42 protein-coding genes and 1 riboswitch are annotated in these 43,217 nt (G+C 53.9%); of the genes, 9 read left to right on the forward strand and 33 right to left on the reverse strand.

Annotation, left to right across the window (positions count from 1 at the left end):
• The 4 genes from B2T33_RS11550 to B2T33_RS11565 form a co-directional block, all read right to left on the reverse strand.
• Nucleotides 1–262, reverse strand: a 262-nt coding sequence (locus B2T33_RS11550) for an ATP-binding cassette domain-containing protein (RefSeq protein WP_286792060.1), incomplete at its 3' end; no start/stop codon positions are given.
• A 58-nt stretch (nucleotides 263–320) separates the two neighbouring features.
• Nucleotides 321–1,175: a sn-glycerol-3-phosphate ABC transporter permease UgpE gene (ugpE, locus tag B2T33_RS11555; RefSeq protein WP_197147500.1), complete on the reverse strand. Its 855-nt coding sequence runs from the start codon at nucleotides 1,173–1,175 to the stop codon at nucleotides 321–323.
• A 14-nt stretch (nucleotides 1,176–1,189) separates the two neighbouring features.
• On the reverse strand, nucleotides 1,190–2,068 hold the full coding sequence (locus B2T33_RS11560) for an ABC transporter permease subunit (RefSeq protein ID WP_008891011.1): 879 nt from the start codon (nucleotides 2,066–2,068) through the stop codon (nucleotides 1,190–1,192).
• Nucleotides 2,069–2,152: 84 nt separating this feature from the next.
• Nucleotides 2,153–3,451, reverse strand: coding sequence for an extracellular solute-binding protein (locus tag B2T33_RS11565; protein WP_008891010.1), 1,299 nt, complete (start codon nucleotides 3,449–3,451; stop codon nucleotides 2,153–2,155).
• A gap of 347 nt (nucleotides 3,452–3,798) precedes the next feature.
• Between B2T33_RS11565 and B2T33_RS11570 the strand changes: the two genes are divergently transcribed.
• The 4 genes from B2T33_RS11570 to uvrA all read left to right on the forward strand — a co-directional run bounded on the left by B2T33_RS11570 (nucleotide 3,799) and on the right by uvrA (nucleotide 9,449).
• Nucleotides 3,799–3,996: a hypothetical protein gene (locus tag B2T33_RS11570; protein WP_197147502.1), complete on the forward strand. Its 198-nt coding sequence runs from the start codon at nucleotides 3,799–3,801 to the stop codon at nucleotides 3,994–3,996.
• Nucleotides 3,997–4,026: 30 nt separating this feature from the next.
• Nucleotides 4,027–5,175, forward strand: coding sequence for an N-acetylglucosamine-6-phosphate deacetylase (gene nagA / locus B2T33_RS11575; protein WP_197147503.1), 1,149 nt, complete (start codon nucleotides 4,027–4,029; stop codon nucleotides 5,173–5,175).
• A 156-nt stretch (nucleotides 5,176–5,331) separates the two neighbouring features.
• Entirely contained in the window at nucleotides 5,332–6,411 is a 1,080-nt protein-coding gene (gene fbaA, locus B2T33_RS11580) for a class II fructose-bisphosphate aldolase (RefSeq protein ID WP_064781343.1), read from the forward strand.
• A 209-nt stretch (nucleotides 6,412–6,620) separates the two neighbouring features.
• Entirely contained in the window at nucleotides 6,621–9,449 is a 2,829-nt protein-coding gene (gene uvrA / locus B2T33_RS11585) for an excinuclease ABC subunit UvrA (protein WP_197147504.1), read from the forward strand.
• Nucleotides 9,450–9,488: 39 nt separating this feature from the next.
• Here uvrA and B2T33_RS11590 read toward each other — a convergent pair whose 3' ends face one another.
• The gene (locus tag B2T33_RS11590; RefSeq protein WP_197147505.1) at nucleotides 9,489–10,469 is read right to left on the reverse strand and encodes a hypothetical protein; all 981 of its coding nucleotides are present in this window, start codon (nucleotides 10,467–10,469) and stop codon (nucleotides 9,489–9,491) included.
• Nucleotides 10,470–10,672: 203 nt separating this feature from the next.
• Between B2T33_RS11590 and trmFO the strand changes: the two genes are divergently transcribed.
• Complete coding sequence (gene trmFO / locus B2T33_RS11595; protein ID WP_008891005.1) at nucleotides 10,673–12,019, forward strand: methylenetetrahydrofolate--tRNA-(uracil(54)-C(5))-methyltransferase (FADH(2)-oxidizing) TrmFO; 1,347 nt, start codon at nucleotides 10,673–10,675, stop codon at nucleotides 12,017–12,019.
• Nucleotides 12,020–12,079: 60 nt separating this feature from the next.
• Here the strand turns inward: trmFO and B2T33_RS11600 are convergent, their stop codons facing one another.
• The 3 genes from B2T33_RS11600 to B2T33_RS11610 all read right to left on the reverse strand — a co-directional run bounded on the left by B2T33_RS11600 (nucleotide 12,080) and on the right by B2T33_RS11610 (nucleotide 14,831).
• Entirely contained in the window at nucleotides 12,080–12,661 is a 582-nt protein-coding gene (locus B2T33_RS11600; RefSeq protein WP_252724121.1) for a hypothetical protein, read from the reverse strand.
• 146 nt (nucleotides 12,662–12,807) lie between these two features.
• Complete coding sequence (locus B2T33_RS11605) at nucleotides 12,808–13,653, reverse strand: phytoene/squalene synthase family protein (RefSeq protein ID WP_197147507.1); 846 nt, start codon at nucleotides 13,651–13,653, stop codon at nucleotides 12,808–12,810.
• A gap of 5 nt (nucleotides 13,654–13,658) precedes the next feature.
• Nucleotides 13,659–14,831 (reverse strand): mechanosensitive ion channel family protein, encoded by a 1,173-nt coding sequence (locus tag B2T33_RS11610; protein WP_197147508.1) that lies wholly within the window; start codon nucleotides 14,829–14,831, stop codon nucleotides 13,659–13,661.
• A gap of 108 nt (nucleotides 14,832–14,939) precedes the next feature.
• On the opposite strand from B2T33_RS11610, the gene B2T33_RS11615 reads away from it, so the two are divergent.
• On the forward strand, nucleotides 14,940–16,289 hold the full coding sequence (locus tag B2T33_RS11615; RefSeq protein WP_197147509.1) for an NAD(P)-binding protein: 1,350 nt from the start codon (nucleotides 14,940–14,942) through the stop codon (nucleotides 16,287–16,289).
• 3 nt (nucleotides 16,290–16,292) lie between these two features.
• On the opposite strand, the gene B2T33_RS11620 is transcribed toward B2T33_RS11615, so the two are convergent.
• The 5 genes from B2T33_RS11620 to yajC all read right to left on the reverse strand — a co-directional run bounded on the left by B2T33_RS11620 (nucleotide 16,293) and on the right by yajC (nucleotide 20,827).
• Complete coding sequence (locus tag B2T33_RS11620; protein ID WP_197147510.1) at nucleotides 16,293–16,673, reverse strand: Mth938-like domain-containing protein; 381 nt, start codon at nucleotides 16,671–16,673, stop codon at nucleotides 16,293–16,295.
• Nucleotides 16,674–16,698: 25 nt separating this feature from the next.
• Entirely contained in the window at nucleotides 16,699–17,640 is a 942-nt protein-coding gene (locus B2T33_RS11625) for a DMT family transporter (protein WP_339659366.1), read from the reverse strand.
• A 152-nt stretch (nucleotides 17,641–17,792) separates the two neighbouring features.
• Nucleotides 17,793–18,722, reverse strand: coding sequence for a protein translocase subunit SecF (gene secF, locus B2T33_RS11630; RefSeq protein WP_064781335.1), 930 nt, complete (start codon nucleotides 18,720–18,722; stop codon nucleotides 17,793–17,795).
• 19 nt (nucleotides 18,723–18,741) lie between these two features.
• Entirely contained in the window at nucleotides 18,742–20,307 is a 1,566-nt protein-coding gene (secD, locus tag B2T33_RS11635; protein ID WP_064781509.1) for a protein translocase subunit SecD, read from the reverse strand.
• Nucleotides 20,308–20,449: 142 nt separating this feature from the next.
• Nucleotides 20,450–20,827 (reverse strand): preprotein translocase subunit YajC, encoded by a 378-nt coding sequence (yajC, locus tag B2T33_RS11640; RefSeq protein ID WP_008890996.1) that lies wholly within the window; start codon nucleotides 20,825–20,827, stop codon nucleotides 20,450–20,452.
• A 235-nt stretch (nucleotides 20,828–21,062) separates the two neighbouring features.
• Here yajC and B2T33_RS11645 point away from each other — a divergent pair, with 235 nt between their 5' ends.
• Entirely contained in the window at nucleotides 21,063–21,926 is an 864-nt protein-coding gene (locus tag B2T33_RS11645) for an ATP-binding protein (protein WP_063089630.1), read from the forward strand.
• A 59-nt stretch (nucleotides 21,927–21,985) separates the two neighbouring features.
• On the opposite strand, the gene B2T33_RS11650 is transcribed toward B2T33_RS11645, so the two are convergent.
• From B2T33_RS11650 to argS, 14 genes are all read right to left on the reverse strand, one after another.
• The gene (locus tag B2T33_RS11650) at nucleotides 21,986–23,041 is read right to left on the reverse strand and encodes a peptidoglycan DD-metalloendopeptidase family protein (protein ID WP_252724122.1); all 1,056 of its coding nucleotides are present in this window, start codon (nucleotides 23,039–23,041) and stop codon (nucleotides 21,986–21,988) included.
• Nucleotides 23,042–23,122: 81 nt separating this feature from the next.
• Nucleotides 23,123–23,776, reverse strand: a complete 654-nt coding sequence (locus B2T33_RS11655; RefSeq protein ID WP_008890993.1) for a protein-L-isoaspartate(D-aspartate) O-methyltransferase — start codon at nucleotides 23,774–23,776, stop codon at nucleotides 23,123–23,125.
• Nucleotides 23,773–24,540 carry a 5'/3'-nucleotidase SurE gene (gene surE, locus B2T33_RS11660; protein WP_063089633.1) on the reverse strand — a complete coding sequence of 256 codons (768 nt, stop codon included), beginning with the start codon at nucleotides 24,538–24,540 and terminating at the stop codon, nucleotides 23,773–23,775. The genes B2T33_RS11655 and surE overlap by 4 nt, the downstream gene beginning before the upstream one ends.
• 12 nt (nucleotides 24,541–24,552) lie before the next feature.
• A complete protein-coding gene (gene serS / locus B2T33_RS11665) occupies nucleotides 24,553–25,827 on the reverse strand; it encodes a serine--tRNA ligase (RefSeq protein ID WP_286792062.1) in 1,275 nt (424 codons plus the stop codon).
• Nucleotides 25,828–25,927: 100 nt separating this feature from the next.
• The gene (tatC, locus tag B2T33_RS11670; protein ID WP_232308476.1) at nucleotides 25,928–26,923 is read right to left on the reverse strand and encodes a twin-arginine translocase subunit TatC; all 996 of its coding nucleotides are present in this window, start codon (nucleotides 26,921–26,923) and stop codon (nucleotides 25,928–25,930) included.
• A 2-nt stretch (nucleotides 26,924–26,925) separates the two neighbouring features.
• Nucleotides 26,926–27,324: a Sec-independent protein translocase protein TatB gene (gene tatB, locus B2T33_RS11675; RefSeq protein WP_063089637.1), complete on the reverse strand. Its 399-nt coding sequence runs from the start codon at nucleotides 27,322–27,324 to the stop codon at nucleotides 26,926–26,928.
• A 35-nt stretch (nucleotides 27,325–27,359) separates the two neighbouring features.
• The gene (gene tatA, locus B2T33_RS11680) at nucleotides 27,360–27,596 is read right to left on the reverse strand and encodes a twin-arginine translocase TatA/TatE family subunit (RefSeq protein WP_044829067.1); all 237 of its coding nucleotides are present in this window, start codon (nucleotides 27,594–27,596) and stop codon (nucleotides 27,360–27,362) included.
• A 174-nt stretch (nucleotides 27,597–27,770) separates the two neighbouring features.
• On the reverse strand, nucleotides 27,771–28,814 hold the full coding sequence (locus B2T33_RS11685) for an ABC transporter ATP-binding protein (protein WP_197147512.1): 1,044 nt from the start codon (nucleotides 28,812–28,814) through the stop codon (nucleotides 27,771–27,773).
• Between the two features lie 105 nt (nucleotides 28,815–28,919).
• Nucleotides 28,920–29,756, reverse strand: coding sequence for an SMC-Scp complex subunit ScpB (gene scpB / locus B2T33_RS11690; protein WP_197147513.1), 837 nt, complete (start codon nucleotides 29,754–29,756; stop codon nucleotides 28,920–28,922).
• An 18-nt stretch (nucleotides 29,757–29,774) separates the two neighbouring features.
• Nucleotides 29,775–30,644, reverse strand: a complete 870-nt coding sequence (locus B2T33_RS11695) for a segregation and condensation protein A (protein ID WP_286792065.1) — start codon at nucleotides 30,642–30,644, stop codon at nucleotides 29,775–29,777.
• A 33-nt stretch (nucleotides 30,645–30,677) separates the two neighbouring features.
• A complete protein-coding gene (locus B2T33_RS11700) occupies nucleotides 30,678–31,361 on the reverse strand; it encodes a site-2 protease family protein (RefSeq protein ID WP_197147515.1) in 684 nt (227 codons plus the stop codon).
• Nucleotides 31,358–32,443 carry a beta-N-acetylhexosaminidase gene (nagZ, locus tag B2T33_RS11705; RefSeq protein ID WP_197147516.1) on the reverse strand — a complete coding sequence of 362 codons (1,086 nt, stop codon included), beginning with the start codon at nucleotides 32,441–32,443 and terminating at the stop codon, nucleotides 31,358–31,360. Before nagZ ends, B2T33_RS11700 begins: the two co-directional genes overlap by 4 nt.
• Complete coding sequence (locus tag B2T33_RS11710; RefSeq protein ID WP_197147517.1) at nucleotides 32,415–33,299, reverse strand: SPOR domain-containing protein; 885 nt, start codon at nucleotides 33,297–33,299, stop codon at nucleotides 32,415–32,417. The genes nagZ and B2T33_RS11710 overlap by 29 nt, the downstream gene beginning before the upstream one ends.
• A gap of 3 nt (nucleotides 33,300–33,302) precedes the next feature.
• The gene (gene argS / locus B2T33_RS11715) at nucleotides 33,303–35,054 is read right to left on the reverse strand and encodes an arginine--tRNA ligase (RefSeq protein ID WP_197147518.1); all 1,752 of its coding nucleotides are present in this window, start codon (nucleotides 35,052–35,054) and stop codon (nucleotides 33,303–33,305) included.
• A 233-nt stretch (nucleotides 35,055–35,287) separates the two neighbouring features.
• On the opposite strand from argS, the gene erpA reads away from it, so the two are divergent.
• Together erpA and xth are read left to right on the forward strand one after the other, a co-directional pair.
• Nucleotides 35,288–35,629, forward strand: a complete 342-nt coding sequence (gene erpA / locus B2T33_RS11720; protein ID WP_008890980.1) for an iron-sulfur cluster insertion protein ErpA — start codon at nucleotides 35,288–35,290, stop codon at nucleotides 35,627–35,629.
• Nucleotides 35,630–35,717: 88 nt separating this feature from the next.
• Nucleotides 35,718–36,497 (forward strand): exodeoxyribonuclease III, encoded by a 780-nt coding sequence (xth, locus tag B2T33_RS11725; RefSeq protein WP_286792066.1) that lies wholly within the window; start codon nucleotides 35,718–35,720, stop codon nucleotides 36,495–36,497.
• Nucleotides 36,498–36,580: 83 nt separating this feature from the next.
• Here xth and ribB read toward each other — a convergent pair whose 3' ends face one another.
• The 6 genes from ribB to B2T33_RS11755 all read right to left on the reverse strand — a co-directional run.
• Entirely contained in the window at nucleotides 36,581–37,249 is a 669-nt protein-coding gene (gene ribB, locus B2T33_RS11730) for a 3,4-dihydroxy-2-butanone-4-phosphate synthase (protein WP_286792067.1), read from the reverse strand.
• Between the two features lie 132 nt (nucleotides 37,250–37,381).
• Nucleotides 37,382–37,532, reverse strand: a riboswitch (FMN riboswitch).
• A 104-nt stretch (nucleotides 37,533–37,636) separates the two neighbouring features.
• Nucleotides 37,637–38,914, reverse strand: coding sequence for an EAL domain-containing protein (locus B2T33_RS11735; protein WP_286792068.1), 1,278 nt, complete (start codon nucleotides 38,912–38,914; stop codon nucleotides 37,637–37,639).
• Nucleotides 38,915–38,970: 56 nt separating this feature from the next.
• The gene (locus B2T33_RS11740; RefSeq protein WP_286792069.1) at nucleotides 38,971–39,828 is read right to left on the reverse strand and encodes an aminotransferase class IV; all 858 of its coding nucleotides are present in this window, start codon (nucleotides 39,826–39,828) and stop codon (nucleotides 38,971–38,973) included.
• A 13-nt stretch (nucleotides 39,829–39,841) separates the two neighbouring features.
• Nucleotides 39,842–40,429 carry an anthranilate synthase component II gene (locus tag B2T33_RS11745; RefSeq protein ID WP_286792070.1) on the reverse strand — a complete coding sequence of 196 codons (588 nt, stop codon included), beginning with the start codon at nucleotides 40,427–40,429 and terminating at the stop codon, nucleotides 39,842–39,844.
• A complete protein-coding gene (gene pabB, locus B2T33_RS11750; protein WP_286792071.1) occupies nucleotides 40,426–41,826 on the reverse strand; it encodes an aminodeoxychorismate synthase component I in 1,401 nt (466 codons plus the stop codon). Before pabB ends, B2T33_RS11745 begins: the two co-directional genes overlap by 4 nt.
• A gap of 208 nt (nucleotides 41,827–42,034) precedes the next feature.
• Nucleotides 42,035–43,217, reverse strand: a 1,183-nt coding sequence (locus B2T33_RS11755; protein ID WP_286792072.1) for a class I tRNA ligase family protein, incomplete at its 5' end; no start/stop codon positions are given.

The raw sequence follows: 43,217 nt of genomic DNA on the forward strand, positions 1-43,217 counted from the left end.
AAAGCGCGTAGTTCTGGAACACCATGGCGATATCGCGATCTGCGGGTGCCACTGTGTTGACGACCTTGTCATCAATGATGATTTCGCCATCCGAAATCCCTTCCAGACCAGCGATCATGCGCAGCAGTGTCGATTTGCCACAGCCAGACGGCCCGACAAGGACGGTGAACTCGCCATGATCGATTTTAAGGTCAATGCCGTGAATGGCCTTGAAGCCGTTCGGGTAGGTTTTCTGGGCCTGATTAAGCGTAACAGTTGCCATCTTGGTTATCCTGTATTCGGATCAATTATTTTCAATTCAGAGATCAGGGAGGACCGGGTTATTTTTCCGTCTCAACCAGACCCTTGACGAACATGCGCTGGAAGATGACCACCACCAGTACGGGCGGAACCGATGCCATGATTGTCAGTGCGAATGCCTTGGGGAACTGAGGTATCTGTCCGCCCTCATAGAGCGAATTGTAGACCTGCTTGATCCCGATAACGATGGTATAGAGCTGATCATCGGTGGTCATCAGGAGCGGCCAAAGATACTGGTTCCAGCCAACCACAAACATGATGATGAAGATCGCAGCAATCATGGTCACCGACAGGGGAACCAGAATGTCGATGAAGAACCGGATCGGTCCTGCGCCGTCCAGCCTTGCTGCTTCAAGAAGTTCGTCCGGGACCGACCGATAAAACTGCCGGAAGAAAAAGGTTCCAGTGGCGGACGCAATCAGCGGCAGGATCAGACCGGTATATGTGTTGAGCAGCCCAAGGTTCGCCACGACCTCATATGACGGCACGATGCGCACTTCGAGCGGCAACAAAAGGGTCGAGAAAATGATCCAGAACAGCGGCACAGCCAGCTTGAAGCGGAAATAGACAATCGCATAGGCAGCCATCATCGAAATGATGACCTTTCCGATCGCAAAGCCAAGACCAAGCACCATGCTGTTAAACAGCATCTCAAGCGCAGTCACCCTGCCCTTTGTCGCCTCTGCATCAAACAGGATCGCGCCGTAATTGGTGAAGAACTCCCCGCCTGGCAAGAATTGCAGGCCATTCTGGAAGATATACTCGCGGGTGTGGGTTGATGACGCAAAGGCGATCCAGACCGGAAGGATCATGAAAAGTGAGCCAAGCACCAGAATGGTGTGGTTGCTAAAAATACGCCATTTGGACTGATACATGATGACGTTCCCCCTTAATAATGCACTTTGCGTTCGATAAAGCGGAACTGGAACACGGTCAGGACACTAACCATGATCATCAGCAAGACTGACTGTGCGGCACTGCCGCCCATATCCGCACCAAGGAAGCCATCGACATACACCTTGTAAACAAGGGTCGCGGTCGAACCACCCGGGGCACCTTTGGTCGAAACATCGATAATGCCAAACGTCTCGAAAAAGGCGTAAGTCAGGTTGATCACCAGCAGGAAGAAGGTTGTCGGTGCCAAAAGCGGGAATGTGATGGTCCAGAAGCGACGCTCGGGACTCTTGCAGTCAAGAGTCGCTGCTTCCTGAACCGACTTCGGAATCCCCTGCAGCCCTGAGAGGAAGAAGATGAAGTTTACGCTGACCTGTTTCCAGACCGCGATCAGAATGACGATGAAGGCCGCGTCATTGGCGTTTTCGATGTGGTTGAATTCAAACCCGAAACTGTTGAAGGCCTTATAGAGGTCCCCCATGAGCGGGTTGAACATCATGATGCCAAGAAGGCCTGCCACCGGCGGCGCAATGGCATAGCCCCACATCAGAAGCGTTTTATAGGATTTTGCCCCACGGATTACTTCGTCGGCGCGTACTGCAAGAAACAGTGAAATCGCGATCGAAAGCACGGAGACAAGAACGGAAAATACGACGGTAAAGATCGCAGATCGTGTCCACGAACTGCTTGTCAGCACATCTTCAAAATTGCGGAACCAGACGAACTGCGAAGACATGCCAAAGGCGTCTTCAAGCAAAAACGACTGGTACAGCGCCTGGGCCGCAGGCCACAGGAAAAATATGGAAATAATTAGAATTTGGGGTGCGATAAACAGGTATGGCACCGCGCTGTGTTCAAACTGTACGCGCTTCATCGGGAACGCAACCTCAGAGCAAAATCAGAAAATGCAAAACAGGGCGGCCAAATCATCGGCCGCCCCGCTTTGGCGAAAAGCAGATTAGTTCGAGTAGGTATCGTTGAAGCGCTTCAGCAGACCGTTTGCTTCTTCTTCGATGGTCGCAAAGGCAGCATCTACGGTTTCTTCGCCGTTCATGATCTTGTCGACTTCACGATAAATCACTTCGCGGATCTGAACATAGAAGCCAAGACGGTAACCCTTGGTCCACTCGCCACCTTCTTCGGAAAGCTGGGTGATGCCGACTTCTGCATCCGGGCTTTCCTTGTAGTAGCCATCTTCTTTGGCCAGCTCATAAGCCGCATTGGTGATCGGGACATAACCGGTTTCTTTGTGCCAGTAGTACTGGGTTTCCGGTTTGGTCAGGAATTTGAAGAATTCGGCAACACCGGCATCCTGTGCGGCATCATGGCCGGAGAATGCGAACAGAGCAGCACCGCCGATAAAGGTTGATTTCGGTGCATCGCCGGTACCTTCCCAATACGGAAGGGTCGATGCGCCAAAGTCAAACTGTGCGGACTTGCGAAGGCCACCAAACGAACCGGAAGAACCGATCCACATTGCGACCTGCTGCTGCACGAACGCGTCCTGGTTCGCACCCCATGCACGGCCATAATAGCCGTAGTAACCGGCGTCTTTCCAATCCTTGACGTGCTGCCAGTGATCTTTCAGAGCGTCGTTGTTATAAAGGATTTCGACGTCGGTGCTGTCATAACCGTTATTGGCGGTTGCCATCTGCAGGTTGTGGCGCGACATGAAGTTTTCGAAGAAGATCCACGGGCTGTGCGACTGCGCAAGCGCGGTGTAACCAGCTTCTTTGAGCTTCGGAGCAGCAGCTTCGAATTCCTGCCAGGTTTTCGGAACGTCGACACCGGCTTTGTCCAGCGCTTCTTTGTTGTAATACAGAAGCGGGGTCGAGCTGTTGAACGGCATGCCGATCATCTTGCCGTCTGAATCGGCATAGAAGTAACGAACACCCGGGATGTAATCATTGATATCGAAATTGACGTTGTTTGCTTCAAGCAAATCCTGAACCGGCTTAACAGCGCCTTTGGCGTTGATGATGGTTGCAGCACCTGCGTCGAAGATCTGGATGATGTTCGGCTGGTTCTTCGCGCGGAACGCTGCGATGCCGGCCGTCATGGTGTCTTCGTAGCCGCCCTTGTTGATGGATACGAGTTTGTATTCATCCTGGCTTGCGTTGAAGTCTTCGGTGATCTGGTTGACAACGTCGCCAAGTGCGCCGTCCATTGCATGCCACCAGGTGATCTCGGTTGCAGCCTGTGCGGTGTTGCCGATGGCAAACACGGCAGCAGCAGCCATCAGTGTTTTGCGGAACATGGTCAAGTAACTCCCTATTGAAAACTTGGCACGGAACGCCGCCCGTAATTCGGCGACCGGCTAGGCGTTCGTTTTGTTCTTGAGGGCCGTTTTGCTCAAGTGACAGTTTTCGGAAACTTACTTTTGATGTGCGAATGGGCGGCGAAATGACACAAAACTCGCCAATAAATGATCAAGTGAACATCCAATATGTTCACTATGAAGCTAACTGGCGGCGCTGCTTTGAAAGGATCAAAGATCCAGTGTTTGCCTAGTGTTCCGTCAATCAGGCAGCGGAAGTGCCGTGAAATGCAGACACGCGGAAAGCGTCAAGTGTTGCAGGCAAGTGAAAGTTTTGCGACCAAATCATGAAGATCGCCCTGCGGCGTCCATGGTTAACCTTGTTGTATGGAATGTTCGTGTTCGAATATTTCGCCTATCCGCGAAAATGGGCGGTGCAGACGACTTCTTCACAATTGTTCGTTAAGGTCGTTGCAGCCATCAAATCATCCAATTACGATGCCCAACCGTCCACGACCGCAGGGTTGATCCTGCGACCACCGTAACTTGGATACGCAACAACCGGAGACCCAGGCGTGAGTGACTTTGCCATATCAAATGCCCGACTCTTTGACGGGACACGCTTCCTGTCGGGGCATTCTGTTCTGGTCACGGATGGCAAGATCGATGCCGTTGTTGCGGATAAGGATCTACCAGCTGGTATCAAAACAATAGACGGCAGCGGCCAAACCCTCTCCCCCGGTCTGATTGATGTGCAGGTCAATGGTGGCGGCGGTGTCTTGCTGAATGATGCGCCTGATCTTGAGACCATTAAAACCATGGTCGCTGCGCATCGCCGGTTTGGCACGACATCCATGCTGCCAACCCTGATTACCGATTCACGGGCCAAGATGGAGGCGGCGATTGCTGCCGTTCAGGACGCGCTCGATAACGGCATAGCTGGTGTCGTCGGCATTCACCTTGAAGGACCGTATCTCAATCTCAAACGCCGTGGCGTGCATTCGGCTGATCAGATCAGACCGATGGAACCTGATGCAATAGAACTCGTCTCCAAGCTTCGCAATGGATGCACTTTACTCACCCTTGCACCGGAACTGCTTGATAAAGGCGTGATTGCAAAGCTCGTTGCCCGCGATGTTCGTGTTTGCGCCGGACATACAGCGGGCACCTATGATGATATCATGTCGGCAATCGATGAAGGCATGCAGGGCTTCACGCATCTTTTCAATGCCATGAGCCCCCTGACCCATCGGGAGCCGGGCGTTGTCGGTGCAGCGCTTTCAGATGATCGCACATGGTGTGGCCTGATCGCGGACGGGTTTCACGTCCATGCTGCCGTGATCAAAACCGCCGTCCGCGCCAAGGCCGCGGGCAAGGTGATGCTGGTCACCGATGCCATGCCAACGGTTGGTGCCGCCGATAAACGGTTCAAGCTGGGCGATGAGGAAATCATTGCAGTTGCTGGGCGCTGCGCGCTCGCGGATGGGACGTTAGCGGGTTCGGACCTTGATATGATTTCAGCTGTGCGCAATTGCATGGAAATTGCCGAAATCGGGCTTGATGAAGCGCTTCGCATGGCGTCGCTTTATCCAGCGGAGTTCCTCGGGCTTGGTGATGTTCTTGGTCGCTTGGCACCGGGCTATCAGGCCGATATGATTTTGTTTGATGATCAGTTCAAAGTGACGCAAAGCTGGATCAAGGGCGTGCAAGAGAGTTACGCCTGAGCAAACGCAATATTTTCCGAAAGTCTATGACGGAAAGCCTTGACCTGAGACAGCATTTCGAAGATGCATTGGGCTCTGTAACAGTTTGTATGCAGGGTCTTCAGGTGATTTTGCTGCTGATCTGTTTTTACTCTGACCCCCAGGAGGAGTACCCACATGCCTTCCGTTAAACCCGGTGTTGTTACCGGTGCTGCCTATCGCGAACTCGTTTCTGCCTGCAAGCAGGACGGTTACGCCCTTCCCGCCGTCAATATTACGTCTTCAAGCACGATGAACGCAGCCCTTGAAGCTGCTGCAAATGCCGGATCTGACATTATCATTCAGCTTTCGAATGGTGGTGCACAGTTCTTTGCCGGCAAGGGCATCAAGGACGCTGCTGCGGCCCGTGTTCTCGGCGCCGTATCTGCTGCGCGTCATGCACAGCTTCTGGCCGAACATTATGGTGTTGCTGTTGTCATGCATACCGACCACGCAAACCGCAAGTTTGTGCCATGGGTCGATGAAATGCTGAAATGGAGCGAAAAGGCCTATGCCGAAACTGGCAAGGCGCTTTACAGCTCTCATATGCTGGATCTGTCCGAAGAATCCGTTGAAGACAACCTCGCGACCTGCGAGACCTTCCTGAAACGGATGTCAGCCATCGAGATGAGCCTTGAGATCGAACTGGGCGTCACCGGTGGTGAAGAAGACGGTATCGGTCATGAGCTTGATACCTCGGTTGAGGAAATCGATCCGCGCCTTTACACCCGCCCGGAAGAAGTCGAAGAAGCTTATCGCCGTCTCTCGCCGCTTGGTCACTTCTCGGTCGCGGCAGCGTTTGGCAACGTGCACGGCGTTTACAAGCCCGGCAACGTGAAGCTTCGCCCGGAGATCCTTCTGGAAAGCCAGAAATACGTGGCCGAAAAGCACGGTCTGGGTGATCGCCCGCTCGACTTCGTATTCCATGGCGGTTCCGGTTCGGAAAAAGAGAAAATCGAAGAAGCTGTCAGCTATGGCTGCTTCAAGATGAATATCGATACCGATACCCAGTTCGCCTATGCCCGCCCGGTTGGCGAGTATGTCGAAGCCAACGCACGTGCGTTCAAGTATCAGGTCGACCCGGAAACCGATCAGCCATACAAAAAGCAGTATGACCCGCGCGTCTGGATCCGCGAAGCTGAGCTGTCGATGGCAGCACGCCTTGAAGAAGCTTTCAAGGACCTCGGTGCAACCGGTCGTACGGTTACCAAAGGCTAAGCCAGATCAAAAACCTGACCGTTCCGGTCACAGGATTTATGAAGCCCGCCGGTCTTGTTCGGCGGGCTTTTTCGTGGCTCTGTCATGCATCGGGTTGTTAATTGCGGATCTCCTGACAAATACTGACAGGAACTGTCAGGGGTGCGCTTGCGTATAGCTTACGGCTCCTCTATACACTTTCCGAACAATTCAGGAACAAAAGGCCCGACATGCTGACGAAAATCTCGGTTCGCGGTGCGAAAGAACACAACCTTCAGAACATTGATGTTGAACTGCCGCGCGATTCCCTCGTGGTGATTACCGGTCTGTCGGGATCAGGCAAAAGTTCTCTGGCCTTTGATACCATCTATGCCGAAGGTCAGCGCCGCTATGTCGAAAGCCTGTCGGCCTATGCCCGCCAGTTCCTGGAACTGATGCAAAAGCCCGATGTCGAATATATCGACGGGCTGTCACCAGCCATCTCCATCGAACAAAAGACGACCTCGAAGAACCCGCGTTCGACCGTTGGCACCGTCACCGAAATTTATGACTATATGCGTCTGTTGTGGGCGCGTGTCGGCATCCCCTATTCGCCCGCCACAGGTCTGCCGATTGTCAGTCAGACCGTTTCGCAAATGGTCGACCGCGTCATGGAGATGGAGGAAGGTACGCGTCTTTACCTTCTGGCCCCGATCGTGCGTGGCCGTAAAGGTGAATACAAAAAAGAACTGCGTGAACTTCGCGCACGCGGCTTCCAGCGCGTCAAGATCGATGGCGAAATGTATGACATCGACGAAGCACCGGAACTGAACAAGAATCTCAAACACGATATTTCAGTCGTGGTTGATCGCCTGATCGTCAAGGATGGCATTTCAACCCGTCTGGCAGACAGCTTTGAAACCGCGCTTGAACTTACCGACGGCATCGTTTTGACCGAAGATGCCAAAACCGGCGAAACCACTGTTTTTTCAGCAAAGTTCGCCTGCCCGGTTTCCGGCTTTACCATCGAGGAAATCGAACCGCGACTGTTCTCATTCAACAACCCGTTTGGTGCCTGCCCGGCCTGTGATGGCCTTGGCACCCAGATGGAATTCGACCCGATGCTGGTCGTCCCGGATGAAAGCAAGACGCTCGAAAACGGTGCCGTCGCGCCCTGGGCCAGTACAACATCGAAATACTATCTCCAGACCCTGAAATCGGTTGCCAAGCACTTTGACTTCAAAACCAATGTCCCTTGGGAAAAACTGCCCAAGAAAGCACAGGACATCATCCTGCATGGATCGGGCGAAGAAGAAGTCACGGTGACCTATGATGACGGATCACGTAGCTATAAGGTGTCGCGTCCGTTTGAAGGTGTCATTCCCAACATGTCGCGCCGCTGGCGTGAAACCGACAGCCAGTGGGCCCGTGATGAACTGTCCAAATACCAGATGGTGTCGCACTGCCCCACCTGCACGGGCAAACGCCTGAAACCCGAAGCACTGGCAGTAAAGGTTGATGGCTGCGACATTTCGCAGGTCACCGATCTTTCGATTGCCAAGGCCGCCGACTGGTTCCTGGCACTGGAAGATAAGCTGAACGCAAAAGAAACCGAGATTGCGCGTCGCATCCTTCGCGAAATCAATGATCGGCTGCGTTTCCTGCGCGATGTCGGCCTGGATTACTTATCGATGTCCCGCACATCCGGCACGCTTTCCGGCGGCGAAAGCCAGCGTATCCGGCTGGCGTCCCAGATCGGTTCGGGCCTGACAGGTGTTTTGTATGTGCTCGATGAACCATCCATCGGCCTGCATCAGCGCGACAACGACCGCTTGCTTGAAACGCTGAAACGCTTGCGTGACCTTGGCAATACGGTCCTTGTCGTCGAACATGACGAGGACGCCATTCGGGCTGCCGACTATGTTGTGGATATGGGCCCGGGTGCCGGTATTCATGGCGGCCGTATCGTTGCCGAAGGAACCCCGGAACAGATCCAGCAAAACCCAGACAGCCTGACGGGGAAATACCTTGTCGGCGTTGAACAGATTGCAGTTCCAAAAGAACGCCGCAAGGGCAATGGCAAGGCAATTACCATCAAAGGGGCAACGGCCAACAACCTGCAGGGCATTGATGTAGATTTCCCACTCGGCAAGTTCATCTGTGTGACCGGGGTTTCGGGCGGCGGGAAATCAAGCCTTGTGATTGAGACGCTGTATAAGGCGCTGGCCAAGCGGATGCATAATGCCCGCCATCACCCCGGCGCACATGACGAGATCACGGGTGTCGAACTGATCGACAAGATCATTGATATTGACCAAAGCCCGATTGGCAGAACCCCGCGTTCCAACCCGGTGACCTATACCGGTGCGTTCACCCCCATCCGTGAATGGTTCGCCCAATTGCCAGAGGCAAAAACACGCGGCTACAAGCCCGGTCGTTTTTCCTTCAACGTCAAGGGTGGACGCTGCGAAGCATGCCAGGGCGATGGCGTCATCAAAATTGAAATGCACTTCCTGCCCGACGTTTATGTCGAATGTGACCAGTGCAAAGGCCATCGCTACAACCGCGAGACATTGGAAATATCGTTTAAAGGCAAATCGATATCCGACGTCCTTGATATGACAGTCGAAGAAGGCGCCGATTTTTTCAAGGCCGTTCCGTCTATCCGCGACAAGATGGAAACCCTGAAACAGGTCGGACTTTCCTATATCCATCTGGGGCAGCAGGCCACCACCCTGTCGGGTGGTGAAGCCCAACGTGTGAAGCTTGCCAAGGAACTGTCCAAACGCGCGACCGGCCGGACGATCTATATCCTTGATGAGCCGACAACGGGGCTTCATTTCCACGATATCCGCAAACTTCTGGAAGTGCTGCATACGCTTGTCGATCAGGGCAATACGGTTGTCGTGATCGAACACAACCTTGATGTTATCAAGACTGCGGACTGGATTATTGATATCGGGCCCGAGGGCGGTGATGGCGGCGGCCAGTTGGTCGGTGCCGGAACACCGGAAGACATCATGGGCAATGAACGCAGTTACACAGGGCGCTACCTGAAACGCCATCTCGGACTGGAATAAGACATAAGGGCAGCATGAAGCTGCCCTTTTTGTTTTGGCTTAGCCCGAATTCGTGACCCTGTCTTCAACCCGCTTGACCAGCGCAGTACTCAGCCGTTCGCTAAATCCGGACAGGAAGGCGAAGACAAGCACGATAGAAATCTGCTGACCTGCGGCGGCTGATTGGCTGATTTGGTCGAGATCATCAATCTTGTGCAGCTCATCAAGGGGGATTGGCAACATTCCGGCCCTAAGCGCTAAAAGGACAATGATCGCAAAGCAGAACCCCATGCACGGCCGGAACAAGAAATTAAAGAATACGGAGGCCGGTTCCATTTCCCCCCAAGGCACATCCTTGCCAAGGCGCATCATCATGCTGGTCAGGGCACCGATGGCACCGAAACTGCCGACCACGAACAACAGGTCGTAGCTGAAACCAAACAATTTGCCATTGCCGGTGCTGATAAGGTTGTCGACCTGCACAAAAAACAGGACCGCGAAGACAAGGACAATCGGCGAAAGTGCCAAGGCAAGGGCGGCGATACGCAGACTTTTGTTAAAGGCCACCTCAACCGGATTTGCCGGTGGCACCAACCTGGGCCGATCAAGCTGTTCGTGTTTGAGATCGTTTAGATATCCCTGCACGAAACCGTCTCGGCCCTGGTTTAATGCCAGAAGCATGATGATGGCATCTGATTGCTTTCGATCCTGAGCGGCCTTGGTACCGGCATCCTCATCTTCGCGCCACCAACGCAGGAAAGACCGGATCACCATCGAGGATCGCCATCCCTGACGGGTGGCAACCACATATTCGATCATGCCTTCGATGTCGGCGGGACCAAATACGCCCTCGCCCGCGCCGCCGAATGGAAATCCAAGACGTCTTTCCTTGTGATCGCTGTGCGTGTCACCATCGCTGCTCTCGGGCTCTTTGGTGCCTTCGACAAACTCTGCATCCATGACGTGCCGTCGACGCGGCACAAGGCCGATCACCGGACAATGGGTAGGTTCGTATCCATAGGGATGATGCGGGTAGCTCATGGAATGCCATCTTCACGTTATCGGGACAGAACGGCTCTGTCCTGTAAGACGGTTGGGATGTGGTGGTGTGAAAATTTCGGTTATGCAAGGCAATGTGAACAGGTTTGCTCTGCTTGCGGCGCAATTGACTTGAAATCTTCCCCCATGCACCGCTATGTGTGTGCCACACGATCACAATCCACTCTGGCAAGGAGTTCGCACACGTGAATACGGTCAAGCCTGTTCATATTATTGGCGCCGGTCTGGCGGGCAGCGAAGCCGCCTGGCAATTGGCAGAAGCCGGTGTGCCCGTCATCCTGCATGAAATGCGTCCGACGCGCCCGACCGATGCACACCACACCGACAAATGTGCTGAGCTGGTCTGTTCGAATTCATTCCGGTCCGATGACAAGGAATACAATGCTGTCGGCCTGATCCATGATGAAATGCGCCGTGCCGGTTCGATCATCATGCGGTGCGCTGATCAGCATAAGGTACCTGCCGGTGGCGCTTTGGCCGTTGATCGCGAAGGTTTTTCCGAGGCCGTCACAAACGCGCTTGAAAACCATCCTTTGATCACGATGGAGCGCGGCGAAATTGATGGTCTGCCACCAGAAGAATGGGAACATACCATCATTGCGACCGGACCGCTGACATCCGGTGCGCTTGCCGATGCCATTCGCAAGGCAACTGGCGAGGAAAGCCTTGCCTTCTTTGATGCCATCGCACCGATTGTCTATAAGGACAGCATTGATTTCGACAAGGCATGGTTCCAGTCGCGTTACGACAAGGGCGATGGCAAGGATTACATCAATTGCCCGATGTATGAAGATGAGTATAACCGCTTCATCGACGCCCTGATCGAAGGCGAAAAAACCGAATTCAAGGACTGGGAAAAAGACACCCCGTATTTCGACGGATGCCTTCCGATCGAAGTCATGGCCGAACGTGGGCGCGAAACGCTGCGCCATGGCCCGATGAAACCGGTTGGCCTGACCAACCCGCATAATCCGAAAGAAAAGCCACGCGCAATCGTTCAGCTGCGTCAGGACAATGCGCTTGGCACGCTTTACAATATGGTCGGTTTCCAGACCAAACTGAAATACGGCGCGCAGGTTGAAGTCTTCCGCACCATTCCGGGGCTGGAAAATGCCGAATTCGCCCGTCTTGGCGGCATTCACCGCAACACCTTCCTGAACTCGCCACGACTTTTGGATGGGAATCTGCGCCTTAAATCACGTCCTGATCTGCGCTTTGCCGGTCAGATTACAGGCTGTGAAGGATATGTAGAAAGTGCAGCCGTCGGTCTGATGGTTGGACGGTTTACAGCTGCCGAAAAAGCAGGAAAAACCATCCCGACGCCGCCGCTTGCAACCGCCATGGGCGCCCTATTGAACCATATCACCGGCGGTGCCGATGAAAGCACCTTCCAGCCGATGAATGTGAATTTCGGCCTCTTCCCGGATCTTGATCTCAAGAAACGGGTCAAGGGCCGTGATCGCAAGAAGCTTTATAGCGATCGTGCCATTCCGCTGTTTGATGAGTGGCTCAGTACCGTGAACGCAGCCTGAAAAATCAAAAGCCGCATCGAAAGTGATGCGGCTTTTTTCTTTGACCTGACAGGCGCGCGGTCAATAGCGATCAGGTTGTCGCGTCAGCTTGCCCGTAACATCGCGAATTTGTTCCCCGTCACGGAACCGGCGAAAGATCAGATCAAGATTGCCGTCGTCGTCGAGCGTGCGCTTGTAGACCTGCATTTCGTACCCGCCTTCATCATTGATATAAAGCGCGTGAATAGTCAGGGTCTTATCAACAATCCGTGCCCAGAAAAATGGTTCGCCTTTGAGCGGGTCATTGGGAATACGTTTCCCGAACAGCCCCGAACGCATGGCGCTGCCATAGATGTCAGCACGCTCGGTTGCGTAAAACTCGACATCCAGTGAGACGGTTTTTTCACGTCCGTCTGGCTTGTGTATGACCGTTGACCAATCGACGATAAAGCCGCGTTCGGTCTCCTTGATGACAACATCAAGATCACGGGCTTGAAGCTCGTTTTCGGCATGCTCGATGGTCGTGCCATGATAGGACCCCACGAACGGCTCAATGCTTGCGGCACGGGCCTGTGAAACAGTCACGACCGACAGGCACAGCAGCCCGACAAACATCAGGCCGCCAAACCACCGTTTCCGGGTCTTTTTGATCAAATGTGCCATCTTGGTCCTCATGTCGGGCATGCCCGCATCTTGCGCCAGATATCAAAGGGTTACCAACGCTACCACGTACAGTTCAGTGCTGTCCTGACCTTTATTCTCACCATAAGAGATATTTATACAATGGTCATGTGACAAGCGATATCGGATCAATATCTCTTGAGCATCCCGTTAAGGGTCAACCGCAGACTGGCCGGTCGTGCCAAACCGAATTCGGCCGAAAACGGATCATACCCGGACTTGGCAAGCTTGCGCAGATACCCGTCGGCTAGAACCACCGGCAATGCGGCGGCGTGGGCCTGTTTTGGCAACGCTCGGCGATGTTTGCGGGCTTCGGCAATGCGGGCACGCGCCAATTCGGCCAGTTCGCGAATGAACTCACGAATTTCCTGTTTTTTACGGAACTCGAAGACGTCGCCTTGCGCGACCTCGTGATGTTCCATCCTGTCCTTGGGGAGATAAAGGCGTTTTGATCGGCCATGGAACACGATGGCCCGCATAATGCCGACCAAGCCATACGCATTGCCTGCAAGCCGTGCCGCATGGTCTGCATCGTCGCCACCTGCCCCAAGCAGCCTTGACGCCAGAACACTGATCTGCCCGGACGTTTGATCAATATAGCGATCAAGTTCCTGCTGGGTGGCAGGTTGGCGGTCTTCAAGATCAAACTCGCGCGCGGCAACAATCGCCTCAAGGTCGGCGATATCGAGGTGCCCGTCCTTCACCAAATCAGCCAGTGGCTCAACAACTTCGTGCTTGCGCACCTGCCCCGCGCCCAGTTCGGTCAGGGTGTCACGCCACCATTGCAAGCGGATATGGCCCAGCATGACTTCACTGACCATCTCGCGCGTTTTGGAGACTTCCTGATTAAAAGCGTACAGGGTGAACAGAGATTCACGCTTTTCCGGTGCCGCAAACAGCGCGCACAGGAAACGGTCCCGGTCATGGCGCCTGACATAGTCGGCACAGTGGGAAAGCTTTGGCGTATCGGGCATTTATCCTATCCGATCTTACGTTCTGAACGTTGATCGTCTTTTTGGCTGTTGATGATTTCCGGCATGCTTTCGACATATAGCGATTGCGACGGGAATGCGAAAGCAGCGTCCTCTTCCTCGACAATACGTTTGAAAGCGATGATGTGACGGTTGCGGATATCTCGCCACGTCACCCAGTCAGTGGTTTTGGTGAAGTAATAAAGATCAATATTGATCGAACTGGCACCAAAATCTGACAAATGTACCATTTGGGCGACATCGGTCTGGGCGACATCGTCATCGTTCTTCAAAAAATCGCGCAGCTTGTCGACGATCGCTTCCATTTGTTTGGCGGTCGTTCGGTATTCCAGACCAATCACCATCTTGATCCGACGATGTGTCATGCGCGACCAGTTGATCACAGGCGAATCAACGATCTGGGCATTTGGCATCGTAACCAGCGCCTTGGCAAAGGTACGTACCTTGGTCGCCCGCAGGCCCACAACCTCGACCGTTCCTTCGAAGTGCGGTGTTTCGATCCAGTCGCCGCGCTTATACAGGTTGTCGGCGAAAATGGTCAGGCCACCAAAGATATTGGCAACAGAATCCTTTGCCGCCAACGCAACTGCCATCCCGGCAAGACCAAGACCACCCAGGAACGCTGAAACATCAATGCCCCAGTTTTCCAGAATGATAACGCCGCCAATAACGACGATCAGGGTCTTTACCCCACGGATGAAGAATTGCCTGAGATCATCGCCAAGCCCGGCACCAAATCGGCCGACCAGCCGATTTAACGATACCCCCAACGGCTCCACAGCGCGAAACAGCGCCCAGAAGACACAGAAACCAGCCGCGATTGAAATAGCCTCAACAGCAAAGGCATCAATTTCTTCGGGGAGTGTCAGGACCTCGGTTGCGAAATAAACCCCAAGCAGCATGAACAAAGCCTGCAAAGGCAGTGCAAAGGCATCAAGCACATTGCCCATCATGCTTTCTGAACGCTGCTGTGCAATCCGACGCAAGATAGCAAGTGCACCACGCACCAGAACCCGCTTGAAGATAAAGAAAACAAGCAGCACCAAGGCAGCACCGACAAGCCTTCCGATCTCCCCTCCACCAAGCATATCGACCCACGAATTCATGTGGCCGATCACCTCTTCGTTCAGGTTGTCCAGTTCGGTTGTGATTTCATCCATGGCTTGTAAGCTGTTCTGATGTTAAGGTTATTAGGACTTCTGACTTGGTACGACTATGTAGCACATCGTTCTCTGGCCTCTGTATAACAACTAAATTGGCTCAGGCATATGGCATCATTTGCGTCCGGAAGCTTACACATTATCGGCGGCGGTCTGGCCGGTTCGGCACTTGCCACCTGCATGGCCGAGGACGGCTTTGACGTAACGCTATATGACGAAGCCGAGCCATTTGAAAGCCGCTGGACGCGCGGCATGCACACTGCACCTGAAAGCCACAAAACAGCAGAGCCAGAGATATTTTATGATCCGTCGGGGCTGGTCGCCGATTTCTTTGCTGGCTACTCGGAAATTCCCACGAAACTGATCAGACCGGCCCATTGTGTGATGGGATTGAAACGCGGGCGTCGCAAACCCGCCATTGTATCGCTTGATCAGGGTATATCGCGGGCACTGATTTCTAGACGGATAAGCATTGCGGCGCGTGCCTATACCGCACTGACACTTTGGCAACAACGATCTACCAGTGAAGAAAACCGGCTCGACAGCACGTTCTCATCGGGTGCATTTGACTCTGACGACAAAGCCCATCAGCCCGGCACCTATCATCGTGATGCGCTTACTGTTCTGGCCGAAGTTCTGTTTTCCATGCCTGCCCATCGATGTTCAAAGTCCCTGTTGGCACGGGTTCTGGTGCCAAGGTTACGCGGGATGCTGGCGCGCCATCATGAACCGGTGTTTGCGGCGATTGATCCGATTATCCTCAACGATATTGCCCTGCCTGCCCTGCGTGAACGGTTCCTGGCTGCTGGCGGGACCATCAAAAGTCGAACAAAACTTGGCGATATTGACAGTACATCCGACTACGCGACCGATTTGCTGTTCGAAGATGACAGTCAGATTGTTCTGAACCCTGATGATGCCGTTGTTCTGGCCCTGCACCCCAAACCATTATGCGATGCGGTGCCCGATATCGGGATATCACCCGCACCTGCACATCGGCGCTGCATGACGTTTGAAATGCGCAAACCATTTGCGGAGCCACAAGCCCTGCTGGTCAGTGATGATATCGTGCGTGCGATCTACTGCAATCGTCGTCATCTTCAGGTAAGCCTGAACAGCAGCTTGCAGCTGCAAGATACCCAGAACGCCGATCAATTTGCACAGCTTGTCTGGCAACGTTGTGTTTGGCTCTGCGACCAGTACCTTAATCTTGATTTGCAAACGCGATCGGATAATGCGGACAATGCACTGTATCCCAACCACTTGTTCATCAACGCCGAAGCTCCGTTTCCTGAAATGACGCCGGGAATGGCTGCCAGCCGACAGCAACTGCGAGCACCATGGAAAAACGTATTTCTGTGTGGGGATGTCTTCCCGATTGATCAGGCCCCGGGACCGGCGGCACTTTTTTCAAGCGTGCTTGATATCCGCCATGAACTGCAGAAGTTCTTTGCGTAAGCGTCAGACAGCAATCATCGCCGCTGCAACGCGGCGTGCTTCAGACACCAGAACATTGTAGGTCCGGCAAGCAGCACCGGTATCCATTGGCTCGATGACAATACCGTGCGGCTTGAGCGCCTGGCGCCACTCAAGCGGGACAGGTGTTAGACGTGTCCCCATGCCAAGCAACAGGATCTCAATTTCATCGGCCTTTTCGATCACCCGGGAAAAAGATTCCGGCGTGATGTCGTCTTTTGTCGTGACGTTCCATGAATAGACGGCTTCAGGAAACAGCAGGATCGATCCCGTAACCGTTTCTTCGCCAAATCGAAAAATGCCGTCGCCATAGCTGGTGACCATTTTACTGCCTTCGGCGACCAAGGTACTTACTTCAAGAGACATGTTGGCCCCATTTGCGGTTGCTCGATTAATTTGAATTGGACTTAGTCTGGATTTCACGGAGTGTCGAGGTGCTCTTCGGTAATTTTTTTCTGCGCCAAAGAATGAACAACCCGGATAAAACGACGACACCGCAACCGATCATCATCAGCATGTCCGGTTCCTCGCCAAACAGGATCATGCCCAATGCAATACCAAACAACAAGCGGGTGTACCTAAATGGCGTAACTGCGGAAACATCGCCACTGCGCATCGCTTTCATTAAGGCGGCGTAGGCAAACGCCCCCATCAGGATTGCGCCAACGAAATACAAAAAGCTTTGCGTATTCATCCACGTAAAAGCTTTTCCATCCCACAATGAAAACACGATGCCAGCCAGGATAATGGCCACAAAGCCATAGAAACCCAGGATGGAGGTGCTTAGTGATACCGGCGCGGCGCGGCTGGCAAGATCACGCCCGGCAAAGCCAATCGTACCGATGACGGCAAGCAGGGATAACGCAGAAAAGCTGTCAGCTGTCGGACGCAAAATAATCAAAACGCCAATCAATCCGACGATGATTGCCGTCCATCTTCTCCAACCCACCTTTTCGCCAAACAGGACGGCGGCTCCAAGAACGACAATAATTGGCGTTGCCTGAAGAATTGCAGTCGTCGATGAAAGCGGCGTTAAAGCCAGTGCGAGGACATAAAACAACCGGCCAATAACTTCAAAAATGATCCGTATGCCCATCGCACGCGACAGTACATCAGGATTAAGCAAGCGCTGTTTGTTGATCCGCGCGACAACTGCAAACAGGATCGCCCCACCGACCCCAAATACAATCAGGACCTGACCAACGGCATGGGCTTCTGAGACAGCCTTAACAAACGCATCTTCAAAGGAAAACGCCACCATCGCAGCCATCATCCAGATGCTGCCGATCAGATTTGCGCGATGTTCGGGGTTAGACGCGATATGGGGTTTCATCGGTTGCAGCCAGTTTTTAATGGACTTTTTATCGGCTATCTACGGACGGAAACCAAAGACCGCAAACGATCAAATCCCGCAAAGAAATGGCCGGGTCTGTTTTCTCACAAACCCGGCCATAGTGTAAATGTCTATAAATCCAACCCGGCTGATCAGGCGCCAGCTTCCTGACCTTCTTCCGCCTCGGGAATTTTACGTTTGAGGCGAAGGACGATCAGCAAAGGTGACGCGACACAGATCGAGGAATAGGTCCCGATCACGATGCCAAAGATCAACGCCATGGTGAAACCGCGGATCGCTTCGCCACCGAACACGAACAAGGCAATGAGTGCCAGCAACGTCGTAAACGACGTCATGGTCGTGCGCGAAAGCGTCGAGTTGATCGACAGGTCCAGCAAATCCGGGATTTCCATCTTGCGGAACTTGCGCAGATATTCGCGGATACGGTCAAACACAACAACCGTATCGTTGATCGAATAACCGGCCACCGTCAGAACCGCTGCCAAGGTCGCCAGATCGAACTGAACTCCGGTAATCACAAAGAAACCGATAGTGATCAGGACGTCGTGCAGCAAGGCTACAACCGACGCGACAGCGAACTGCCATTCGAACCGAACCCAGATATAGACCATGATCAGGAACAACGAGATCACGACCGAATAGAATCCGGCTTCCTTAAGCTCGCCACCGACCTTCGGACCGACAAGTTCGCTTCGGCGAATGGTGACGTCATCGCCAAGTGCGTTGGTGACAGCCGCAAGGGCCGCCATCTGGGCTTCTTCATCCCCATCCTGGCGCTGCAACTGGATCAGGACATCATCCGGCTCGCCGAATTCCTGAATCGAAACATCGCCAAGGCCGAGGCTGCCAAGATTGTCACGCAGTGCATTGATATCGGCCGGGCCATTGGTCTTGATTTCGACCAGAATGCCGCCCCGGAAATCGATCCCGAAGTTAAGGCCCTTGGTGAAGAACATACCGACCGAGGCCAGCACCATCAGCAAAGACGCGATATAGAATATCTTCCGGAATTTAAGGAACGGGATATTCACGTCATCCGGGATAAGATGTAAAGGTTTCATATCTTCCCTGTTCCCTTCCTTAAATGACCAACTCGGTCGGACGGCTGCGTTTTACCCATGCTGCAATCAGCAGTCGGGTCAGCCAGATCGCCGAGAACATTGAGGTGATAATGCCGATGGCCAGTGTCACGGCAAAGCCTTTGATCGGACCAGATCCGAAGCTAAACAGCACAAGGGCTGCTATCAGCGTCGTGATGTTGGCATCAAGAATGGTCGACATGGCGCTGCGATAACCGGCATCAATCGCATTGATGATTGTACGGCCGTTGCGGCGTTCCTCGCGGATACGTTCAAAAATCAGCACGTTGGCATCAACCGCCATACCGACGGTCAGAACGATACCCGCAATCCCCGGCAGGGTCAGGGTCGCCTGAAGAACAGACATCACCGCCAGAACAAGGATCAGGTTCATCATTAGCGCGATGTCGGCATAGACACCAAACCGGCCATAACTGATCACCATGAAGGCAATCACAAAGACCAGACCAAGCACGGCAGCAAATTCGCCAGCCTCGACCGAATCCTGACCAAGGCCCGGACCAACCGAGCGTTCTTCAAGGATCTGCATCGGTGCAGGCAACGCACCGGCACGCAGAAGCAGGGAAAGGTCGTTGGCTTCCTGAACGCTGAACTGGCCGGTAATGATACCATTACCGCCAAGGATCGGTTCGTTAATGCGCGGTGCGGAAATCACTTCACCATCAAGAACGATGGCAAGACCGCGACCGGCATTTTTGCTGGTGATATCGCCAAATCGCGCGCCGCCTGCCGCGTCAAAGCGGAAGGAAACAACCGGACGACCGTCACTGAAGGTCGGCTGAGAGTCGACAAGGTTGTCACCTGAGACAACGATACGACGATCAATCAGATATTCGCGGATACCATCGCCTTCATCTGCCGACGGCAGAATCATGGTTCCCGGCGGAAGGCCGGTCGCACGCGCATCGGCGGCCGTTTTTTCGTTATTCACAAGATGGAAGTTCATCTTTGCCGTACGGCCCAGGATATCACGCAGGCGCGACGGATCATCAAGACCCGGAACCTGAACAACGATGCGGTTTTCGCCCTGGCGCTGGATGGATGGTTCGGTGGTGCCCAGTTCGTCAACACGACGACGGACAACTTCCAGCGACTGTGCAATCGCACGGTCAATCAGTTCGCGATAAGCGACTTCGTTATAGGTCACAACGATGTTGTTCCCCTCGCCGCTCAGCTCGGTATTGGGTTCCGCGGTGCGCGCGATTTCACGCGCCTTTTCAACGTCATCGGCCCGCAGAATAGTAATCTCGGCACCGTTGGCCGTGGCTTCACGCGGACGGTTACGGATTTGTTCCTGACGCAGTTCAGTGCGGATCGCATCGGCAAGCGCGTCATAACGTTCGCGCAGGACACTGTCGGTGTCGACTTCAAGCAGCATGTGCGAGCCGCCACGAAGATCGAGGCCGAGATTGATCTGCTTGCCCGGCAGGTAACTGGATTCTGTCGCCAGAGTACCCGACGGCAGGAAGTTTGGCGCAGCGTAGATTACGCCCAAAGCACACACCAGAAGGACCAGTGCTGCTTTCCATTTGGTAAAATAAAGCATGTGTTTGTGACCGGATCTGTCAGGGTCAACCTTGGTCTGGTTCCATGGTTCTTGGAACAACGGGTATTTGGTACCGCTTCAGGCCACCGGCAAAATGCAAGAAGGCGGAGCCAACTGCCCCGCCTCACTTGATACGAAGAGATTAGTCTTTCTTGGTCTCTTCTGCTTTTTCTTCTTTTTCGTCTTTGGCATCGCCTTTGGCCGGTTCGGTTTTTGAAAGAACCGTTGAAACCATGCCACGTGCGACTTTAACTTTCACACCTTCGGCGATCTCGACCGACAGTTCATCGTCGCCAACAACCTTGGCAACGGTACCAATCAGGCCACCGGCGGTGACGATCTTGTCGCCACGACGGATCGCCTCAAGCATTGCCTTATGTTCTTTCTGCTTTTTCTGCTGAGGACGAATAAGCAGGAAATAGAAAACAACAAAAATCAGGATCAGCGGCGCAAACTGCATCAGTGCACCAGCACCGTCTGCACCACCAGCGGCCTGAGCGTAAGCCGTCGAAATAAACATTAGGAACTCCTAATTCCTCAGAACAAAAAATATCAACTGCCGGAATATAACGGGGTGTTACGCCAAAGCAAGGGAGAACCGGTTTCAAAGCGGTAAAATCGGCACTTGTGTGCTTTTGTTCACCTTGTGTTGCACGAAGGCCCTTAGAACAAACACTTCCATTGGCATCCTAATGTGCTAGCTTTCCGGCCAACAAAAAACGTCACCGGAAAAAAGAAACACCCAAGAGGCCCCGATGAGTAGCGATTTCGATAAACTTTTGCCCACACTCGAACGAATTGCCACAGCGCTCGAACGCATGGCACCGCCTGCGCGCGCCAAAAATGATCTGAGCGCTGCCGATGCCTTTGTCTGGCAGGCACGAACAAGCTACTTGCAACCGGTTCGGAACGTGAACCGGGTCGATATCGGGCTTCTTCAGGGTATCGGGCAGCAAAAGGAAATCCTGTATAACAACACCAAGCGCTTTGCTGATGGCCTGCCGGCTAACAACGCATTGCTTTGGGGCGCGCGTGGTACCGGTAAAAGCTCCATCGTCAAGGCGATGCATGCCAAGATTAATGCCGAAAGCCCGGCATCACTGGCACTGGTCGAAATTCACCGTGAAGATATTCCGACCCTGCCCGACCTTTTGCACATCCTACAAGAAGGCGGTCGCCGCACGATTTTGTTCTGCGATGATTTGTCCTTTGACATGCATGATGAAAGCTACAAGTCGCTGAAGGCAGTTCTTGATGGCGGTATTGAAGGCCGTCCAAAGAATGTGATCTTCTATGCGACGTCAAACCGCCGTCATCTTATGGCGCGTGACATGATCGAAAATGAACGCTCCACGGCGATCAACCCGTCCGAGGCGGTTGAGGAAAAGGTCTCGCTATCGGACAGGTTTGGTCTTTGGCTTGGCTTCCACAATATCTCGCAAGACGTCTATTTCGAGATCATCGAAGGCTATGCCAAGGAATTCGGGATCGATATCCCAACTGAAGAGCTGCATGCGCGCGCCAAGGAATGGACTGTTACACGCGGCAGCCGTTCGGGCCGCGTTGCATGGCAGTTTATTCAGGAAGTTGCTGGCGAACTTGGCAAATCGATCGATTAGCCAACAGTGAAACAGCGGAAAAACGGAAAACACCCAGGCCGATTGTCCGGGTGTTTTTGTTAGCGCGACACCATGACGCTTGGCAGGAACTTGATCGGGTCGGATGATTTGCGACCCTGGCGGACTTCGAAGTGAAGCTGCGGGAAGGTCACGGCCCCGGTCGTACCAACCGTCGATATCTTTTGACCACGTGTCACAACATCACCGCGGGCCACCAGCGGGCTTTCGGTGTGTGCATAGGCGGTCACAAAGTTATCGGCATGCTTGATCAGGATCAGGTTGCCAAAACCGCGTAACTCGTTGCCGACATAGGTCACAACACCGTTGTCGGCGGCAAGAATGGGCGTGCCGCGATTGGCCTGAATGTTGATGCCGTCATTGAACAAACCACCTGTCCCAGCACCGTATTTCAGAACAACCTTGCCCTGAACCGGCCAGATGAACCCTTTACGGGCAGATGGATCGGCCAAGGTGACATTCTGACGCACAGAGCTGCCCTGGCCGGCAATCGGTGTCGATTTGCTGTCCGTCTGCCAGCTGCGGGCGGAGGCCATCTGACGTTCGGCAGCGGCGGCATAGTCCTGCGGTTTCAGTCCTGGTGTCGGAATACTTCCGCCATTGCGCGGTGAAACCCGCGAGACCGCTGTCGTGGGCCGCGCAGTCTGTCCTGGTGCGCTGGTCGATTTCGCCGGAACACTTACCACCTGACGCTTGCCGCCAATCGTAACGGTCTTGGTCGGTGTGCTCGATCTTGACGCTACCGCTGTATCTGGTGGCAGGCTGTCGTAATTGGGTGTCCACGGCGGCAGGACAAGGCGCTGCCCGGGATAGATCACATAAGGCTCGCGAAGGTCATTGCGGCGGGTGAACTGCATAAAGTCCATGTGATAGCGCACGGCAAGCTGCGAAACTGTGTCGCCCGGCTCTACCGTGATGACCCGTTCCCCGTTCTTGAGTTTTGGCATGCTATAGGGGCTGTAGCTTGCCCCATCGCCATAAACCACCGGCACCGGCACGGAATTGAGCAAACAGCCGCCAAGCGCCGCACTTGCTGCACAAACAAGCAACAGGCGTTTTCCGTGATAAACAGCGCTTTTGACACAATTTTCCATCATGTTTCTGATTGTCTCCGATCAGCGGTTAACAATCAGTAAGCATCAAGGCGTTCAGGATGGATTTTAATGGCCTGACGGGTGTCAGAATTCCTCGGTGCCCGGAAGCATGGGAACGAACCTGACTGGCATCAGTTCGGTAACATCGACACCACTGGGCGTCCGCAAGACACGCAGCAAAAGCTGTGTGTGGGATACTTCCCCCACTGGCACGACCATGATGCCACCAACTGCAAGCTGATCGACAAGCACCGGCGGAACGTCCTGTGCCGCAGCCGTGACAATAATGCGATCAAACGGTGCCTGTGCTTTCCACCCAAGTCCGCCATCGGCATGCAATGTCGAAATGGTATGCAGGCCCAACTCGCGAAACTTGTCCTCGGCCTCGCGCAGCAGTGGCTTGTGACGCTCAAGGGTATAAACCCGCCGGGCGAGCTTGGCCAGAATCGCTGCCTGATAACCAGAACCGGTGCCGACTTCCAGCACCTTCATACGATCATTAAGTTCCAGCGCCTGCGTCATCAGGGCCACGATATAGGGCTGTGAAATTGTTTGGCCCTTGCTGATCGGCAATGCGACGTTTTCCCAGGCCCTGCTGACGAAAGGATCGGCGACAAAAATCTCACGCGGGATGTCGGCCAGTGCAGACAACACGGCTTCATCGTGAATGCCATCATCACGAAGGATCTGCAACAGATTGGCTATGGCGGTTTCGCGCGTAATCACCGGCTCGTTCACGGAAAGGCCTTCGTCAGTTTTTCAAACGTATCGTAATGGGTGAAATCAAGGCTGATCGGGGTGACAGAAACATTGCCCTGCTCGATCACGCGCAGATCAGATTTCTTGTCTTCTGGCAGTTCAGACTGAATAGCCCCGATCCAGTAATAGGGCTCGCCGCGCGGATCAAGACGTTCGGCGATGTGATCACCGATCTTGCGCTGCCCTTGTCTTGAGATCTTTATCTCTGCGCCGCCATTGGCCTCGTGATCCGGGAAATTGACGTTGATCAGAACGCCTTTGGGCCAAGTCGTCGTGACCAAAGTTGCCAGAACATCCTTGAGGTATTTCTCGGCAATCGTCCAGTCGATCATGTCACCAGAAAAATACTGTGAAAACGCGACCGCGGGCACATTAAGCAATGTTGCCTCCATGGCGGCGGCAACCGTCCCCGAGTAAGTCACGTCTTCACCAAGGTTGCCACCCCGGTTGATCCCCGAAAGCACTATATCTGGCGGGTTGTCGCGCATGACCTGCTGCAAGCCAAGCAGAATGCAATCGGTCGGCGTGCCATCCACAGCAAAGTGCCGTTCATCACGTTTATGAATACGCAATGGACGGCGCAGGGTCAGGGAATGCCCCGCCCCGCTTTGTTCCATCGACGGTGCAATCACCCACACATCATCGGAAAACTCGCGTGCGAGCTGTTCCAATATCTTGATCCCGGGCGCGTCAATGCCATCATCATTACTGATCAGGATGCGTGCTTTGGTGAGATCCATCATGTCGGTATCGTCCTAGCCCGCCGAGACAACCTCTAACCCGCCCATATAGGGTTTGAGCGCATCAGGAACACGGATCGAGCCATCCGCCTGCTGATAGTTTTCCATCACGGCAATCAGGCAACGACCAACGGCAAGGCCAGACCCGTTCAGGGTATGAACAAACTGAGTCTTTTTGTCACCGGCAGCACGATAACGTGCATTCATGCGGCGCGCCTGGAAATCACGCGTGTTCGAGCATGACGAGATTTCGCGGTACTTGCCCTGCCCCGGTAACCAGACTTCGATGTCATAGGTTTTCGCCGCCGAGAACCCGATATCGCCGGTGCACAGAATAACCGTGCGATACGGCAGGCCAAGACGTTCAAGGACTGTTTCGGCACAGCGCGTCTTGCGGGTCAGTTCCTCGTCAGATTTCTCTGCTTCGACCACCGAAACCATTTCCACCTTGGAAAACTGGTGCTGGCGGATCATGCCGCGCGTATCGCGCCCTGCCGAACCGGCTTCGGAGCGGAAACACTGGGTCAGTGCCGTATAGCGCAGCGGCAGTTTTGCCTGATCGATAATGTCCCCGGCAACCTGGTTGGTCAGCGTCACTTCTGACGTCGGGATCAACCAGTAGTCATTGGTGGTTTTAAACGAATCCTCGGCGAATTTCGGCAACTGGCCGGTACCAAACATGGCGTCATCGCGGACCAGCATCGGCGTGATGGTTTCCTGGTAACCATGTTCGCCGGTATGCAGATCCAGCATGAACTGTGCAAGCGCACGTTCGAGCTTGGCCAGACCGCCACGCAGAATAACGAACCGCGAACCAGACAGTTTGGCTGCGGTTTCGAAATCCATCATGCCAAGTTTCTCACCGATCTCGAAATGTTCGAGCGGCTGGAAATCAAACTCACCCGGGGTCCCCCAACGATTGACTTCGACATTGTCGTTTTCGTCTTCGCCAACCGGGACTTCGGGATCAAGAATGTTCGGGAAAGACGACAGCAAAAGATCAAGCTGGTCGTTCAGGGATGCCTGACCGTCTTCGGCTTCCTTGATCTTGTCCTTGAGCGTGCCCATTTCGGCCATCAGGTCGTCGGCATTCTCACCATTCTTGCGCAATTTGCCGATTTCACCTGAGATCGTCTTGCGGCGGGCCAGCATTTCCTGATGTTCAGTCATCAGTTTGCGGCGTTCAACGTCGATATCGATCAGACGCTGTGCGGTAACGTCCTGTTTGCGCGCAGTCATTGCTGCGTCAAAAGCCTCGGGATTGTCCCGAATCCATTTAATGTCGTGCATCGAAGAGCACCCTGTCAGTCTATCTGTTTGTGGCTTTATACGATGGGGTGGACACAAGGTCCACCCCGTCAAATCGGACGGTTCAGGCGGGGGATTTCAATCAACGGGCGTTGTTGAAATCATCCTCGCCATCATCATTGTTCGACGGTCCGGACAGCTTTGGCGCATCCCCCTCATCGTCAGAGGATCGGGTCAAGGAAGTCTGACCGTCATCATAGGATGCAGCCGCCTCACCTTGTGCGTCGACACCGTCTTGCGCCGTTGCGACTGCGGTTCCGGCCTCTGCCTCTCCGTCGTCATCATCTGAGTCCGTCTCGTCATCCTCATCCGCGTCATCGTCCGCGGCGGCTTTCGCACGCTTGCGCTCGGAAATGCGCGCCATGATGATCGAGATTTCATAAAGAATGATAATCGGAATGCCCAACCCGATCTGAGAAATCAGATCCGGCGGGGTCAGAACGGCGGCAAACCCAAATGCAATGACGATTGCGTATTTCCGGCGACGTGCAAGACCATCCGCGGTGACGATGCCAGCACGCGCCATCAGCGTCAGAAGTACCGGCAACTGGAAGCAAAGCCCGAACGCGAAGATCAGCTTCATCACCAGCGACAGGTATTCGCCCACCTTGGCTTCAAGCTGGATCGCGAGGTTTGACGCGCCACCCGCCTGTTCGAAACTAAGGAAGAACTTCCAGGCCAGCGGCATGATCAGGTAATAGACCAGTGCGCCGCCCATCAGGAACAGGATCGGGGTCGCAAAGATGAACGGCATGAATGCCGAACGTTCGTTCTTGTAAAGACCCGGCGCGACAAACGCCCAAAACTGTCCGAGGAACACTGGTGCAGAGACAAAACAGGCCGCAAAGAATGATACCTTGACGTAAGTGAAGAACACTTCGGTCAAGGCGGTATAAATCATGCGCCTGTCGGGCCCCATGATTTCTGCAAGCGGCTGGACGAGGAACCCATAGATATCCTCGACGAAGTAATAGCAGACACCAAAGGTAATAAACAAAGCAAGAACCGCCCAAGTCAGGCGGTTTCTCAGCTCGATCAGATGCTCCATGATCGGCATCTGTTTGTCATGCGATTGCATGTTCACGCCTGGCTCTCCGGCTGATCTTTTTTCTTGCTGTCATCTGCGGGCGCACCCGTTGTCGTTGCCGGTTTTGCAGCAGGGGTATCAGCCTTTTCGGCCGGTTTCTCTGCTTTCGGCTTGGACTCGGTCTTTTTGCCGTCGCTTTTTGGACTTGAGATTTTGTTTTCCAGAAAATCGGTCGGATTGCTATGCGAACTGTTGACCTGCTTGCGCAGATCATCAAGTTCCGCTTCACGGATGATGTCATCAATTCCGCTCTGGAATTCACGCGCCATACCGCGCACTTTTTTCCAGTAGCCCGCCAATTTGTACAGCAGATGCGGTAACTCTTTGGGGCCGACGACAAACAGTGCGACGACGGCCACAAGAGCCATTTCGGTCCAGCCGATATCAAACATATGACACGCCTATCTGAAGGAAATCCGACAGACGATCAGGATTTCACAGAATCCTTTTCATTGTCCTTGCTTTCGGATGAAACCGAAGCAGAGGTCGTGTTTTCGATGGTCTTGGCCGAAGCGCCTGCATCTTCTTCTTTTTCGTTGATGCCCGCTTTGAAGCTCTTGATGCCTTTGCCCATGTCACCCATCACTTTCGGAAGCTTGCCTGCGCCGAAGATGATCAGGACAATCGCAAGAATCAGAACGATTTGCCAAACGCCAATACCCATAACTTAAATCTCCAAAGATCCATTCTGCCTGCCGGCGACTTGCCCGGATAATGGCAGAAAGCCCCCCACTGTGCAATGCGACGGTTGGTTAATAACCATGCAGTGCAAAATACCTGTTTAATGTGCGTCTTTCTGTCTGTCGAAACAGGCCAAAACCCGGTCCGCGACGACGCATCAGGTCATAGGAAACACGAAGGCCATGTCGGGATCAAGCGTAATAGCGACAGATGGCTGATTAATCGGTGAAAAGCGTCTTGGGACGCGCGCGTGAATGTGCGCACCGGCCTCAAGTGTCAGGTGAACCAGATTGACTTCACCAAGGACACGAACCGCATCGACATGCGCCAGAACGTCATGCCCGTTCAGCGCTTCGCCAATATGTAGCCCTTCTGGCCGGATCAGAACTTCCACTTCAGTGCCGTTTTCGATGCTTTGGCTATCGACATCACCAAACGGAGTTGCAACCTTGCCATCCACAACTGTTCCCGGGAAACGGTTGACCTCGCCAAAGAACGAAGCAACAAACCGGTTTTCAGGCCGGAAATACAGTGTTTCCGGCGATCCGTCCTGCATGATCTGCCCTTCATTCATGATGATGATCCGGTCAGCCATATACATGGCTTCCTGCGGATCGTGGGTAACCATCACAGTGGCGATCCCGGCATCCTTCAGAACATGCAAGGTGGTATCGCGCAAATCCGCGCGTCGTGCGACATCAAGACCGGAAAACGGTTCATCAAGCAGCATGATCCGCGGCTTCGGCGCAAGCGCGCGCGCCAAGGCGATGCGCTGCTGCTGACCACCAGAAAGTTCGTGCGGATAGGCATCGAGATACTCGGACATGCCGACCTGTTCGAGTGCGGCCTTGATTGCATTCATGCGATCGGTTTCGCTGAAATGACGCAGGCCAAAGCCGATATTCTTCGCCACATTCAAATGCGGGAACAGCGCATAGTCCTGAAAGACCATGCCAACACCGCGCTTTTCGGGCTCTACATAGCCCCCCGGCTGGGCGACGATCTGATCATCGACCGAAATCGCACCAACCTGAAGCTTTTCAAGGCCCGCTGCCAGGCGAAGTGCTGTGGTCTTGCCACACCCCGACGGGCCAAGCAGACACACCAACTCGCCAGGGGCAACATCAAAGCTGATATCGCGCAAAACGCGGTTCTCGCCGAAAAGGTGAGAAACATGCGACATCTTCAGGCCGTCGGTCATCGAAAACTCTTCTTACAACAGGGATCGAGCACCCGCAGGTGCAAATGATTTGCGAAATCTTTCGTGGAACTTAAGGTCAGCGCCCGTGTGATGCAAGAAGATGGATCAATTGGTTTCGGGATCGTGATCGGTCATTGGGGCGTCTTCGTCGTCCTCGAAGTCCTCAGCGTCGCTTTCGCGTGCCGTGCCCGGCACCTGTTCATCATCATCATACAGGTTCGGATTGTCTGAATAGATGGTTTCATCCAGATCTTCGAGATTGCGGGTCGTCAGGGCCTCTTCGACGACAGAATCGGTGACCTCACCATCGTCGATCAGATCCGGCAAGGCTTCATCATCCGAACTTGCACCATAACGGCCCATACCCGGTCGACTATCAAGCAGCCCTGCCGCCTTGAGATCCGCCAGCCCCGGCAGGTCGTCACGGCTTTCAAGCCCAAAATGATCAAGGAAGTTATCTGTTGTCGCCCAAAGAACCGGGCGGCCTGGCACCCGTTTGCGCCCACGCGGTCGGATCCATTTGGATTCAAGCAGGATATCAAGTGTGCCCTTCGATAGTGCAACACCGCGGATTTCCTCGATCTCGGATCTTGTGACCGGTTCGTGATAGGCAATGATCGCAAGGGTTTCCAGTGTCGCACGCGTCAGTTTCTTGGCCTTTTCGACCTCGATATGAAGGTCCCCGGCCAAGTCCATCGCGGTGCGAAATGCCCACTTGTCGCCAATCTGTTTAAGGTTCACACCACGCGGCTCATAGGTCTCGGCAAGCGCGTGCATGATCGCGCTGACATCAGTGCCTTCGGGCAAGCGTGCGGCGATCACCCGTTCACTGACAGGTTCGGCAGAGGCGAACAAAACAGCCTCAACAATACGAATATGTTGAAAGTCAATCTCCGGACCGGATTCGACGCCTTCGATTTCAAGCTGCGTTTCTTCGCTCATTGAGTGCCCCTGCCCAACTTATTTCTTAAACGTGTCTGCGTCGTAGTCATAATTGCGCGGCAGATCCCCTTCCCGCACAGCCTGCGGTGATCGCAGCAGAATCGGCCCAAAGGTCTCTTCTTGTGAGATTTCCAATTCACCATCGCGGCACATTTCAAGACTGGCAACAAAATGCGCCGCCAGTGCCGAGCGCGCCTTAAGCGGCGTTCCAAGTCCGCGTGGCATAAATTCAAGCAGCCTTGTCCATGTCGGCACCACGCGGCGGCCAAACAAATCGCGCAATCGTTGGATGGCATCATCCATCGCGTATAGATCAAATGCCTCGATCTCAAGCGTTTTGCTCTCCGATGTCAGCATGATCCGCGCATAAGCCTTGAGCAGGTCATAAAGCGACGCGTCATAGACAGATGCTGTTGTAACGCGGACTTCCTCAGGATCGCCGCGACCAAAGAAATCACGTCCCAAATTGGGGCGTTCCAGAAGTTTTTCACCGGCCGCTTTCATTGCCTCAAGCCGCTTAAGCTGGAAGGCAAGAAGCTCTGCCATTTCCTCGGCGCTGAGTTCTTCCTCGTCATTTTCCTGTTTTGGAAGCAACAGGCGCGATTTAAGGTAGGCGAGCCAGGCTGCCATCACCAGGTAATCAGCCGCCAGTTCAAGGCGCAGACCTTGTGCGGTATTGATGAATTCAAGGTATTGTTCGGCAAGATCGAGAATGGAAATCTTGATGATATCGACCTTTTGGTCGCGTGCCAGTTCAAGCAACACATCAAGCGGCCCCTCGAACCCGTCCAGATCAAGAATCAGGCGTTCGGCAAGGCTCGGTTCTTCATCGACCGGCTTCTTGTCAAACACATCATCTGGAATTTCGAATTCGAACTGGTCTGCCATCTATCCCCGACTATCCCCCAAGCCTGTCGGCGTTCAGGCAAAGATATCTGCCAGAAGCCTGACCAGTGCATTGGCCGGTTCAAGCACCAACCACTGGAACACCGGCAGGTCTATACCAAGTTGCGTCGTGACATAGGGCAACAGAAAGACCAATCCGATCAATATGATCATGCCGGTTTTTTCCATACGCGCCAAGACCCGTGCAATTGGCATCGGTGAAATTGCGGTCAGAACCCGCCCACCGTCAAGTGGCGGGATCGGCAACATGTTAAACACCGCCAGGATGCAATTCAGCCAAAGTGACTGATTAAGCATCGTCGCAAGCCATTCATTGACCGCTGGCGAGAAGCTTGGCAGCCACACCAGAAGCAGGATTGATACAATGGCGAGTGCCACGTTGGTCGCCGGACCTGCAATCGCAACACCAATCACGCCCAAACGCTGCGGATGCAGGCGATGAAACGCCACGGGAACCGGCTTGGCATAGCCAAACAGGAACGGTGCGGCTGTTATCAAAAGCAAACCCGGGATCAGGATGGTGCCAACCGGATCAATATGGCGGATCGGGTTAAGGCTTAGCCGCCCCATACGTTGTGCCGTGTCATCACCAAACAGCTTGGCAGCAAAACCGTGTGCTGCCTCGTGCAATGTCACGGCCAGCAAAACCGGAATGATCCAGGTCGTCGCCGAAACGATCAGGTCAATGGTGTCATTCACTTCTGATCATCTCCTGCTGACCACACCGGTGCCAGAAGATCGGCAAGCCGGGCCTGCCAATCGGTAATCTGGGTGCTGCTTGGTGCGTCGTGTTTGAACGTAGCAATTTGATTGGTAAAGCTCTGTGCGCGCTGCAAGGACGTACCGGTCAAAAGCGGTGCCATTGAGACGACCTCTTCCATCTCGGTGCGTTTGCCATTGCAATGAAGGGCAATATCACACCCAGCACGCAGACATTCATGCGTCCGGCTAGCGATGGAGCCACCCAGCGCCTCCATGGACAGATCATCACTGATCAGAAGGTTTTCAAAGCCAATCTCGCCACGAATAATGTCCTGAATAACAGTCGAGGAAACTGTGCCGGGCCGTTGATCATCGATGGCGGCAAACAGCAGGTGGGCTGACATTGCCGCCAGCACGTCCTTCATGTGCGCAAAGGGCGCAAAATCAAACTCGGACAGCGTCTCGTGCGATACGGTGACGATCGGCAGGTCCTTGTGACTATCCACCGTCGCGCGGCCATGTCCCGGAATATGTTTGATGATGGGGGCAATGCCACCATCCAGAAGACCTGCGGCCACGGCACTGGCCAGCATCACGACCTTGCCGACCTCTGCCCCGTATGACCGGTCACCGATCACGTCACTCATACCCGGCAGATGAAGATCAAGAACAGGTGCGCAGGTTGTATTAAAACCGGCTTCGCGCAGGTCCATCGCCATCAGCCGCGCACTGGTATAGGCCGCCTCGCGTGCATCATCGGCATTGCGATCAAACAGATCACCAAACACACCGGCCGGCGCAATCTTGCGCCAATGTGGCGGTTTCAACCGCATGACACGGCCGCCTTCCTGATCGACCAGAATCGGCACGTTGGTATTGCCAACGGTTTCGCGCAGTGCGTTGGTCAGGGCACGGACCTGATTACGGTTTTCAACGTTGCGCGCAAACAGGATAAACCCGAACGGATCGGCTTCACGCAAGAAGCCCTTTTCCCAATTGCTGAGTTCCGTTCCCGAGATACCAAGAATGCAGGCACGTGGCTTTTTGACTTCAAGGCCGGACAATGAGGCACCCCACATTGCGTTCTTTCAAATCCGCACAAAGCTTTTCGGCAGCCCCAGCATCACCAAGCGGGCCTGCCTGCAACCGATAGAAGACACCTTTGCCTTCGATCTCAATACGTTGCACAAACATCTCAAGATTGCCAAGCAAGTCTTTGTTTTTCGAAGACAACCGTTTCCATTCTGCTGCCGCGCCGCTTTCTTCGCGGACCGAAGCCAGCTGCACACGGAATGCGCCCGACGCAGGCGCCGCGGTCGTAGGTTGCGGTGCCGCGGCCGCTTCGGCTGCTGCTTGTTCCTTGGCCGGTGCTTCGGCCGTGCGGTTTTCAGCCGCGGCAACTGCCTTCTCCGCGTCAGTCAATTCGGGTGCTGTAATTTCCGGTGCTTTAACAGCAGGCTCGGCATTGCCGTCAGCTTCGGCGTTTTGCCGTGCATCCGCTGTTTCGGTTGCGGTCGCATCTGCCGGTGCGTCGGCCGTTGGATTTGGCTGGGCTGCCTTGGGCGTTGCGGAGACTTCCGGTGCGCGCGGCATATCGGGAAGTTCCTGCAACACAACATTTGCATCCGGATCAACGTCGCTTAGCTGGTCGTAGACTGTCGTCTCACGGTGGGGAACTTCCATTCCCCCCGGATCTTCCGGGCGAATTTTGATCGGTGACGGATCAGGAAGCAGGATCGGCAAATTACCGTCATCCTGAATGGGTTGGCCCTGATTATAAAACCAGTAACCTGCCCCGCCCAGCGCGCCACCAACCACGACAACGCCAAGAAACACGGTAGCCAGCCTTTTGATCATGCTCTTGCTGGCGGGCTTTTCTGATCCATAGTGATCTGCACGCTCTGCATGAAGGTCGGCACCGTGTTCTTCGCTCATCTCTTACATCTCCTCGACAGGCTTAACGCCCACAACCTCAAGACCTGACGCAATAACCGTGGCAACGGCACGGATCATCGCAAGACGTGCCAGAGTCGCAGGCAAATCATCGGCAATGATGAAGCGCAGCGCGGTGTTGTCACGTCCCTTGTTCCACAATGCATGGAATTCTGCGGCAATTTCTGTCAGGAAAAAGGCAATGCGATGCGGTTCATGGGCAACGGCCGCCTGTTCGATAATCCGCGGCCATTCAGCCATGCGGCGCACCAGAAGCTTCTCATCTTCCGAACTCAGCAATGATAGGTCCGCGGTCGCCAGCGTCTTCTCCGACAGATCCTGTCCCGGGAAGGCTTCAGCCGCCTGACGGAAGACCGAATTCACACGTGCATGCGCATACTGAACATAGAAAACCGGGTTGTCCTTGGACTGTTCGGTCACCTTGGCGAAATCGAATTCAAGTGCGGCATCATTTTTGCGGGTCAGCATGATGAAGCGCACGACATCCTTGCCAACGCGCTCAACCACATCACGCAGGGTGACGAAGGTCCCGGCACGTTTCGACATTTTGACCGGCTCGCCATTGTCAAACAGGCTGACCAGCTGGCAAAGCTTGACATCAAGGTCGCCCTCGCCGTGCGTAATCGCCTTGGTGGCGGCCTTCATGCGCTTGACATAGCCGCCATGGTCGGCGCCAAAGATGTCGATCATCAGGTTAAAGCCGCGTTCGTACTTATCAAAGTGATAGGCAATGTCGGACGCAAAATAGGTCCAGCTGCCATCGGACTTCTTCAAAGGCCGATCGACATCGTCGCCAAATTCTGTTGCACGGAACAGGGTTTGCGGGCGCGGTTCCCAGTCGTCAGGCTTCTTGCCTTTTGGCGGCTCCAGAACGCCGACATAGATGTCGCCTTTTTTCTCAAGATGTTCAAAGGCCGACTGGACCTTGCCCGCCTTTACCAAGCCGTCTTCGGATGTGAAGACATCATGGGAAACACCAAGAAGACGAAGGTCTTCCTTGATCAGGGCCATCATCTCGACGATGGCGAAAGCACGAAACTCTTCAAGCCATTCATCTTCCGGGGCATTCTGCCACTTGTCACCATCGCGTTCCGCAAGCTTTTTGCCCGGCGCGACAAGATAATCCCCCGGATACAGGCCTTGCGGAATTTCACTGATCTCTTCGCCTAGGGCTTCGCGATAGCGCAAATGAAGCGACCGTGCGAGAACATCCACCTGCGCACCGGCATCATTGGTGTAATATTCCTTGGTGACGGCGTAGCCCGCCTTTGAAAGCAAGTTGGCAAGCACGTCACCAACAACCGCACCACGGCAATGGCCGACATGCATCGGGCCGGTCGGGTTTGCCGAAACATATTCGACGTTGATCTTTTCGCCTTTGCCAAGGTCGCTATTGCCATAGGCAGTGCCGACTTCAAGGATTTGGCTGATCTGTGAAAGCCAGAACCGCTCGGCCATCCGCAGATTGATGAAACCCGGGCCTGCAATTTCGACTTCTTCGATGTGATCAAGACCACGCAGTTTTTCGGCCAGCTTTTCCGCCAGATCACGCGGCTTCATGGCAGCAGCCTTTGAAAGCAACATCGCCGCATTTGTTGCGGCATCCCCATGAGACGCATCGCGCGGCGGCTCCACCGTGACACGTGAAGTGTCGGTTCCCACAGGGAGAACACCGTCTTTTTCAAGGGCGAGAATCTGGTTCTCGATGTCGCTTTTCAACAGGCTGAAAACATTCATGACTTGGAACTTTGTAATTTCTGGTTCTGACCGGACCGGCCAATTGACTGGCGCCTGTTTTGAGCCATTTCACCTCAAAACGCAAGTCACCCGTATTTAGAGACATTACAGGTTTTGACATTTCAGCCATGCGCGCTAAATACTGACTCAAATACTGCGTTCGGATCATGCTATGATGTGACCAAGGATCGCAAACACACCTGCCCCGGCAGGACAAGACCAAGGAGTGTTGAATGACCGATTCTTCTCGGCAAGTTCAAATGACTGAAAGTGCTGCAAAACGCATTCAGGAACTGATTGCCAGCGAAGGTGCTGCGAACACCATGCTGCGTTTGCAGGTGTCTGGCGGCGGTTGCAGTGGGTTCCAGTATGAGTTCTCGCTCGATTCAGACACCACTGACGAAGATCGTATCTTTGAAAACCACGGTGCGAAAATGGTGATCGACGAAGTATCGCTGGATCTTCTCGGCGGTGCAGAGATTGATTTCGTGCGTGAGCTGGTTGGCTCAGCTTTTCGTGTAAACAATCCGAATGCCACCTCTTCATGCGGCTGCGGATCAAGTTTCTCGATTTGATCCGGATCGACAAACCGATTTATAAAGCGGGGTTCGTTATTGGCGAACCCCGTTTTGTTTGACCAAACACCTAAAAACCGAGGCCCGAATGAAAATCGCCACCTGGAATGTCAACTCGATCAAGGCACGCCTGCCAAACATTCTTGACTGGCTGCAGGACGGGAAACCCGATGTGGTCCTGTTACAGGAAACCAAGACGGTTGATGACGCTTTTCCGGCGATGGAGATCGAGGACCTTGGCTACAACATCGCCATTCACGGTCAGAAGACCTACAACGGCGTTGCGATCCTTTCCAAATTCCCGATCGAAGATGTCGAACGTGGCCTGCCCGGCAATGATGATGACGAACAAGCCCGCTATATCGAGGCAACCATCGGATCCAATCGTCCGATCCGGGTTGCCTCGATCTATGTTCCAATGGGAACAGCTGTTGGCGATGAAAAGTTTGATTACAAACTGAACTTCCTGGATCGCCTGATCACCCGGTTTGAGAAAATTCGTGCCAGTGGTGACGCCGCTGTCATGGGCGGGGATTACAACATCGCGCCCGACGACATGGACGTCTATGACCCGGTGAAACTGCGTGAAACGGTGCTGTGCACAACGGTTGAACGCAAACGTCTGCGCACCATGATGAATATGGGCTTTACCGACGCATTCCGGACCTTCAACCCGAAAGGTCACCAATATAGCTGGTGGGACTATCGCGCCGGTGCATGGAACAAGGATAACGGTCTTCGTATTGACCACCTCCTTCTGACCCCGGCGGCGGCAGACCGTCTGAGCGCATCGGACATCGACCGGGAGCCACGCGGCAAGGAAAAGGCATCTGATCACACACCGGTCTGGTGCATGATTGACGACTGATCACGTTCGATCACCAAAACAGCAAAAGGGCCGCACCTATCAGGACGCGGCCCTCTTCTTTTATCAATGGCAACAGATTGGCTTTATTCAGCCGCCTGCTTCATCGCCATGCGATACGCGACGATATCCTCGATGCTGATCACGACCATATCGCTGGTCTTGGCATATTCGATCAGTTCCGGCAGCCGCGCCATTGTGCCATCCGGATTGGTGACTTCACACAGCACACCAGCGGGCTTGAACCCTGCCAGACGCATCAGATCAACCGTGCCTTCGGTATGGCCGCGACGTTCCAGAACACCGCCCGGGCGGGCGCGCAGCGGGAAGACATGGCCCGGACGCGCCAGATCACTCGGTTTGGCGTCATCGGCGATGGCCGTTTTTACCGTGGTGACACGATCAGCGGCCGATACACCGGTTGTGACGCCGACTTTGGCTTCGATGGTGACGGTGAAGCCGGTCCCCATGCTGGATGTGTTGTCTGCGACCATGGGCGGCAGTTCAAGTTCAGTTGCCTTCTCGTCGGTCAGGCACAGGCAGACGATACCGCTACAATCGCGGATGAGCATCGCCATTTGTTCATTGGTCAGATTTTCTGCTGAAAAGATCAGATCGCCTTCATTTTCGCGATCTTCATCGTCAACAACCAGAACGCCTTTTCCCTGGCGCAGATCATCAAGCGCACGTTCCATACGCGCATGCGGATCGCCAAAGATCGACAGATCGGATTGTTTTTCAATACTCTGATTCATAACCGTCCTCTACGGATAGGGCTTACGAACCAGGGCAACAAAGAAAGGCCCGCTTTGCGACAAATGTCACAATGCGGTCGCAGGCAGACGGCAGATCAGTCACGCCAAAGCGTTCCTGTCACGACCGTCACGCTTTATCCTCTCCCATCCGGACTGTTACCGTCGGCTCCGGAATCTCACCGGATCTGCTGACCCCAAAAGTCTTGCGACCTATGGGCGCTCGCGGGCTTACCAAAACTGGTTTACCGCCGGTCGGGATTTTCACCCTGCCCTGAGAATAAGCGCCGTGTTTCAACGACAAACGTTGACCATAATTGATCAACACGCGCACTTTATGAAAGCGCGCCAGTGTTGTCAAACGCCATAAAACCCTTAAAACCTTGTGGTTTAAATGTCTGAAAGGATTTTGCCTGCACGGAAATGGAAGTCACATCCATTATTGCGGGCTTCGCGCGGCGCCCATTGGCAAACGGCACATTTTTTGTCCGATGATCTGCTTTTGGATTTACATTCCCGATGAAGATAGCCGCCAAGCATCGCGTCGATATAGCTGCCCTCAAAGACATCCACCCCCAGACTGCGGCCCATGCGAAGCGCCGTTCGGCTGTCGCAACGCGTCAGGATCAGGCTGCGGTCGGCAAACAAAACAGCAAACTCCCGCAGTCTTTCGGCGACTTCCGCGCGCCGCGATCCAACGATATTCTGATCCCATATGACCTTGATGAAATCGACATTCATCTTGCGCGGCGACAGAAATTCGAGTGCTGGCAACGTGATGCGATCAAGACCAACCTGTATCCCCAAGGAATGCAGGAATTCGCACGCATCTTCAAATTCCCACCAGTTTGCGATCGCGTTCTCCATGGAAAACTCGATGGCCATGTTTTCGATCAGTTTACCGTCATGTTCGGCGATGAAATCGGTAAACTTGTCGCTGTGAACCGTCTGGATTTGCATGTTCAAATGCAGTCGGTCTGGCAAAATGGACGGTGCCAGTGCTGCCGTAACATCCATGACTTTTTCATCCAAAACACGCGACAGGATCTCGATCTCGCCCGGCCCTTCCAACAGGAAACTGGCAAGATGGTTTTGGCGCAGGTAATCAAGCGAACAATAGATCTCGTGGCCTAACACCTCGCGTCGGGTGTCATCAAAACAGACGATGGCCTGGCGCCGGCACGAGTCAAATACAGCCTCTGTCGTGATCGCGCCACGCAGCATATCAGCCATATCAAAGCGTACGGAAACGTCACTACTTGGTCTTTCTGCAAGTGTGATGCCGAGTAAATCTGCCAACTTCTCCTGATCTTTTGGCCATTCAAAGCGGTTCCAGAGATTGGTTGGAATATGGCCAAGGCCCTGACGGTTCAGGACATCGGTCAGAATTTCCCGGATATGCTCGACAAAGGTGTTGTCGTCGTTTGTCCACGATCCTGCATGCACAAAAGCCACCATGCCGTTTTCCAGGCGATGGACCTTAGTGTTCTCGGGGAGATTGTGGAAAGCATCCCGGGTAATGGCCTGATAGTCATCGGTGCCAAGACGCAAGTCAGCCGGAATATTCAGGATCCCAAACGAAATCGCTTTGCCTTTGGCCGCGTTTTTACGCAGGCTTTCGACAAAGCGATTGATCGTGACAGGTGGTTTGGTGGTGTGCGCGTTCATATGCATTCCAGTTTGAATTGCAGCTGAACATACGTCACTAAAGTGGTGAATTCAACCTAAATTACTATACCATCGCATAGTTCCGCCTCCACCCTTAGGGCAAGGTCGGTAAAGAAGGTTTTTGCCGGCACACCGACAACATAGCCATCAACACGGTCAACAACACGCAATCCCTGCAGCGCATTGGCGGTAAACACGGCATCGAACTCTTTGAGCTCTTCTGGTGCCTTCGGCTCGAAAGTCACTTCAATCTCAGATTCTTCGGCAACTTGCAGCACGTAATCGCGGGCAAGCCCACAAAGGATCCCGGTATCCTCATCCGGCGTCCACAGGGTTTCCCCGGTGATACCAAACAGATTGGCAACCGTCGTTTCCGCCACATGGCCATCAGCCGACAGAATAAGCGCGTCTTGAGCACCGTATTTCTGTACTTCCTGTTTAGCCGCGATGTTGTCCATATAATTAGTACTTTTGATGCTGCCCGCGACCGAATGCGGGTTTCGGCGCACTTTCTGTGACGTCGCCAGGGTCAGACCGATATTCGGGTCCAGCGGATCAAAGGGTTCTGCGGTAATCAGGATGGTCGGATCCGGCGACCCCGGTGGCAGCAACCCACGTTCGCCCGGGCCGCGTGAGACGGTCATGCGAACAACTGCATCCTTGCGGTGAACTTGCTCAAACAGCTTGGCAACGATTTCTGCGACTTCTTCTGTCTCGGGCAACAGGTCAAGCGGGAACTCAATCAACTCGGCATGATGGTCAAGCCGCCCCATATGGGCTTCCAGCCAGGCAATTTTCCCTTCGTGCGCACGCATGGTTTCAAAGAAACCATCGCCCAGCAGGAAGCCACGATCCGTTACCGGAATGGACGCTTCATCAAGATCACGAAAACTGCCATTCATCCAAACCTGCATAGCCTGGTCCCTTTTAATCGTTATCGGCTCCCTGCCGGGAAGCACGTTTCAGAAAATTCGCCAACAGCGCGTGGCCCTGTTCCGTCAGCACGGCCTCGGGATGGAACTGAACACCGTAAATCGGCAAGGTCGCATGAGCAAATGCCATGACTTCTCCGTCCGGGCCTGTTGCTGTCTCGATCAAAGTGCCATCATTTGGCAAATCAACGATTAACGAGTGATATCGCGTGACTTGCAAAGGATTGTTTAATCCAGCAAACAAATCGTCCCCGCTATGCCGGATCGATGATGTCATCCCGTGAACCGGCCGTTTTGCGCGCTTGACCGTACCACCGAATGCCTGGGCGATAGACTGATGCCCAAGGCAGACGCCAAGCATCGAAAACTCGGTTTTTAGCGCGTTGATCAATTCCAGACTGTTTCCCGCCTCATCCGGTCCACAGGGGCCCGGCGAAAATACAATCGCCAACGGATTAAGGGCACGAACGTCTGCCACCGTTATCTCATCGTTTCGCACAACCTTGACCGCATGTCCGAGTTCCTCAAGATAGCGGGCAAGATTGAAAACGAACGAATCATAATTATCGATCAGCAGGATCATAGCAGATCCCCGGCACTTATTCCGAACAACTCAAACATCTTGGCGGCTTTGACCAGCGTTTCCTCGTATTCCGCTGCCGGGTCGCTGTCAGCAACGATCCCGCCGCCAACATTGAAGGCCATCTTGCCGCCATTTACGCTAAGCGTTCTGATGGCAATGTTTGTGTCCATCGCCCCATCAAATCCGATATAGCCAATGGCACCACAATAGGCACCGCGCGTTGTTTTTTCGAGCTCGGTAATAATCTCCATTGCGCGAATTTTGGGCGCGCCAGTGATCGACCCACCGGGGAAGCATGCGCGCAATGCATCAACAGCCGTTTTGCCTTCTCGCAGTTCGCCTGTCACGGTGGACACCAGATGATGCACATTGGCATAGCTTTCCAACGCGCAGATCACCGGTGTTTTTACAGTGTGAGGATTACTCACCTTTGACAGGTCGTTGCGCAAAAGATCAACGATCATAACGTTTTCCGCGCGATCCTTTGGCGATAACATTAATTCCTGTGCCAGTTCGGCATCGCTTAACGGTGTTTCGCCACGCGGTCGGGTACCCTTGATCGGCTTGGTTTCGACCTGCCGGTTTCTGACCCTAAGGAACCGTTCTGGCGAATTTGACAGCACCGCCACATCCCCGAAATTCAGGAATGCGCCGAAGGGCGCCGAACTAATGTCACGCAACCGGCGATAAAGATCAAACCGCTTTGGGATGGCATCACTTGCATATTCTGCGCGGAAGCTTTGTGACAGGTTGGCCTGAAAGATGTCACCGGCAAAGATGTAGTCAATTACCTGCTGTACGGCGGCCTTGTAGCTGGCGCGATCAAAGTTTGACTGCCAGTTCGAAACGTTTGGTACATGCGGTACAGCGGGCGTATCAATCAGCGGCCGTGCAAGTCTTAGATACTTGCGGATCAACGCCATACGATCATTTGCGCGCTGATCGCGCTTTGGACCTTCGGTCTCTGGAATGCCGGTGGAAATGAGCCACATCCGCCGGTCAATCTGATCAAATGCGATCACCAGATCATAAATCCCGACGGCCATGTCCGGCATTGAAAGCCAGTCGTCCGGTGCTGTGGGCAACAATTCTGTCTGATGTGCCAACTCATAGCCAAAATAGCCAACCGCACCGCCTTGAAACGGCGGCAGGTCTGGCTTCGCTTCGATCTGATAGCGCGCCAACAGATCGCCAAGGACGTCAAACGGGTTTCCCGGAATTTCAAAGCCATCCAGCACCGCCTGCCCGTTCTTTGCCGTCAATTTATGCAGTGGCGACAGGACAATGTAGGAGAACCGGTCACGGTCACCAGAATCCAAAAAATGGCTATCGGCAAATGGCGCAAACGCGCCATAGGCATCAACGGGCTCGATATAGGGGCATTCTTCAATCAGCATTGGGCCGGCGCATTCTTATCGACTGGACGCGACGAAAATCGTCATTCCATGGGGGTTCTTGTCGCTCACAGGAACGGGCGACGCCAATCTAAGCGATTCTGCATGATCGGGTGAAGATTTTTGCGACATTACGACAGTTCAATTGAACCCAGAACAAAAAAAGGCCAACCAAAGATGGCTGGCCTTTCTCGCAGATTGGTCCGAAACCCTACATCGCTGCAATACGCGCGAAAGCTTCGTTGAGCTTGGCAAGGGTATCACGTGCTTCTTCAAGCTTGGCTTTTTCGGCCGTGACGATGTGCTCAGGTGCGCGGCTGACGAACTTCTCGTTCGAAAGCTTGCCTTCCTGGGCCTTGATGTATTTCGTCTTGTCCTGAATTTCCTTTTCAAGACGCGCTTTTTCAGCGGCAACATCAATGAAATCGGCAACCGAAACAAAGACCGTCACACCATCAACCACAGTCTGGATCGCACCTTTGGCAATCGCCTCGACATCGCCCTGCCCCTTAAAGGCAACATCAGCAACGCGCGCAAGGCGCTTGACCTGTGCTTCCTGTGCCGTGACAGCCGCTTTCATGGCGTCGGTGGCATCAACCAGATAGATCGGAACTTCGGCCGCCGGCGGCACATTCATTTCAGAACGGACACCACGGATATCCCCAATCAGGCGGATGGCCAGATCGACCTCGGCTTCTGCTTCACGATCAATCAGGGCTTCGTCAAACTGCGGATAGCCTTCGGCAATCAGCATTTTTGCACGACTATCGGCGGTCTTTTCCCAAAGTTCTTCGGTGATGAACGGCATGACCGGATGCAAGATCAAAAGGATCTGATCAAGAACCCACGCGGTAACTGCGCGAATTTCCGCCTTGGCTTCTTCGTCACTGCCCATCAGAACCGGTTTCGCCAGTTCCAGATACCAGTCACAGAACGAACCCCAAACAAACTGATAGGCACTGCTTGCGGCATCGTTGAAACGATAGGTCTCAATGCCGGTGCCAACGGCCTTGGCCGCTTCAACCGTTTTGCCAACGATCCAGCGACCAAGGGTCGATCTCACGTTCGCCGGATCAAAGCCGTCAACCGGTTTGCATTCGTTCATTTCGGCAAAGCGTGCGGCATTCCAAAGCTTGGTCGCAAAGTTGCGATAGCCCTCAACACGGGATGCGGCAAGCTTGATGTCGCGACCCTGGGCTGCCAGTGCTGTCAGGGTAAAGCGCAGCGCATCACAACCATATTCATCAATGATCTCAAGCGGATCGATGACATTACCCTTGGATTTGGACATCTTCTGGCCGTGCTCATCACGCACCAGCGCATGAATGTAAACGTCACGGAACGGGACTTTGCCGTCCATGAAATACATGCTCATCATGATCATCCGGGCAACC

This window comes from Thalassospira sp. UBA4513 (assembly GCF_002388495.1).
Lineage (GTDB): Bacteria > Pseudomonadota > Alphaproteobacteria > Rhodospirillales > Thalassospiraceae > Thalassospira > Thalassospira tepidiphila.

Bases quoted from the DNA above. Each gene is read 5' to 3' on its own strand.
- ugpE (WP_197147500.1), bottom strand. From the start codon at position 1,175: ATGTATCAGTCCAAATGGCGTATTTTTAGCAACCACACCATTCTGGTG.
- B2T33_RS11560 (WP_008891011.1), bottom strand. From the start codon at position 2,068: ATGAAGCGCGTACAGTTTGAACACAGCGCGGTGCCATACCTGTTTATC.
- B2T33_RS11565 (WP_008891010.1), bottom strand. From the start codon at position 3,451: ATGTTCCGCAAAACACTGATGGCTGCTGCTGCCGTGTTTGCCATCGGC.
- B2T33_RS11570 (WP_197147502.1), top strand. From the start codon at position 3,799: ATGAAGATCGCCCTGCGGCGTCCATGGTTAACCTTGTTGTATGGAATG.
- fbaA (WP_064781343.1), top strand. From the start codon at position 5,332: ATGCCTTCCGTTAAACCCGGTGTTGTTACCGGTGCTGCCTATCGCGAA.
- uvrA (WP_197147504.1), top strand. From the start codon at position 6,621: ATGCTGACGAAAATCTCGGTTCGCGGTGCGAAAGAACACAACCTTCAG.
- B2T33_RS11590 (WP_197147505.1), bottom strand. From the start codon at position 10,469: ATGAGCTACCCGCATCATCCCTATGGATACGAACCTACCCATTGTCCG.
- B2T33_RS11600 (WP_252724121.1), bottom strand. From the start codon at position 12,661: ATGGCACATTTGATCAAAAAGACCCGGAAACGGTGGTTTGGCGGCCTG.
- B2T33_RS11605 (WP_197147507.1), bottom strand. From the start codon at position 13,653: ATGCCCGATACGCCAAAGCTTTCCCACTGTGCCGACTATGTCAGGCGC.
- B2T33_RS11610 (WP_197147508.1), bottom strand. From the start codon at position 14,831: ATGGATGAAATCACAACCGAACTGGACAACCTGAACGAAGAGGTGATC.
- B2T33_RS11615 (WP_197147509.1), top strand. From the start codon at position 14,940: ATGGCATCATTTGCGTCCGGAAGCTTACACATTATCGGCGGCGGTCTG.
- B2T33_RS11620 (WP_197147510.1), bottom strand. From the start codon at position 16,673: ATGTCTCTTGAAGTAAGTACCTTGGTCGCCGAAGGCAGTAAAATGGTC.
- B2T33_RS11625 (WP_339659366.1), bottom strand. From the start codon at position 17,640: ATGAAACCCCATATCGCGTCTAACCCCGAACATCGCGCAAATCTGATC.
- secF (WP_064781335.1), bottom strand. From the start codon at position 18,722: ATGAAACCTTTACATCTTATCCCGGATGACGTGAATATCCCGTTCCTT.
- secD (WP_064781509.1), bottom strand. From the start codon at position 20,307: ATGCTTTATTTTACCAAATGGAAAGCAGCACTGGTCCTTCTGGTGTGT.
- yajC (WP_008890996.1), bottom strand. From the start codon at position 20,827: ATGTTTATTTCGACGGCTTACGCTCAGGCCGCTGGTGGTGCAGACGGT.
- B2T33_RS11645 (WP_063089630.1), top strand. From the start codon at position 21,063: ATGAGTAGCGATTTCGATAAACTTTTGCCCACACTCGAACGAATTGCC.
- B2T33_RS11650 (WP_252724122.1), bottom strand. From the start codon at position 23,041: ATGATGGAAAATTGTGTCAAAAGCGCTGTTTATCACGGAAAACGCCTG.
- surE (WP_063089633.1), bottom strand. From the start codon at position 24,540: ATGATGGATCTCACCAAAGCACGCATCCTGATCAGTAATGATGATGGC.
- serS (WP_286792062.1), bottom strand. From the start codon at position 25,827: ATGCACGACATTAAATGGATTCGGGACAATCCCGAGGCTTTTGACGCA.
- tatC (WP_232308476.1), bottom strand. From the start codon at position 26,923: ATGCAATCGCATGACAAACAGATGCCGATCATGGAGCATCTGATCGAG.
- tatB (WP_063089637.1), bottom strand. From the start codon at position 27,324: ATGTTTGATATCGGCTGGACCGAAATGGCTCTTGTGGCCGTCGTCGCA.
- tatA (WP_044829067.1), bottom strand. From the start codon at position 27,596: ATGGGTATTGGCGTTTGGCAAATCGTTCTGATTCTTGCGATTGTCCTG.
- B2T33_RS11685 (WP_197147512.1), bottom strand. From the start codon at position 28,814: ATGACCGACGGCCTGAAGATGTCGCATGTTTCTCACCTTTTCGGCGAG.
- scpB (WP_197147513.1), bottom strand. From the start codon at position 29,756: ATGAGCGAAGAAACGCAGCTTGAAATCGAAGGCGTCGAATCCGGTCCG.
- B2T33_RS11695 (WP_286792065.1), bottom strand. From the start codon at position 30,644: ATGGCAGACCAGTTCGAATTCGAAATTCCAGATGATGTGTTTGACAAG.
- nagZ (WP_197147516.1), bottom strand. From the start codon at position 32,443: ATGTGGGGTGCCTCATTGTCCGGCCTTGAAGTCAAAAAGCCACGTGCC.
- B2T33_RS11710 (WP_197147517.1), bottom strand. From the start codon at position 33,299: ATGAGCGAAGAACACGGTGCCGACCTTCATGCAGAGCGTGCAGATCAC.
- argS (WP_197147518.1), bottom strand. From the start codon at position 35,054: ATGAATGTTTTCAGCCTGTTGAAAAGCGACATCGAGAACCAGATTCTC.
- erpA (WP_008890980.1), top strand. From the start codon at position 35,288: ATGACCGATTCTTCTCGGCAAGTTCAAATGACTGAAAGTGCTGCAAAA.
- xth (WP_286792066.1), top strand. From the start codon at position 35,718: ATGAAAATCGCCACCTGGAATGTCAACTCGATCAAGGCACGCCTGCCA.
- ribB (WP_286792067.1), bottom strand. From the start codon at position 37,249: ATGAATCAGAGTATTGAAAAACAATCCGATCTGTCGATCTTTGGCGAT.
- B2T33_RS11735 (WP_286792068.1), bottom strand. From the start codon at position 38,914: ATGAACGCGCACACCACCAAACCACCTGTCACGATCAATCGCTTTGTC.
- B2T33_RS11740 (WP_286792069.1), bottom strand. From the start codon at position 39,828: ATGCAGGTTTGGATGAATGGCAGTTTTCGTGATCTTGATGAAGCGTCC.
- B2T33_RS11745 (WP_286792070.1), bottom strand. From the start codon at position 40,429: ATGATCCTGCTGATCGATAATTATGATTCGTTCGTTTTCAATCTTGCC.
- pabB (WP_286792071.1), bottom strand. From the start codon at position 41,826: ATGCTGATTGAAGAATGCCCCTATATCGAGCCCGTTGATGCCTATGGC.